General features: G+C 67.2%; 57 protein-coding genes and 1 tRNA gene (2 of these 58 only partly in view). 19 read left to right on the top strand and 39 right to left on the bottom strand.

Going from position 1 to position 54027, the window contains the following annotated elements; genetic code table 11:
- From ACVN9Z_RS15290 to ACVN9Z_RS15275, 4 genes are all read right to left on the bottom strand, one after another.
- On the bottom strand, positions 1 to 654 hold the 5' portion of the coding sequence (locus ACVN9Z_RS15290; protein WP_006388390.1) for an aspartate carbamoyltransferase. It extends 639 nt beyond the left edge of the window; the window shows 654 of its 1293 coding nt (coding positions 1-654); it begins with the start codon at positions 652 to 654; its stop codon lies beyond the left edge, outside the window.
- Between the two features lie 100 nt (positions 655 to 754).
- Complete coding sequence (locus ACVN9Z_RS15285; protein ID WP_054445464.1) at positions 755 to 1168, bottom strand: hypothetical protein; 414 nt, start codon at positions 1166 to 1168, stop codon at positions 755 to 757.
- 2 nt (positions 1169 to 1170) lie between these two features.
- On the bottom strand, positions 1171 to 1596 hold the full coding sequence (locus ACVN9Z_RS15280; protein WP_020924512.1) for a BPTD_2524 family lipoprotein: 426 nt from the start codon (positions 1594 to 1596) through the stop codon (positions 1171 to 1173).
- A 158-nt stretch (positions 1597 to 1754) separates the two neighbouring features.
- Complete coding sequence (locus tag ACVN9Z_RS15275; RefSeq protein WP_006388387.1) at positions 1755 to 1886, bottom strand: entericidin A/B family lipoprotein; 132 nt, start codon at positions 1884 to 1886, stop codon at positions 1755 to 1757.
- A 168-nt stretch (positions 1887 to 2054) separates the two neighbouring features.
- Between ACVN9Z_RS15275 and ACVN9Z_RS15270 the strand changes: the two genes are divergently transcribed.
- Positions 2055 to 2414 carry a hypothetical protein gene (locus tag ACVN9Z_RS15270; protein WP_049050782.1) on the top strand — a complete coding sequence of 120 codons (360 nt, stop codon included), beginning with the start codon at positions 2055 to 2057 and terminating at the stop codon, positions 2412 to 2414.
- A gap of 63 nt (positions 2415 to 2477) precedes the next feature.
- The gene (locus tag ACVN9Z_RS15265) at positions 2478 to 2879 is read left to right on the top strand and encodes a hypothetical protein (protein ID WP_049050783.1); all 402 of its coding nucleotides are present in this window, start codon (positions 2478 to 2480) and stop codon (positions 2877 to 2879) included.
- A 6-nt stretch (positions 2880 to 2885) separates the two neighbouring features.
- On the opposite strand, the gene ACVN9Z_RS15260 is transcribed toward ACVN9Z_RS15265, so the two are convergent.
- The 4 genes from ACVN9Z_RS15260 to ACVN9Z_RS15245 form a co-directional block, all read right to left on the bottom strand.
- Complete coding sequence (locus tag ACVN9Z_RS15260; RefSeq protein ID WP_458212372.1) at positions 2886 to 4136, bottom strand: TIGR03862 family flavoprotein; 1251 nt, start codon at positions 4134 to 4136, stop codon at positions 2886 to 2888.
- 257 nt (positions 4137 to 4393) lie between these two features.
- Positions 4394 to 4738 carry a hypothetical protein gene (locus ACVN9Z_RS15255; RefSeq protein WP_006388383.1) on the bottom strand — a complete coding sequence of 115 codons (345 nt, stop codon included), beginning with the start codon at positions 4736 to 4738 and terminating at the stop codon, positions 4394 to 4396.
- 222 nt (positions 4739 to 4960) lie between these two features.
- A tRNA-Met gene (locus ACVN9Z_RS15250) sits at positions 4961 to 5037 on the bottom strand.
- 20 nt (positions 5038 to 5057) lie between these two features.
- Entirely contained in the window at positions 5058 to 5438 is a 381-nt protein-coding gene (locus ACVN9Z_RS15245) for a hypothetical protein (protein WP_070780742.1), read from the bottom strand.
- 169 nt (positions 5439 to 5607) lie between these two features.
- Here ACVN9Z_RS15245 and ACVN9Z_RS15240 point away from each other — a divergent pair, with 169 nt between their 5' ends.
- Positions 5608 to 7047 carry an aminotransferase-like domain-containing protein gene (locus tag ACVN9Z_RS15240; RefSeq protein ID WP_006388381.1) on the top strand — a complete coding sequence of 480 codons (1440 nt, stop codon included), beginning with the start codon at positions 5608 to 5610 and terminating at the stop codon, positions 7045 to 7047.
- On the top strand, positions 7044 to 7613 hold the full coding sequence (locus tag ACVN9Z_RS15235) for a DedA family protein (protein ID WP_006388380.1): 570 nt from the start codon (positions 7044 to 7046) through the stop codon (positions 7611 to 7613). The genes ACVN9Z_RS15240 and ACVN9Z_RS15235 overlap by 4 nt, the downstream gene beginning before the upstream one ends.
- Positions 7614 to 7648: 35 nt before the next feature.
- Here ACVN9Z_RS15235 and ACVN9Z_RS15230 read toward each other — a convergent pair whose 3' ends face one another.
- A complete protein-coding gene (locus ACVN9Z_RS15230) occupies positions 7649 to 7903 on the bottom strand; it encodes a hypothetical protein (RefSeq protein WP_020924519.1) in 255 nt (84 codons plus the stop codon).
- Positions 7904 to 8117: 214 nt separating this feature from the next.
- Positions 8118 to 8363: a hypothetical protein gene (locus ACVN9Z_RS15225; protein WP_006388378.1), complete on the bottom strand. Its 246-nt coding sequence runs from the start codon at positions 8361 to 8363 to the stop codon at positions 8118 to 8120.
- 138 nt (positions 8364 to 8501) lie between these two features.
- Between ACVN9Z_RS15225 and ACVN9Z_RS15220 the strand changes: the two genes are divergently transcribed.
- The 5 genes from ACVN9Z_RS15220 (at position 8502) to ACVN9Z_RS15200 (ending at position 12106) form a co-directional block, all read left to right on the top strand.
- Entirely contained in the window at positions 8502 to 9107 is a 606-nt protein-coding gene (locus tag ACVN9Z_RS15220; protein ID WP_006388377.1) for a hypothetical protein, read from the top strand.
- Positions 9108 to 9152: 45 nt separating this feature from the next.
- Positions 9153 to 9611 (top strand): Lrp/AsnC family transcriptional regulator, encoded by a 459-nt coding sequence (locus ACVN9Z_RS15215; RefSeq protein ID WP_026383132.1) that lies wholly within the window; start codon positions 9153 to 9155, stop codon positions 9609 to 9611.
- Between the two features lie 125 nt (positions 9612 to 9736).
- Positions 9737 to 10048 carry a hypothetical protein gene (locus ACVN9Z_RS15210; protein WP_006388375.1) on the top strand — a complete coding sequence of 104 codons (312 nt, stop codon included), beginning with the start codon at positions 9737 to 9739 and terminating at the stop codon, positions 10046 to 10048.
- Positions 10049 to 10062: 14 nt separating this feature from the next.
- Positions 10063 to 11043, top strand: coding sequence for a 4-hydroxythreonine-4-phosphate dehydrogenase PdxA (pdxA, locus tag ACVN9Z_RS15205; RefSeq protein ID WP_024068227.1), 981 nt, complete (start codon positions 10063 to 10065; stop codon positions 11041 to 11043).
- Positions 11044 to 11128: 85 nt separating this feature from the next.
- The gene (locus ACVN9Z_RS15200; protein ID WP_006388373.1) at positions 11129 to 12106 is read left to right on the top strand and encodes a bile acid:sodium symporter family protein; all 978 of its coding nucleotides are present in this window, start codon (positions 11129 to 11131) and stop codon (positions 12104 to 12106) included.
- Between the two features lie 66 nt (positions 12107 to 12172).
- Here the strand turns inward: ACVN9Z_RS15200 and ACVN9Z_RS15195 are convergent, their stop codons facing one another.
- From ACVN9Z_RS15195 to ACVN9Z_RS15140, 12 genes are all read right to left on the bottom strand, one after another.
- Complete coding sequence (locus tag ACVN9Z_RS15195; RefSeq protein WP_006388372.1) at positions 12173 to 13555, bottom strand: replicative DNA helicase; 1383 nt, start codon at positions 13553 to 13555, stop codon at positions 12173 to 12175.
- On the bottom strand, positions 13552 to 14391 hold the full coding sequence (locus ACVN9Z_RS15190; RefSeq protein WP_006388371.1) for an RIO1 family regulatory kinase/ATPase domain-containing protein: 840 nt from the start codon (positions 14389 to 14391) through the stop codon (positions 13552 to 13554). The genes ACVN9Z_RS15195 and ACVN9Z_RS15190 overlap by 4 nt, the downstream gene beginning before the upstream one ends.
- A 146-nt stretch (positions 14392 to 14537) precedes the next feature.
- A complete protein-coding gene (gene rplI, locus ACVN9Z_RS15185) occupies positions 14538 to 14993 on the bottom strand; it encodes a 50S ribosomal protein L9 (RefSeq protein WP_020924523.1) in 456 nt (151 codons plus the stop codon).
- Positions 14994 to 15007: 14 nt separating this feature from the next.
- Positions 15008 to 15280, bottom strand: coding sequence for a 30S ribosomal protein S18 (gene rpsR, locus ACVN9Z_RS15180; RefSeq protein WP_006218308.1), 273 nt, complete (start codon positions 15278 to 15280; stop codon positions 15008 to 15010).
- Positions 15281 to 15385: 105 nt separating this feature from the next.
- On the bottom strand, positions 15386 to 15709 hold the full coding sequence (gene priB, locus ACVN9Z_RS15175; RefSeq protein WP_006388369.1) for a primosomal replication protein N: 324 nt from the start codon (positions 15707 to 15709) through the stop codon (positions 15386 to 15388).
- A 51-nt stretch (positions 15710 to 15760) separates the two neighbouring features.
- Entirely contained in the window at positions 15761 to 16135 is a 375-nt protein-coding gene (gene rpsF, locus ACVN9Z_RS15170) for a 30S ribosomal protein S6 (protein WP_020924524.1), read from the bottom strand.
- Between the two features lie 234 nt (positions 16136 to 16369).
- Complete coding sequence (locus ACVN9Z_RS15165; RefSeq protein ID WP_053499617.1) at positions 16370 to 17284, bottom strand: DUF817 domain-containing protein; 915 nt, start codon at positions 17282 to 17284, stop codon at positions 16370 to 16372.
- A gap of 7 nt (positions 17285 to 17291) precedes the next feature.
- Complete coding sequence (gene folE2, locus ACVN9Z_RS15160; RefSeq protein WP_006388366.1) at positions 17292 to 18089, bottom strand: GTP cyclohydrolase FolE2; 798 nt, start codon at positions 18087 to 18089, stop codon at positions 17292 to 17294.
- Between the two features lie 190 nt (positions 18090 to 18279).
- A complete protein-coding gene (gene dxs / locus ACVN9Z_RS15155; protein WP_054472019.1) occupies positions 18280 to 20142 on the bottom strand; it encodes a 1-deoxy-D-xylulose-5-phosphate synthase in 1863 nt (620 codons plus the stop codon).
- 53 nt (positions 20143 to 20195) lie between these two features.
- Positions 20196 to 21107: a polyprenyl synthetase family protein gene (locus tag ACVN9Z_RS15150; RefSeq protein ID WP_024068224.1), complete on the bottom strand. Its 912-nt coding sequence runs from the start codon at positions 21105 to 21107 to the stop codon at positions 20196 to 20198.
- A 7-nt stretch (positions 21108 to 21114) separates the two neighbouring features.
- Positions 21115 to 21381, bottom strand: a complete 267-nt coding sequence (locus tag ACVN9Z_RS15145) for an exodeoxyribonuclease VII small subunit (RefSeq protein ID WP_006388363.1) — start codon at positions 21379 to 21381, stop codon at positions 21115 to 21117.
- Positions 21382 to 21463: 82 nt separating this feature from the next.
- A complete protein-coding gene (locus tag ACVN9Z_RS15140; RefSeq protein ID WP_006388362.1) occupies positions 21464 to 22318 on the bottom strand; it encodes an IclR family transcriptional regulator in 855 nt (284 codons plus the stop codon).
- A 93-nt stretch (positions 22319 to 22411) separates the two neighbouring features.
- Here ACVN9Z_RS15140 and ACVN9Z_RS15135 point away from each other — a divergent pair, with 93 nt between their 5' ends.
- The 3 genes from ACVN9Z_RS15135 to ACVN9Z_RS15125 all read left to right on the top strand — a co-directional run bounded on the left by ACVN9Z_RS15135 (position 22412) and on the right by ACVN9Z_RS15125 (position 26188).
- A complete protein-coding gene (locus ACVN9Z_RS15135) occupies positions 22412 to 23380 on the top strand; it encodes a Bug family tripartite tricarboxylate transporter substrate binding protein (protein WP_020924529.1) in 969 nt (322 codons plus the stop codon).
- 217 nt (positions 23381 to 23597) lie between these two features.
- Positions 23598 to 24608 (top strand): acyltransferase, encoded by a 1011-nt coding sequence (locus ACVN9Z_RS15130; protein WP_024068222.1) that lies wholly within the window; start codon positions 23598 to 23600, stop codon positions 24606 to 24608.
- Between the two features lie 431 nt (positions 24609 to 25039).
- On the top strand, positions 25040 to 26188 hold the full coding sequence (locus ACVN9Z_RS15125; protein WP_024068221.1) for an aromatic ring-hydroxylating oxygenase subunit alpha: 1149 nt from the start codon (positions 25040 to 25042) through the stop codon (positions 26186 to 26188).
- A gap of 66 nt (positions 26189 to 26254) precedes the next feature.
- Here ACVN9Z_RS15125 and ACVN9Z_RS15120 read toward each other — a convergent pair whose 3' ends face one another.
- The 5 genes from ACVN9Z_RS15120 to ACVN9Z_RS15100 form a co-directional block, all read right to left on the bottom strand.
- A complete protein-coding gene (locus ACVN9Z_RS15120) occupies positions 26255 to 27385 on the bottom strand; it encodes a TIGR03364 family FAD-dependent oxidoreductase (protein ID WP_458212371.1) in 1131 nt (376 codons plus the stop codon).
- A gap of 87 nt (positions 27386 to 27472) precedes the next feature.
- On the bottom strand, positions 27473 to 28495 hold the full coding sequence (locus ACVN9Z_RS15115; RefSeq protein ID WP_049051670.1) for a putative 2-aminoethylphosphonate ABC transporter substrate-binding protein: 1023 nt from the start codon (positions 28493 to 28495) through the stop codon (positions 27473 to 27475).
- Between the two features lie 114 nt (positions 28496 to 28609).
- Entirely contained in the window at positions 28610 to 29431 is an 822-nt protein-coding gene (gene phnX / locus ACVN9Z_RS15110; protein ID WP_024068218.1) for a phosphonoacetaldehyde hydrolase, read from the bottom strand.
- Positions 29432 to 29458: 27 nt separating this feature from the next.
- A complete protein-coding gene (locus ACVN9Z_RS15105; RefSeq protein ID WP_458212370.1) occupies positions 29459 to 31201 on the bottom strand; it encodes a putative 2-aminoethylphosphonate ABC transporter permease subunit in 1743 nt (580 codons plus the stop codon).
- A 28-nt stretch (positions 31202 to 31229) separates the two neighbouring features.
- On the bottom strand, positions 31230 to 32360 hold the full coding sequence (locus ACVN9Z_RS15100) for a putative 2-aminoethylphosphonate ABC transporter ATP-binding protein (RefSeq protein ID WP_006388353.1): 1131 nt from the start codon (positions 32358 to 32360) through the stop codon (positions 31230 to 31232).
- Between the two features lie 160 nt (positions 32361 to 32520).
- On the opposite strand from ACVN9Z_RS15100, the gene ACVN9Z_RS15095 reads away from it, so the two are divergent.
- Positions 32521 to 33384, top strand: a complete 864-nt coding sequence (locus tag ACVN9Z_RS15095; RefSeq protein WP_006388352.1) for a LysR family transcriptional regulator — start codon at positions 32521 to 32523, stop codon at positions 33382 to 33384.
- 52 nt (positions 33385 to 33436) lie between these two features.
- A complete protein-coding gene (locus tag ACVN9Z_RS15090) occupies positions 33437 to 34006 on the top strand; it encodes a phosphonate degradation HD-domain oxygenase (protein WP_006388351.1) in 570 nt (189 codons plus the stop codon).
- 73 nt (positions 34007 to 34079) lie between these two features.
- Here ACVN9Z_RS15090 and ACVN9Z_RS15085 read toward each other — a convergent pair whose 3' ends face one another.
- Both ACVN9Z_RS15085 and ACVN9Z_RS15080 read right to left on the bottom strand, forming a co-directional pair.
- Entirely contained in the window at positions 34080 to 34931 is an 852-nt protein-coding gene (locus ACVN9Z_RS15085; protein ID WP_054443060.1) for a sulfurtransferase, read from the bottom strand.
- Positions 34932 to 34967: 36 nt separating this feature from the next.
- Positions 34968 to 35822 carry a DMT family transporter gene (locus tag ACVN9Z_RS15080; RefSeq protein WP_006388348.1) on the bottom strand — a complete coding sequence of 285 codons (855 nt, stop codon included), beginning with the start codon at positions 35820 to 35822 and terminating at the stop codon, positions 34968 to 34970.
- A gap of 154 nt (positions 35823 to 35976) precedes the next feature.
- Between ACVN9Z_RS15080 and htpX the strand changes: the two genes are divergently transcribed.
- Positions 35977 to 36858 carry a protease HtpX gene (gene htpX / locus ACVN9Z_RS15075; RefSeq protein ID WP_006388347.1) on the top strand — a complete coding sequence of 294 codons (882 nt, stop codon included), beginning with the start codon at positions 35977 to 35979 and terminating at the stop codon, positions 36856 to 36858.
- A 148-nt stretch (positions 36859 to 37006) separates the two neighbouring features.
- Here the strand turns inward: htpX and ACVN9Z_RS15070 are convergent, their stop codons facing one another.
- Positions 37007 to 38398 carry an L-serine ammonia-lyase gene (locus tag ACVN9Z_RS15070; protein WP_006388346.1) on the bottom strand — a complete coding sequence of 464 codons (1392 nt, stop codon included), beginning with the start codon at positions 38396 to 38398 and terminating at the stop codon, positions 37007 to 37009.
- Between the two features lie 175 nt (positions 38399 to 38573).
- Between ACVN9Z_RS15070 and ACVN9Z_RS15065 the strand changes: the two genes are divergently transcribed.
- Positions 38574 to 40235 (top strand): Na/Pi cotransporter family protein, encoded by a 1662-nt coding sequence (locus ACVN9Z_RS15065; protein ID WP_006388345.1) that lies wholly within the window; start codon positions 38574 to 38576, stop codon positions 40233 to 40235.
- A 670-nt stretch (positions 40236 to 40905) separates the two neighbouring features.
- Here ACVN9Z_RS15065 and ACVN9Z_RS15060 read toward each other — a convergent pair.
- From ACVN9Z_RS15060 to polA, 3 genes are all read right to left on the bottom strand, one after another.
- The gene (locus ACVN9Z_RS15060) at positions 40906 to 41694 is read right to left on the bottom strand and encodes a dienelactone hydrolase family protein (protein WP_024068214.1); all 789 of its coding nucleotides are present in this window, start codon (positions 41692 to 41694) and stop codon (positions 40906 to 40908) included.
- Between the two features lie 115 nt (positions 41695 to 41809).
- Complete coding sequence (locus ACVN9Z_RS15055) at positions 41810 to 42649, bottom strand: ZIP family metal transporter (protein WP_024068213.1); 840 nt, start codon at positions 42647 to 42649, stop codon at positions 41810 to 41812.
- Positions 42650 to 42799: 150 nt separating this feature from the next.
- Positions 42800 to 45517 carry a DNA polymerase I gene (gene polA / locus ACVN9Z_RS15050; protein WP_049050832.1) on the bottom strand — a complete coding sequence of 906 codons (2718 nt, stop codon included), beginning with the start codon at positions 45515 to 45517 and terminating at the stop codon, positions 42800 to 42802.
- On the opposite strand from polA, the gene ACVN9Z_RS15045 reads away from it, so the two are divergent.
- The gene (locus tag ACVN9Z_RS15045; protein WP_444978597.1) at positions 45516 to 46232 is read left to right on the top strand and encodes an LOG family protein; all 717 of its coding nucleotides are present in this window, start codon (positions 45516 to 45518) and stop codon (positions 46230 to 46232) included. The two genes, polA and ACVN9Z_RS15045, sit on opposite strands and share 2 nt — an antisense overlap.
- Before the next feature lie 67 nt (positions 46233 to 46299).
- Here the strand turns inward: ACVN9Z_RS15045 and ACVN9Z_RS15040 are convergent, their stop codons facing one another.
- Together ACVN9Z_RS15040 and ACVN9Z_RS15035 are read right to left on the bottom strand one after the other, a co-directional pair.
- Positions 46300 to 47724, bottom strand: a complete 1425-nt coding sequence (locus ACVN9Z_RS15040; protein WP_458212369.1) for a M20 family metallopeptidase — start codon at positions 47722 to 47724, stop codon at positions 46300 to 46302.
- A gap of 70 nt (positions 47725 to 47794) precedes the next feature.
- Positions 47795 to 48778, bottom strand: coding sequence for a Bug family tripartite tricarboxylate transporter substrate binding protein (locus ACVN9Z_RS15035; RefSeq protein WP_006388339.1), 984 nt, complete (start codon positions 48776 to 48778; stop codon positions 47795 to 47797).
- A gap of 133 nt (positions 48779 to 48911) precedes the next feature.
- Here ACVN9Z_RS15035 and ACVN9Z_RS15030 point away from each other — a divergent pair, with 133 nt between their 5' ends.
- Positions 48912 to 49856 carry a LysR family transcriptional regulator gene (locus tag ACVN9Z_RS15030; RefSeq protein WP_054437327.1) on the top strand — a complete coding sequence of 315 codons (945 nt, stop codon included), beginning with the start codon at positions 48912 to 48914 and terminating at the stop codon, positions 49854 to 49856.
- Positions 49857 to 49875: 19 nt separating this feature from the next.
- Here the strand turns inward: ACVN9Z_RS15030 and ACVN9Z_RS15025 are convergent, their stop codons facing one another.
- Positions 49876 to 50736, bottom strand: coding sequence for a LysR family transcriptional regulator (locus ACVN9Z_RS15025; RefSeq protein WP_054480935.1), 861 nt, complete (start codon positions 50734 to 50736; stop codon positions 49876 to 49878).
- A 106-nt stretch (positions 50737 to 50842) separates the two neighbouring features.
- Here ACVN9Z_RS15025 and ACVN9Z_RS15020 point away from each other — a divergent pair, with 106 nt between their 5' ends.
- On the top strand, positions 50843 to 51235 hold the full coding sequence (locus ACVN9Z_RS15020) for a tautomerase family protein (protein WP_006388336.1): 393 nt from the start codon (positions 50843 to 50845) through the stop codon (positions 51233 to 51235).
- A gap of 180 nt (positions 51236 to 51415) precedes the next feature.
- Here the strand turns inward: ACVN9Z_RS15020 and typA are convergent, their stop codons facing one another.
- The 3 genes in view from typA to rbfA are tightly spaced (at most 39 nt apart) and all read right to left on the bottom strand, a layout consistent with a single transcriptional unit that may run on beyond the window.
- On the bottom strand, positions 51416 to 53239 hold the full coding sequence (gene typA / locus ACVN9Z_RS15015; RefSeq protein ID WP_006388335.1) for a translational GTPase TypA: 1824 nt from the start codon (positions 53237 to 53239) through the stop codon (positions 51416 to 51418).
- Positions 53236 to 53985 (bottom strand): tRNA pseudouridine(55) synthase TruB, encoded by a 750-nt coding sequence (truB, locus tag ACVN9Z_RS15010; protein ID WP_006388334.1) that lies wholly within the window; start codon positions 53983 to 53985, stop codon positions 53236 to 53238. Before truB ends, typA begins: the two co-directional genes overlap by 4 nt.
- A 39-nt stretch (positions 53986 to 54024) precedes the next feature.
- Positions 54025 to 54027, bottom strand: partial view of a 30S ribosome-binding factor RbfA gene (rbfA, locus tag ACVN9Z_RS15005; protein WP_006388333.1) — the final stretch only. It continues 399 nt past the right edge of the window; 3 of the gene's 402 nt are visible here — the last part of the coding sequence; its start codon lies beyond the right edge, outside the window; its stop codon occupies positions 54025 to 54027.

Raw genomic sequence — 54027 nt, 5'->3', positions numbered from 1 at the left:
ATGCTCGCCCGGGCCGTCGCCGCCGTTGACCACCGGGATGTTGGTGGCGCGCGCGAATTCCGCGACCGAACCCTGGTCGGGGTGGCGGATCACCATCGCATCGACGTAGCCGCTCATGACGCGGCTGGTGTCGTAGATGGATTCGCCCTTCGCCATCGACGAAAACGTGAAGCCCGTGGTGTCGCACACCGAGCCGCCCAGGCGGCAGAAGGCCGAGCCGAAGCTGACGCGGGTGCGCGTGCTGGCCTCGAAGAACAGGTTGCCCAGCACTGCGCCTTCCAGCACGCGCGAGACCTTCTGGCGGCGCGCGATGGGTTGCATCATGTCGGCCACTCGGAACAGGTCTTCCACCGATTCCCGGGTGAACTGGTCCACCGACAGCAGTTGATGCTTGCCTTCCACCGCGATGCGTTCACGCAGCGGCCCTTCTTGTACGCTTTGCGTATATTTTTCGAGCAGCACGCCGTTCTGCACGATTTCGCTGACGAAGCGCTGCACCACTTCAGGCATGGCGCGGAATTCCTGCGATCCTTCCGGCAGCAGCCACGTATCCAGGGCCCGGCGCTTGACGCCGATCCGGGTGGCGAACACATCGCGCGTGAGGTTCAGGCGGCGCATCGCGTCGCGCAGGAAGGCTTGCTGGGAAATGGTCATGGCAGGTCCCGGAGAATGGGGTTATATACGCACTGCGCATATTATTCCCAACGCATGCGCAAGTCCAACATTTTTGCGCACACGGGTTTACCCTGAAAATTCAAAGCGTGGCGTAAGTCGTCATTTGCGACGCGGCATCGGTGGCGCCCTGCCCGGCGGCCAGCCAGCAGGCGGCGCAAAATGCCAGGGCGCTGGCCACGTAGCAGAGCATGGCCAGCATCTGCGCCGGCAGGTGGCCGCGGCCCAGGCGACCGGTGTAGCCCTGGCGCAACAGACTGACCTGCGCCAGGTAGGCGAACAATACGCCCAGGCAGGCCACCAGCAGGCCCGCCAGCAGGAAGAACAGCGGCAATTGCAGATCGGGCGCGGCGATGTCGCCGCCCACCATGCCGAGCACGAATGCCACCAGGCCCAGCGCGGCGCCGCCGTTCAACCAGCCCAGCAGGCGAAAAGCGCCCGTCAGCAGCGCGAACGGCAAACCTGCGGCGCGGATCTGCTGGGCGCGCGGGTCCATGCCTAGTCGCCCTTGCGGCAGACGGGGGTGGCGCTCTGGATCGACGCGCGGGCGGCGGCGATCTCGGCCGCGTCCCAGCGGCCCTCGCCCAGCACCGTCACGGTGACCTTGGCCTTGGCCGGCCCGTCGGACTCGGCGGACACCAGCTCCAGGATCTTGGCGGTTTCACCCACCTTGTAGACCTGCACCTCGTCGGGGGCGCCCTTCTCGCCGATGACGTGCTTCCACGCATAGGCGACGTTGTAGGGATGCTGCACGTTGACGTGGCAGGTGCGCACGTATTCGCCCGCGCGGCGGAAGGCAGCCTGGTAATTGGTATCCACGCTGAAGGTTTCCTTCAGCGTGGTTTCGGACTCGTAGACGCCCGTGCTGGCGCAACCACCCAACAAGGCCATCAACGTGACGCCCACCCACACAGACTTGCGCATGATTCTTCCTGCCATCGGATTCGGATTCCGCGATTATGCCAGCGCACGCAAAAAGGCCACGCCCGAAATGCCGCAACATTCCTGCGTGGCCCTGGCCGCGCCGCGAAGCGCGAAACCCATGCCGGCCGAGACTTGCTTGCCCGGCTCGCCTGCCCGGATTACTTGGTCGCGGCGCCCTCGATTTTCTCGCCACCGCGCTGGATGTCCTTGCCGGCCCCTGCCACGGTGTTGCACCCCGCCGACATGGCGGCAATCGAAAGCAGCATCACGAGAATGACTTTGTTCTTCATGGGCATCTCCTATCGAGGCGTGAAAACCGAAGCCAGCATACCGCAAAGACCGCCGTTTTGCGCGCTGTGTCGCTGGCGTCTCTCGCCGGCCTGGCCAACCGCGCGGTCACATGGCCCGGCCTTGCGCGGCCTGTCGCGTATTTGCCGGCAATCGATTAGGATTCTCCAATGACCACGAAACACCTATCGGAAAACACGGGCGGCGGGCCCCAGGCATGGGGCTGGGAACAGCCGCAATGCCGCGGCCAGGCCGCATTGGCGCTCTTCATCGACGATCTGCACCGCATCCTGCAGGCGCACGCCGCCGGCCAACTGGCGGCCAGCAGCACCCTGGCGGATGCCCAGGAACAAGTCGACCAATTGCTGGTCCGATACAACGACATCGCCGCGGCGCCCGAAATTTTCCTGGGGCAGTCGGTGCAGCTCAAGGAAGGCGTCGACCGCAGCGGCGTCTCACATACGATACCCATTTTTTCGTCGCGCCTGAAACAGTCGCTGGTCGCGATGCTTGGCCAAGCACCCGGCTGACCCCGCCCCGGCGCGCCTGTCGGCGACCGGCCAGAACAGCTCCAACAAGAGGGAGACCGCAGCATGAATACCGACAACGTCGTAGAGTTCCTCCGCCTGCTGTCGCTGGATGTCTCGTTGGGCGCGGCCGCGCAACATGCCGCGAGCCAGGCGGACGCGCCCCTGGCGTTGGCCCGCCTGGCCACCGCCCACGGCCTGCCCTGCAGCGCCTCCGACTGGTCAGTATTCGCCCGCAGCTGTCTGGATGCCCCCGACAGCACGGAAACCGATGATTTTTCCGGGGACGCCAGGATCTGGCAATTGGTGCAGGATCCCGGCCAGGGCACCAGCATGCCGGCCAGCGCCATCACCCGGGTCATCGGCATCGTCACGCAACCCGAGGGGCCGGCGGTGGTCGGCCACGTGGTCAACGACCTGGCGCCGCGCCCAGCGCAAAGCGCCGCCCCCTATCCCAACGGCTCCTGAAGCCGCTCAGCGGCTCGCCAGGAACCGCGCCACGCCCTCGGCGGCAATCACGCCGCTGGCCATGCACGCGGTCAGCAGATAGCCGCCTGTGGGGGCTTCCCAATCCAGCATCTCGCCCGCGCAGAACACGCCCGGCGCCTGGCGCAACATCAGGCCGGGCGCCAACGCGTCGAAGCACACGCCCCCCGCCGTGCTGATGGCCTCGTCGATCGGACGGGTCCGCTGCAATACCAATGGCAAGGCCTTGATCAATCGGCCCAGGCGCGCCGGGTCGCGATAATCGTCGGCGCCCGCGCATTCGCGCAGCAACCCCGCCTTGACTCCCGTCAGCCCCAGCCTGCTCTGCAAGTGGCTCGACATCGAACGCGCGCCACGCGGATGCGTGATCGCGGCCAGTACCTTTTCGTCGCTCCAGTCCGGCGCCAGATCGAGCAGCGCCACGGCCTGCCCGGCCGCTTCGATCCGGTCGCGCAAAAGCGCCGACAACGCATACACCAGGCTGCCCTCGATGCCGCTCTCGGTCACCACGAATTCGCCCTGGCGGGCCGGCCCGGGTCCGGCGTCGCCGACACAGCGCAGCGTGACCGACTTGACCGGCTGGCCGGCATGGCGCTGGCGAAAATGCGAGGACCACGCCACCTCGAAGCCGCAATTGGCCGCCCGCAAGGGCGCCATGGCAATGCCGTGCGCCGCCAGTCCCGGCAGCCACGCGCCATCGGAGCCCAGTTTGGCCCAGCTTCCGCCGCCCAGCGCCAGCACCACGGCGTCCGCCGCCTGGGTGCGAACGCCGTCGGGTGTATCAAAGCGCAGGCTGGCCGCGTCGGGCCGCTCGGCCGGCGCCCAGCCCAGCCAACGGTGACGCATGTGGAAGCGCACGCCGCTCGCTCGCAAGCGCGCCAGCCAGGCCCGCAACAAGGGCGCGGCCTTCATTTCCGCGGGGAAGACCCGCCCCGACGACCCCACGAAGGTCTCGATGCCGAGCTGTCGCGCCCAGGCGCGCAGGCCATCGCCATCCAGCGCGCGCAGCCAGGGTTCGATCTGCGCGGCGCGCGCGCCGTAGCGCGCCAGGAACGGCGCCGCGGCTTCACTGTGGGTGAGGTTCAACCCGCCACGGCCGGCCATCAGGAATTTGCGGCCCACCGATGGCATCGCGTCGTATACATCGACCTGGATGCCGCGCGCGGCCAGGCCTTCGGCGGCCATCAGGCCAGCCGGCCCGCCGCCGATGACGGCCACGCGCCAGGAGGACGCGCTCATGGCGCTGGCGCCTTCGCGCCGCCACGGAACGGATGCGGGTTGCAATGCATGAGGAGGAATCCGGAATTACCGAGGCGGCACACGCCGCCGGGGCTGCGATTGTCGCACGCGTCACGGCGCCTGCCGCCGGAATGAAAAAAGCCCCGTATGGGGCATTTTTTCATCGCCGCGGCCAAGCCCTTGATATTGCTGCCATATCGAGACATGCACAGCGTCTATCCCAAGGCTTGTCCACAATCGCTGTGGGTAACTCCAGCCTAGGCGTTGCCGGCCGCCTGCATCGGGCCCGACCAGGGTTCGGCATCGAGTTGGAAACGCAGCTCCTGGTATTCGCCGTCGACGGCCACGGCGCGCAACAGCCCCGCCCCCAAGGCCTGGCCTAGAGCCCGGCGGCAGAGGGTTTCGGGATCGTCGGGCAAGGACTGGAACACCCCATCGGGAATGCGCAATCGCAGAAGCGCCTGCGGATCGCCGCGTTCGGCGGGCCGGCCGATATGGATGTGGGCCGGATAGCCGTGCGGGCACCAGATGCCCACGTGGTACTTGCCTTCGGCGCCGGTATCGGCGACATAGCCGGGATGATCGTATTTTGCCGTGCCCATGGACCCTCCTCGTATGCGGCGGACTCGCGCGCTTGAGCCATGGTAGCGCAGCGCCCGCCGGCTGTGCGGTCCGTGGACCCAGGGAAACTCCGGACTGGAACGATGGCTTGATGCAAGGCAAGCGAAGGACGAAAAAAAACCGCGACGCGTGTCACGGTTTTTTCGCAGCGCTGGCAGAGGCTTGGAACCTTGCCGCCGATGGCGCCGGGTACTGCTGGAAACTGGTTGCGGGGGCAGGATTTGAACCTACGACCTTCGGGTTATGAGCCCGACGAGCTGCCAGACTGCTCCACCCCGCGTCTGATGTGTGAATCATACATCATTTTGAAATCTTGTGCATTGCACCCAGGCGCGCCGGCGCGCAATTGCCCCGTCCCAGGTGCAAAAGGCGGGCCAGGACCGCCACGGCACGGGCCGCCATGCCCGGCGGATCCAGGCAGATCACCTGGGCCGATGTCACCGCGCTCAATGCCAGCCAGCCCCCTTCCGCCAGGCAATAGGTTTCGCCTGCATTCAACGGCGGCGACGGCGCCAAACGCGCGCCGGGCGGCAAATCGGGCCGGTATGACGGATCGATCGCGATCAGGCGGCCGCTGACGCAGACGACGGCGGCCCCGGCACGCAGGCGTACTTGCCGGCTGGCGCCGGCCGGCAGGTCGAAGCGTAGGGATTGCGGTTCGGGGGTGGAAAAAAGGGCCATGGTCATCTCCAATCTGACCCTCACAGGCTACGCGCGCCCTGCTTTGCGCAACAGCCACACAATCCGGCTTTCTGTACCGATGCAGTCTTCCGATTTTGGCCCTGTTATGGTGTACTTTGCGTGAATCTGTGCCTACCCTCAACCCAACCCAGGGGAGCATGATCGGCGCATGGACCCGCAACCGCTATATCTCCGCCTGGCGAACCACTACCGGCGCGCCATTCAGACCGGGGTCCTGGCCCCCGACCAGCGCATGCCTTCCGTGCGCACCCTGGTGCGCACCCACCACGTCAGCCTGTCGACCGCTTTGCAGGCCTGCCGGCTGCTGGAAGACGACGGCCTGATCGAGGCCCGGCCACGGTCCGGCTATTTCGTCCTCAAGCCACGCCGCAACAGCATTCCGCCGGTCAACGAACCCGACATCCGCCAGGCGCTGGGCGCCGCCCAGTACGTCGGCATCCACGACCGCGTGTCGGACTTCGTCGCCAAATGCGAGGCCCATCCCGTCAGCGCCAATTTCGCGCTGGCCGCGGCGGTGCCGGACGCCTATCCCATGGAAGACCTGAAGCAGGCCATGATCCGCGCGCTGCGGCAGGCGCCGCAGGTGCTGGTCAGCCCGGTGCCGCCGCAGGGCCACCCGGAACTGCGCACCGTGCTGGCGCGACGCGCCCTGGCCAACGGTATCAATGCCACCCCCGACGACGTCATCGTCACGCACGGCTGCATCGAAGCGCTGAACCTGGCGCTGCGCGCGGTGGCGCGCCCGGGCGATACCATCGCCGTCGAATCGCCGACCTACTTCGGGCTGCTGCAGATCCTCGAAAGCCTGGGCATGCGCGCGCTGGAAATTCCCACCAGCCCCCAGCACGGACTGTCGATCGAAGCGCTGGACCTTGCCTTCCAGACCCACGGCAACATCCGCGCGGTGGTGGTGGTGCCCAATTTCCAGAATCCGCTCGGCTGCGTCATGCCGGATGCCGAGAAGGCGCGGCTGGTGGCCTTGTGCGAACGCCAACAAGTGCCGTTGATCGAAGACGACACCTATGGCGCGCTGACCGACGACGACACCCCGCTGCCCGCCGCCAAGTCCTGGGACCCCACCGGCAACGTCATCTATTGCGCGTCGATGCACAAGACGCTGGCGCCCGGCATGCGATTGGGCTGGCTGCTGGGCGGCCGCTGGAAGGCCCGCATCGCGATGCTGAAATTCGCGCAAAGCCGGCCCAACGAGCCGCTGGCGCAGATGGCGGTCGCCGAGTACCTGGGCTCGCGCGCCTACGACCGGCACCTGGCGCGGCTGCGCCGGCTCCTGAAGACGCAGCGCGACCAGACCGCCGAAGTCATCGCCGCGCACTTCCCGCGCGGCACCCGCCTCAGCATGCCTACCGGCGGCATGCTGCTGTGGGTCGAAATGCCGGACGGCCGCTCCGGGCTGGAAGTGTTCGAAGCCGCCCTGCAGCAGGGCATCCGCGTGGCGCCCGGCGCCATGTTTTCCAACAGCGCGCGCTATAACCATTTCCTGCGCATCAGTTGTGGCCAGCGCCACACCCCCGAAATCGCGCGGGCGCTGGTGACCCTGGCGCGAATCGTGGGCGCGCGCCAGCCATGAATCCGCAGTTGCACCAGTTCATCGTCGACTATGGCCTGTGGGCGGTCTTCGGCGGCACCCTGCTCGAAGGGGAAAGCGTGGTGGTGCTGGCGGGTTTCCTGTCGCACCAGCGGCTGCTGCACCTGCCCTACGTGATGCTGTGCGCATTCGCGGGCTCGTTCCTGGCCGACCAGGCGCTGTTCTACCTTGGCAGGCGCTATCGCGAACATCGCTACGTGCGGCGCATCCGTGCGCAACCGGCCTTCGGCAAGGCCCTGGCCGCGGTCGACCGCTATCCGCACGGCTTCATCCTGGCGCTGCGCTTTCTCTACGGCCTGCGCACCGTGGGACCGGTGGCGCTAGGGGTCTCGCAGGTTCCGCCCATGCGCTTTCTCGCGCTCAACGCCCTTGCCGCCGCCATCTGGGCGCTGTGCTTCAGCCTGGTGGGCTATCTGTTCGGGCAGACCATCGAGTCCCTGCTCGGCCGCTTGCACGGCGTGGAAACCAAGCTGGCGGTGGCCGCCGTGATCGGCGCGGCAACCTGGCTGGTGTATTGGTGGTATGCGCGCCGCCGTCGGCGGCGCTAGGGCCCTATGCGCGGCGGCGCCAGGCGGATGCCGTGTCAGAAAACCAGCTTGCCGCTGGCGCGCATCACGTGGCGGCGGCGCGCCTTGCGATACAACGCGCCGATGAAGGGCAATAGGGCCAGCCGCCGCAGGACCGGATGGCGCTGGTCGAAGTCGTGCCAGGCCTTGAAGCCATGGCCCAGGCGCTCCCAGCTCTGGCGCGCCTCGGGAGAAAGTTTGCCGGGGTCGAAGGCCGCCAGCTTTGCCGCTTCCGAACCCCGGGCCGCCAGGCCACGGTTCCGGTGTTCCAATGGATACTGATTCCGCATGGGGCGGCATATTACCCGGCTTGCGTGACCCTTGCCGGCCTGCGTCAGGCGCCGTTCGTGGGCGACTCTGGCGCCGCCTTTGATCGCACTTTGCAAGCCGTTGTAAACAAAGGAAAAAGGCATCCTATGCCAGCGCTATCCCAAGGCTTGTCCACAGAAGTTGTGGGTAACTTCGGCGGGCCGTGAGACTGTGTGGCTACTTGAGCGCAGCGACGATCTGGTCGCGCACGCTCTCGAATCCGGCCACGTACTGCGGGTTTTCGGAACGGGCGAGCAGGCTGGAATAGTTTTGCTCCAGCTGGGCCTCGATCGCCTCGCGCAGTCCGGGCGAAGCCTTGGCCAGGTGCAGCATCGTCAACAACGCCGAATTGAGCGCATCGATGCGGCCGCCCTGGTGCGAGATGGTATGCACGATGACCGCGATTTGTTCCTGGGTGTCCATGGGTAAGCCTCCTGGATTGATGTCGGCGCAAATCCTAGCATGGGCGCGCGCGGCCACTGGGCAAGGCGCGCGCTGCGCGCTAGCATGAAGCGTAGCGCGGCGCGGCGACGGCGCGCCAAGGCAACCGGGAGCGTACCCATGAAGACGATCCACGACTACATGCCCCCCGACGCGGCGGCGCTGCGGCGGTTGCAGGAACGGTTGGGATACGGCGACGCCCAGATGGCCGAACTGGCCGGCCTGGACGATGCCGTGCCCTGGTCCAGCTATATCGGCGGCCCGCAACCGCGGGCATTGGGACAGCACCGGCTGCTGGCCATGGCCGCCCGCCTGGCCCTGGACGACCCGGCCTGGCAGGCGGTGCTGGCGGCCATGCGCGAGATCGGCGCGCGCTTCGACTATGACATCGCCCGGGCGCCGCTTGCGACGCCGACGCCGGCGCCGCCTCCCGCGCAGGAAAGCAAGTTCGGCATGCAGCTCGTCAGCGACCACGGCGCCTTCCACGAGATGGAGCAATTGCGGGAATTCGCGCACCATGCCCAGGCGTTCGGCGTCACCGACCTGGTGCGCGTGGCGCGCTACGACAGCGGCGCCGACCTCTGTCGTTTCACCCTGGTTCCGGCGCGGGAGCAGGATGCCGCGCGCCGCGACCGGGTCTTCGACGCGGCCTCCCGGACCATCACCCGCTTCGTCTTCGACGGCCGCGTCTACCGCGGCGGCATCCCGCCGGAATCCGACGGCTGACACATGCATTGACTTGCGCCGCGCCGCGCCTGTATGGTCGGGCGCATGAACGAACGCCTAGACGCCATCGACCGGCAGTTGCTCAGCCTGCTGCAGGCCAACGCCCGTGAACCCGCCGCCATCCTGGCGCGCAAGCTGGGGTTGGCGCGCACCACGGTGGTGGCGCGCATAGCCCGCCTGGAACGCGAGAACATCGTGGCAGGCTACGGGGTGCGCCTGGGGCGCTTGCTTGAAGAAGCCGCGGTGCGTGCGTATTGCTTCATCAGCGTGCTGCCCAAGACGCCGGCCGCGGTGATCCGCGAACTGGAGAAAATGCCCGAGGTCGAGGAAGTCTCGTCCGTCAGCGGCCCCTACGACTACCTGATTTTCCTGCGCTGCGAAACCCACGAACAACTGGACGCGCTGCTGGACCGCATTGGCCTGATCGATGGCGTCAAGCAGACGCAGACCTCGATCGTCCTGAGCCGCAAGGTCGATCGGCGCAGCGCTGTGGGCGCGCCCTAGCGGCGCGCTGACCGGGCCGCCGGCAGCCGCCACGCGATGCCGGCCTTTCTCTGTATTGTGTATCCCGGGGACAGCGGGAGCGGCATAATGTTGTAATGTGAATTGTCGCCTTTTACGGATTCCCCATGTTCGCACGCCTTGCCCTCGCCTCCGCCTTGCTCGCCCTGCTGACCGCCTGTTCCAGCATGAGCGAAGTAACGCCCACCGGCAAGAACAGCTACAGCGTCACCTACAGTTCCGGCACGCAATTGCTGACCTGGGTCGAAATCAAGAACCAGGCGCTGCAACGCGCCGACCAGTATTGCCAGTCGATCGGACGCAAGCTGCAGAAGCCGGCCATCACCTCGAACCACGCGACGGGCCTGGGCTCCAAGCGCGCCACCGTCACGTTCGAATGCGGCGAGGTCCCGCCGCCCAAGAGCGCGCCGCAGCAATAAGCCGGGAACGCATCGTGAAGACGCCCCCGCCCGTCGGCATCACCATGGGGGATGCCGCCGGCATCGGCCCCGAAATCGTCGTCAAGGCCTGCGCCCAGGGCTTGAATGCCTCCTGCGTGGTGTATGGGGACGCCGGCGCCTTGCGCCGCGCCGCCAGCGCGCTGGGCGCGCGCCTGGAGATCACCGAGATCGCGCGGGCCGGGCAGGCCAGCGGCGACGCCGGCCGCATCGAGGTGGTGAACTGCAGCCCCGCCCTGCCGCCCGACCTGCCCTATGGCCGGATCAGCGCCGCCGCCGGCCGCGCGGCCTATGACTATGTCTGCGCCGCCATCGACGACGCCCGGGCCGGCCACATCCGCGCCATCGTCACCGCGCCGTTGAACAAGAAATCGATGCACGAGGCCGGCATCGATTATCCCGGCCACACCGAGATCCTGGCCGAACGCTCCGGCACCGATGATTTCGCCATGATGCTGGCCAACGACGAGTTGCGCGTGCTGCTGGTGACCATCCATGTGGCGCTGGCCGACGTCATGGCGCGCATCACTCCCGAGGCCGAACTCACCGCCATGCGCCTGGCCGACCGCGCCTGCCGCCAGATGGGCATCGCGCGCCCGCGGGTCGCGGTCGCCGGGCTGAATCCGCATGCCGGCGAAGGCGGCAAGTTCGGGCGCGAAGACATCGACATCATCGAGCCTGCCATCCGCCGCGCGCGCGACGAGGGCATCGACGCCAGCGGCCCGTGGCCCGGCGACACCATCTTCATGCGGGCGCGCCGCGGCGAGTTCGACATCGTGGTGGCCCAGTACCACGACCAGGGCCTGATCCCGGTCAAGTACCTGGGCCTGGATCATGGCGTCAATGTCACGGTGGGCCTGCCGTTCGTGCGCACCAGCGTCGACCACGGCACCGCCTTCGACATCGCCGGCAAGGGGGTCGCCGACCAGGCCTCGCTGATCGCCGCGTTCGACCTGGCCCTGGCCATGACGCCCTGACCGTCCAAGCCCCCGCGTCTACAATACGCCCCGATTCCGGCGCCCGTCGCGCGCCGCCGCCGCTTTTCCTCCCCTCCCTATCTCCATGTCACGCCTTGCCCGCCTCCTGCCCGACCGCTTCACCCTCTACCTGATCTGCACCGTCATCATCGCCAGCATCGTGCCCGCCCACGGAAAGGGCGTGGTGGTGTTCGGCTGGATCACCAACATCGCGGTCGGCCTGCTGTTCTTCCTGCACGGCGCGCGCCTGTCGCGCGAGGCCATCATCGCCGGCCTGACCCACTGGAAGCTGCATCTCACGATTTTCTCGGCCACGTTCCTCATGTTCCCGCTGCTGGGCCTGGCGCTCAAGCCGGTGCTGGAACCGCTGGTCACCCCCGAGCTCTATCTCGGCATCCTGTTCCTGTGCTGCCTGCCGGCCACCGTGCAGTCGGCCATCGCCTTCACCTCGATGGCGCGCGGCAACGTGCCGGCGGCGGTCTGCAGCGCCTCGGCCTCGAGCCTGCTGGGGATTTTCCTGACGCCGCTGCTGGTGGGCACCGTGGTCGCCAACGCCGGCAGCGCGCCGATCTCGTTCGATGCGGTCGGCAAGATCATGTTGCAGCTGCTGCTACCGTTCGTGCTGGGGCAGTTCGCCCGCCGCTGGATCGGCGCCTGGGTGCACAAGCGCAAGGCGATGCTGAAGTTCGTCGACCAGGGTTCGATCCTGCTGGTGGTCTATACCGCGTTCTCCGAAGCCATCAACGAGGGCCTGTGGAGTTCCACGCCGATCCCGGCGCTGCTGGGCCTGGTGGTGTGCTGCGCCGTCATCCTGGCGCTGGCGCTGGGCCTGTCGGCGCTGGCCGGCAAGATGTTCGGCTTCAACCTGCCCGACCGCATCACGCTGCTGTTCTGCGGCTCCAAGAAGAGCCTGGCCAGCGGCATTCCCATGGCCCAGGTGCTGTTCGCCGGCCATGCGGTGGGCGCCATCGTGCTGCCGCTGATGCTGTTCCACCAGATCCAGCTGATGGTCTGCGGCGTGCTGGCCGCGCGCTACGGCAAGCGCCCCGAAACGGACGAGTGAATCGCCACGCCCGCATGAAAAAACCGCGCTCGGGCGCGGTTTTTTTTGGGGCTGGGCGCCGGGCGCTCAGTACATGTCGCGGGGCTGCGCGCCGGAGAAGTTCAGGAAGCGCGTGCTCGAACCCTGGAAGGTCAGGCGCACCGTGCCGATCGGGCCGTTACGCTGCTTGCCGATGATGATCTCGGCGGTGCCCTTGTCCGGCGAATCGGGGTTGTAGACTTCGTCGCGGTAGATGAACAGGATCACGTCCGCGTCCTGTTCGATGGCGCCCGATTCGCGCAGGTCGCTCATCACGGGGCGCTTGTTGGGACGCTGTTCCAGGCTTCGGTTCAGCTGCGACAGCGCGATCAGCGGACAGTTCAGTTCCTTGGCCAGGCCCTTGAGCGAACGGCTGATTTCCGACACCTCGGTGGCGCGGTTCTCGCCCGAACCGTTGCCCGACATCAGCTGCAGGTAGTCGATGATGATCAGGCCGAGCTGGCCGCACTGGCGCGCCAGCCGGCGCGCGCGGGCGCGCACTTCCATCGGGCTGAGCGCGGGCGATTCATCGATGTAGACCTGCGCGTCCTGCATCAATTGCACCGCGTGGGTCACGCGCGGCCAGTCCTCGGCGATCAGTTTGCCAGTCCGCATGCGGTGCTGGTCGAGCAGGCCGACCGAACCCAGCATACGCATGGCCAGCTGCACCGCGCCCATTTCCATCGAGAATACCGCCACCGGCAGGCCCTCTTCGATGGCCACGTGTTCGCCGATGTTCATCGAGAACGAGGTCTTGCCCATGGACGGGCGGCCGGCCACGATGATCAGGTCGCCGCCCTGCATGCCCGAGGTCATCTTGTCGAGATCGGTGAAACCGGTGGGCACGCCGGTCACATCAGAAGTGCTTTCGCGGTGATAGAGCTCGTCGATGCGTTCGACCACCTGCGTGAGCAGCGGCTGGATTTCCTGGAAGCCGGCGGCGCCGCGCGCGCCTTCCTGGGCAATCTGGAACACCTTGGACTCGGCCTCGTCCAGCAGTTGGCGCGCTTCCTTGCCCTGCGGATTCATGGCGGCCGAGGAGATCTCGTCGGCGATCGACACCAGCTTGCGCAGCATGGCGCGCTCGCGCACGATTTCGCCATAGCGGCGGATGTTGGCGGCCGACGGCGTGTTGTGCGCCAGCGCGTTCAGGTAGGCCAGGCCGCCGGCGTCCTCGGCCTTGCCCGCGCTGACCAGCGATTCATGCACCGTGATGACGTCGGCCGGACGCGCCAGGCCGATCAGGCGGGCGATGTGGTGCCAGATCAGCCGGTGGTCGTGGCGGTAGAAGTCCTCTTCGACCAGCACGTCGGCAATACGGTCCCAGGCTGCGTTGTCCAGCAGCAGGCCACCCAGCACCGACTGCTCCGCCTCGATCGAATGGGGAGGAACGCGCAGGTATTCGAGCTGGGAATCGGCAGGTGTGTTCATGGCTTCAATAGTAACGGCTGCAGGATATCCGCGACGCGGAAGAAACCCTGCACATCGCGCGACGGCAACCGGCCCAGGAGCGGGCGCAACGGCGTGGCGATGAAGGAAAGCACCCGGGTCAGGCGGCGCAGGCGCGCCTTGACCTCGGGATCGGGATTGCACTCGAAATAGACTTCCAGCGCCAGTTTACCCAGGGTGCGGCCGACCTCGTCGGGCAACTTGCGCAACGATGCCAGCGACGCCAGCATCTGGAACAGATCATAGGCTTGCGCCAGTGGCCGCGACAGCGTCGAACCGATGTTTTCCTCGAAGTCGATGCGCCACAATTCGCCATCCTGCAAGGTGATGTTGCGGATCTGGGCGCCGCCATGCCACAGCCCACGGGCGTGGAAGGCGGCCAGGTCGGTCGCGGCCGCCCGCGTCAGCCACAGGCGCGAGGTGGTGTCTTCGTTGCGGATCAGGTCGGCCAGGTCGTCGCCGACGAACTCCAGCACCAGCAGCCCCTCTTCCTGCCACCAGACCTCGGGCACGCGGCAGCCGGCCTGCAGCAATTGCTTCAGGCGCCGGGCCTCGTGCTCCAGGCCGTTGCGCAACAGGATGCCGGGCCGCGGGAATTCGCCCAGGAACAGCTTGCACCCCAGCCCAAGGAACAACGCGCGCGCATAGCGCAACACGTAGCTCACGCCGCTCGCCAGTCCCGGGCGCCGGCGCTTGACGATGCAGCGCACCCCATCGATGGTCGCATCGCGCACCGACGGCTCGCGCTCGGCGTCCAGGCTGTCGAGCCAGGCTCGCAATCCGGCGGGGGCGTTGTGGTGGACGGGCGGCTGGGTCAAGAGGTCCTCGAAGGAAACGGCGTGGGAGACAAGCGTGCAGCCCGCAAGACTACACGCAAATGGCGGCGGGTACCGCGACGGAACACAAGCCGCAAAGAAAAAAAGCCGGCGCGCGGGCCGGCTTTTTTTCTACCGCGGGGCGAGGCTTACGACAGTTCGCCTTCGACCAGCACCGTGACGTCGACGACGACGTCGGCGTGCAGGGCGACCTGGATCGGGAACTCGCCGATGGCCTTGAGCTGGCCGTTGGGCATGCGCACCTGGGCCTTTTCGATGCCTTCGAAACCGGCCTTCTTCAGACCTTCGGCGATGTCGGCGTTGGTGACCGAGCCGAACAGACGGCCGTCGACGCCAGCCTTCTGGACGATCTTCAGCTGGTAGCCGTTGACGCGCTCGCCCAGGGCCTGGGCGGCGGCCAGCTTCTCGGCCTGGATCTTTTCCAGTTCGGCGCGGCGGGCTTCGAATTCCTTCAGGGCGGCGTCGGTTGCGCGACGGGCCTTCTTCTGGGGAATCAGGAAGTTGCGGGCGTAGCCATCACGCACGCGGACGACTTCGCCGAGGTTACCCAGGTTGACGACTTTTTCGAGCAGAATAACTTGCATTTCAGTGCCCCGGATTAGTTGTGGTTGTCGGTGTAAGGCAACAGGGCCAGGAAGCGCGCGCGCTTGATGGCGGTGTCCAGCTGGCGCTGGTAGATTGCCTTGGTGCCGGTCAGACGAGCCGGGATGATCTTGCCGTTTTCTTGCACGAAGTCGCGCAGGGTGTCCAGATCCTTGTAGTCGATCTCTTCGACGCCAGCGGCGGTGAAGCGGCAGAACTTACGACGCTTGAAGAGCGGGTTCTGCTGCGTGAATTTGCGTTTTTCCTTGCGTTTTCCGAAGAAAGCCATGATATGTGCCTTATGTTTGAGAGGACCGGGTCTGCCTTGATCGGGCCCGACTCCCCGTAACCTATCCGTATTCAGAAGGCGCTCTCGCGCCCGTTGCCCTTCCCGTCAAGCCACCAGCGGATCGCGTCCTGCGCTGCCGCTGATCCTGCGCGCCTGCTGCAGATGCAGCTTGAACTTCACGGAGTCCTTGCGCACCGGGGCCAGAAACCCCTGCACCTGCAATTCGGACCCCAGCGCCGTTCCTTGCAACAGCAACGCCAGATCGCCCAGTGCCACGGCCGAGATCGTCAGTTCGACACGGCGCGGATGGCCGGCTTCGATGACCTCGGATTCGTGCGCCAGCACCATTTCCAGGGCTGGCAGACCGGCGGGAGTGTGGCGCAAAGGCTCGCATTCGAGAACGCGGGCGCTGAGTTCCAGCTTGTTCATCCTGCCAGGCACCAAGGGGACTTCATGGGATGGGCTCTGCCTGAGCCCTGCTTACTCGGCCTGAGCCGCGACAGCTTCCGCCGAAGCCTTGCGGGCTTCTTCGCGCTCGACCGACTTCATCATGATCGAGGGAGCGGTCTGGGCCTTCTTGGTCTTGATGACCAGGTGGCGCAGCACGGCGTCGTTGTAGCGGAACGAGTGTTCCAGCTCATCCAGCGTGGCTTGGCCGCACTCGATGTTCAGGCAGACGTAGTGAGCCTTGACGAGCTTCTGGATCGGGTAGGCCAGTTGACGGCGGCCCCAGTCTTCCAGGCGGTGCACCGAGCCGCCTTGGCCCGTGACCAGCGCTTGGTAACGCTCGACCATGGCGGGCACTTGCTCGCTTTGGTCGGGGTGAACGATAAACACCACTTCGTAGTGACGCATGAGTAAAACTCCTTGAGGATGTCTTGCCTGCCGTCCGCCCGACACCGTCATCAGTCCGCGCGCACATCGTGTTCGCGATCCGTTCCGGCTTTCCAGTGCTTTCTCTATCACTGGTCTTTTTCTTCGAGGCGTATGGCTTGCAAGGGGCAGCCCGCTACCCAAAAAACATGGGCGGTCGAGCAAGAAAGCTCTCGATTATCGCCGATCGGGCCACGGGGCGCAAGCCAGCGGCGCTCAGGAAATCGGGGACGCGTTATCCGGTCCCACGGGATGCGGCGCAGCCGCCACACCGATCGGCTGCGGCCGGCTGACCAGGCTGACCATCACGTAGCTGATGATCATGAGCAGGAACCACGAGCCCAGCTTGGCAATGGATACCAGTTCCCAGCCCTGCGACTGGTTGGGATAGCGCCAGGCGTTGGCGAAGGTGCCGATGTTCTCGGCGAACCAGATGAACAGCGCCACCAGCACGAAACCCAGCAGCAACGGCATGCGGCGGTAGTCGCGCCAGATGCGGAAATAGACCCAGGTGCGGGCGAACAGCAGCGCCGTCAGGCCGAACAGCGCCAGCCGGAAATCCACGATGAAATGATGGGCGAAGAAATTCACGTAGATCAGTACCGACAGCGCCAAGGTCGCGGCCAGCGGCGGATGGGCGCGGAAGCGGAAGTCGAACAGGCGCCAGACCCGCGCCAGGTAGCTGCCGACCGCGGCGTACATGAAGCCGGTGAAGAGCGGCACGCCGCCGATGCGCAGCACGCTGGCCTCGGGGTAGATCCAGGAGCCAGCCGCTGTCTTGAACAGTTCCATGCCGGTGCCGACCACATGGAACATCAGGATGACCTTGGCCTCGCTCCAGGTTTCCATGCGCAGGGCCAGCAGCGCCGCCTGGATCGCCAGGGCCGCCAGTGTCAGGAAATCGTAGCGCGCCAGCCAGGCGTCCTTGGGATACCACCAGTGCGTGCCCAGCAGCAGCGCGCACATCAGGCCGCCGAACAGGCAGGCCCAGGCCTGCTTCACGCCGAAGCGGAAGAACTCGTAGAAGGCGACGCCCAAACGACCGCGGCCGGCCAGATGATCGGCCAGCCGCGCTTCCCACCCCTGCAGTCTCGCGATGAGCGGCCAGTCATTGGCCGCCGGATGCCGCACGGAGGGCTCAGCCTTCCACCACGGCGTAGGCCGAGTGGTTGTGGATCGATTCGAAGTTCTCGGCCTCGACGCGGTAGCGCGCGATGCCGGGATGCGCGTTCAGGCGGGCCGCCACGTCGCGCACCAGGTCCTCGACGAACTTGGGGTTGTCGTAGGCGCGTTCGGTGACGTACTTCTCGTCGGGGCGCTTGAGCAGGCCCCAGAGCTCACACGAGCCTTCGTCTTCGATCAGGCGGATGACGCCGTCCATGCTGATGTCGGATTCCAGGATGGCCGAGACCGTCACGTGCGAGCGCTGGTTGTGCGCGCCGTATTCGGAGATGGCCTTGGAACACGGGCACAGGCTGGTCACCGGCACCTGCACCACCAGCTCGAACTCGACCTGGTCGCCCTGGGCGCGGGCGATCCACTGCACTTCGTAGTCCAGCAGGCTCTGCACGCCGGAGATCGGCGCCGACTTGTTGATGAAGTACGGGAAAGCCGCAGTGATGTCGCCGCGCTCGGCATGCAGCAGCGGTAGCATGTCGGCCGCCATGGCGCGGAACAGCGTCGGCGTCATGGGAGTGCTGCGGTACTTTTCCAGCAGCGCCACGAAGCGGGACATGTGCGTCCCTTTTTCTTCGGGGGGCAGCGCCACCGTCAGGGTCCAGTTGGCCACGGTGCCCTGGGGCGAACCGTCGGCGTTCTCGATGAGCATGGGGTGGCGCACGCCACGGATGCCCACGCGCTGGATCGGGATGTGCCGCGTGTCCGTCGAGCTCTGGACGTCGGGCATCACGATGGCGGGGTCGATCGGAGAATTCATTTCGGCTTACCTGTCTGGGCGACGAGCGTGGCGTAAACACGCAGACCCAGGAATCTTTAAGAGGGGGCCATTATCGCCCAAAGTGCCGCCAGCGCCAGGGAAAACCCTTTCATTCGTAGGCTGTCGGGGCCGGAACACACTGTTTCGCCACACGGACCAAACCACCGGGCCGGTCCGTGGGTGCGCGCAATCAGGCCAGCAGCGCGGCGTAGCGCGTCCGGATCGATTGCTCGATGCCCGCGGCATCCAGGCCGATTCCGGCCAGCAGCGCCAACTGATCGCCGTGGTCGATGAATTCGTCGGGGAAGCCCAGTTGCAGCACCGGAATCGAGACGCCTTCGGCGGCCAGCACCTCCAGCACCGCGCTGCCAGCGCCGCCCATGATCGCGGCGTCCTCGATCGTCACCAGCGCGTCGTGGCGGCTGGCCAGGTCGAGGATCAGCGCGCGGTCGATCGGCTTGACGAAGCGCATGTCGGCCACGGTGGCGTCCAGCTTTTCGGCCACCGCCAGCGCCGGCTGCAGCAGCGTGCCGAAGCCAAGAATGGCGATCTTGCGGCCTTCGCGCCGCACCACGCCGCGGCCCAGCTCCACCGTATCCAGGCCGGCCGTTTCCGGCGCGCCGCAGCCCGCGCCGCGCGGATAGCGCACCGAGGCCGGGCCGGGATACTGATAACAGGTGGACAGCAGCAGGCGGGTTTCGTTTTCGTCCGAGGGCGTGGCCACCACCATGTTTGGCACGCAGCGCAGGAAGGCGGTGTCGTAGTTGCCGGCGTGGGTGGCGCCGTCGGCGCCGACGATGCCGGCGCGGTCGAGCGCGAAGGTGACGTCCAGGTTCTGTAGCGCCACGTCGTGGATCAACTGGTCGTAACCGCGTTGCAGGAAGGTCGAATAGATCGCCAGCACCGGCTTCTGCGCTTCGCAGGCCACGCCGGCGGCGAACGTCACGGCGTGCTGCTCGGCGATGCCGACGTCGAAGTAGCGTTGCGGGAAGCGCTTTTCGAATTCGACCAGGCCGCTGCCTTCGCGCATGGCGGGCGTGACAGCCACCAGGCGCGGATCCTGCTGGCCCATGTCGCAGAGCCAGTCGCTGAACACCTGGGTGAAGGTGCGCTTGCCGGGCGCCTTGGATTGCTGGATGCCGACGGCGGGATCGAACTTGCCCGGGCCGTGGTACAGCACCGGGTCGGCCTCGGCCAGCTTGTAGCCCTGCCCTTTCTTGGTGACCACGTGCAGGAACTGCAGCCCTTGCAGCGCCTTCAGGTTCTGCAGCGTCGGCACCAGCGCATCGAGGTCGTGGCCGTCGATCGGGCCGACGTAGTTGAAGCCGAATTCCTCGAACAGCGTGGCCGGCGTGACCATGCCCTTGGCATGTTCCTCGAAGCGGCGCGCCAGCTCCAGCACCGGCGGCACGTGTTGCAGCACGGCGCGGCCGACGTTCTTGGCGGCGGCGTAGAAGCGTCCGGACATCAGGCGCGCCAGGTAGCGGTTCAGCGCCCCCACCGGCGGCGAGATCGACATGTCGTTGTCGTTCAGGATCACCAGCAGGTTGATGTCGGCGGTGACGCCGGCATTGTTCATGGCCTCGAAGGCCATGCCGGCGGACATCGCGCCGTCGCCGATCACGGCGATGTGCTGGCGCTGCACGCCGGCGTTGCGCGAGGCCACCGCCATGCCCAGCGCGGCCGAGATCGAAGTGGACGAATGCGCGGTGCCGAAGGCGTCGTACTCGGATTCGCTGCGCTTGGGAAAGCCCGAAATGCCGCCCACCTGGCGCAGCTTGGCCATGCCGGCGCGGCGTCCGGTGAGGATCTTGTGCGGGTAGGATTGGTGGCCCACGTCCCAGACGATGCGGTCATGCGGCGTGTCGAAGACCTGGTGCAGCGCCAGCGTCAGTTCCACCGTGCCCAGGTTCGACGACAGGTGGCCGCCGGTCTTGGAGACCGACTCCAGCACGAAGCCGCGCAACTCGTCGGCCAGCCGCTTGAGCTCGCGACGATCCAGGCGCTTGAGGTCTGCCGGGGATTGGATGCGGTCCAGTAATTCTGTCGTCATGCTTGTATGGGGTTCGTATGCCCGGCCTGCGGCCAGCCCGGACGGGTCACGGTTCAGCGATCTCGAAGGACGATGAAATCGGCCAGTTCGGCCAGGCGCGAACCGGCATCGCCCAACGGCTCGAGCGCGGCCAGCGCGGCTTCGCGCAGCTCGCCGGCAAAGGCGCGGGCCTCGTCCAGGCCCAGCAGCGAAACGTAGGTCGGCTTGTTTTCGGCAGCGTCCTTGCCCGGCGTCTTGCCCAGGCTGGTGGAATCGGCGGTCACGTCGAGGATGTCATCCACCACCTGGAACGCCAGCCCCATGGCCTGCGCATAGACGTCCAGCGCCTGGCGCGAAGCCGAGCTGGCGCCGGCGACGATGCCGCCCAGCGCCACGCTGCAGGCCAGCATGGCGCCGGTCTTCATGCTGTGCATCAGTTGCAGGTCGTCGCGCGACAGCGAACGGCCGACGCTGAACAGGTCGATGGCCTGGCCGCCGGCCATGCCCTGGCTGCCCGCGGCGCGCGCCAGCGACTGCGTGGCCTGCACGATCAGCGCCGGGGCGATCGGCATGGAGGCCAGCAATTCGAAGGCCAGCGGCTGCAGCGCGTCGCCAGCCAGCATGGCGGTGGCTTCGTCGAACTGCACGTGGGTGGTGGGACGGCCGCGGCGCAGGACGTCGTCGTCCATGCAGGGCAGGTCGTCGTGCACCAGCGAATAGGCGTGGATCAGTTCCACCGCCGCGGCGGCGCGGTCCAGCGAGGCCTCGACGGCCAGCACGCTGCCGCTGACCGGGCAGGCCTGGCCGGCGGCGTAGACCAGCGCGGCGCGCACCCGCTTGCCGCCGCCGAGCACGGCGTAGCGCATGGCTTCATGCAGGCGGGCGGGCACGGCGTCGGCGGGCGGCAGGAGGTCGTCGAGCACGTCTTCGACATGCCGCACGCGGCCCTGCAGCCACTCCGGGAAAGCGAGTTGTATTTGCTTCATCCGATTCTTATTCGTCATCCAGCGCCGCCGGATCCAGCGGGCGCAGCAGGTCGCCCTCGAGGACCTTGACCTGCTGTTCGGCCTGGGCCAGGCGGTCCTGGCAGACGCGCGTCAACGCCACGCCGCGACGGTACGCGGCCAGCGATTGCTCGAGCGGCAGCGAACCGTCTTCCATGGCCGCGACCAGCGATTCGAGTTCGGCCAGGGCCGTTTCGAAATCCTGGGGCAAGGGACGGTCGTCGGTCTGCGGATCGGCTTGTGCGGGTTTGGCCAAACGGGTCTCCGAGGGCGCTAGGGGTGGATCAATCCGTGAATTGTACGAGATACCAAGGACACGTCCCGATGCGCCCGCGGTCTCAGGCGCAAGCCCCCGCCAACCCCGCGATCGCGGCTCGCAGCGCCGGCGCCACATGGGTGCGCAGGCCGGCTTCGGGCAACAAGCCTTCCGGCCCGCCGCAGCTCATGACGAACACCCCCTCGCCCGTTATCGACACGAAGGGCACGGCGACGGCGTTGATGCCGGACTGCCACTCGCCGATCGCGAAGCAGCAGCCGGTGTCGCGCAGTTCGGCGCGGGCGCGCTCGATGGCGGCAGGCGCCGGCGCCGCCGGCCCCAGCCGTTCCAGCACGTCGGCACAGGCGGCCGCCGGCAGGCTGGCGAGATAGGCGCGGCCCATGGCGCTGTCGAGGCTGGCGCGGTAGCCGACCGGCAGCCGCAGATACAGGGCGGACGAACCGTGGATGGCCTCGACGTAGGTCATGGCGTCGCCGTCGAACGCCCCCAGCGCCACCGCGCCGCCAGTCTCGCGCGCCAGATCGGTCATCGAGGCCTTGGCCAACTCGCGCACCTCCAGTCCGGCCAGCAGGCCGAAACCCAGCGCCAGCACGCCGTAGCCGGGCGAGTACTTGCCGGTATCGGGGTGATAGCGCAGGTAGCCCAGTTCGGTGAGGGTGTAGGTAATACGGCTGATGGTGGGCTTGGGCAGGCCGGTCAGGCGGGCCAGATCCAGGTTGCCCAGCGCCGCCACGCCGGGCCGGAAACAGCGCAGCACCTCCAGCCCGCGCGCCAGCGCGGTGATGAAATCCGGTGATACCGGCCCCTCGCCCACGGCCCCCGCCCGCTTGCGGCGCGCCGGCGCGCTCAATTCAAGCTTCTGGTCGGGCTTGGCGGCGGGATGGGGAATGCGCTTGGGGTCAGAAAAAGATTGCATTTCTATTCGCTTCGTTTTTATAGTTTATTTCGAATAACAAAACTAAATTCCAATATTCGGAATTTAACACACACGCGATTTCAAGGGGAAAACATGATTCGCAAGCGCTACCCATTCCTGGCGGGTTTACTGCTCAGCGTCGCCGCGCTGGGCGCCCAGGCCGATTCCTATCCGTCGCGTCCGATCAAGGTCGTGTCGCCGTTCCCGGCAGGCGGCGCCACCGACGTACTGACCCGGGTGCTGGCCGAGCGCATGGCCAAGACGCTGGGACAGCCCATGATCGTCGAGAACAAGGCGGGCGCCGGCACCTCGATCGGCGCCGCCTTCGTGGCGCGCGAGACGCCGGACGGCTACACCATCCTGATGGCCACCAACTCCACCCTGGTGACCAACCGCTACCTGTATAAGGAACTGCCCTACGATCCCGACGGTTTCGCCCCGATCGGCATGGTCGGGGTGGGCCCACTGGTGCTGCTGTCCAGCCCCAAGCGACCGTTCAACAGCACGGCGGACGTGGTCGCGTACGCCAAGCAGAACCCGGGCAAGCTGACCTTCGCCACCTTCGGCGCCGGCACCTCGTCGCACCTGGCGGGCGAACTGTTCAAGGAACGCGCCGGCATCGACATCCTGCACGTGCCGTTCAAGGGCGCGACCCAGGCCCTGCCGGCGCTGATCAGCGGCGACGTCGACCTGTTCTTCGACATGGTCGCCACCGGCATGCCGCAGGCCGAGGCCGGCAAGGTCAAGGTGTTCGCCATCACCAGCCCCAACCGCCTGGCCACCGAATCGAAACTGCCGACCCTGGCCGAGCAGGGCTACGCGGGCTTCGACATGACCGCCTGGTTCAGCTTCGTGGCGCCCAAGGGCACGCCGGCCCCGGTGCTGGAAAAGCTGCAGGCGGCCCTGGCAGATACGCTCAAGGACGAAGCCGTGAAAAAGCGCATGCTGGAGATGGGCATCGACCCGCGTTCCGGCAGCCCGTCGGAACTGGCCCGGCAGATCAGGAACGAGCAGCCCATCGTGTCGCAGCTGATCAAGCAGGCCAATATCGTCCTGCAATGACGGCCACCGCCGTTTCGTGACAAAACGTTCACCGACCCGCAACGTCCGCGAACCTGCGCCCAGGGCGCCCCTAGACCGACAGCGCCCGCGCGGCCCTGTCGGTTTTTCATGCGCAACCTAACCCCTGGATACAGTACCCGCGCCGCCCCGGCTGCTAAGGTGAAAAGCGAGGACGGCCGCCGCGCCCTCCCCCGCCTCACTTGTCTCCGGGAGTCCGATGCCTTTGACCGATGACCGCTACGCCCGACTGGATGCCGCCCGCTGGCTTGCCGCCGCGGCGGTGGTGCTGCTGCACAGCGCCGCCCTGATCGTCAGCGAACCGGCGGCGTTCGGCAATGGCGCCTGGCTGGCCGCCAATCTCTACGATTCGGCGGCGCGCTGGTGCGTGCCGGTGTTCGTGATGGTCAGCGGCGCCCTGCTGCTCGATCCCGACAAACCGCAGGACGCGCGCCGCTTCTACAGCAAGCGGGCGACGCGGATCCTGACGCCGCTGGTGTTCTGGAGCCTGTTCTACCTGGCCTGGCGCACCGGCCTGGACTGGTGGGACGACGGCCACGTCGATTTCTCCTTCTGGCCGCGCAAGGTCGCCCAAGGGGAACCCTACTACCACCTCTGGTATCTCTACATGATCGTGGGGCTGTACCTGTTCGCGCCGCTGGTGCGGCTGCTGTATGCGCGCAGCAGCCCGCGCTCGCGCTCGCTGTGGGTGGTGGGCATCCTGGGCCTGGCCATCCTCGATGCGCTCTATCGCCGCGCCCTCGGCGCGCAACCCGGTTTCTTCCTGACCTGGTTCCTGCCCTACCTGGGCTATTTCGTCGCCGGGCGCCAGATCTTCGACGGCGAGTTGCGCGTGCCACGGCCGGCGCTGGTGCTGGCCGCGAGCGTGGCGGCCACGGCCCTGGGCGTGTACACCATGTCCAGCAACCGAACGTTGAACACCTATTTCTACGACTACTTCAGCCTGACCGTGCCGTTCATGTCGCTGGCGGCATTCCAGTTCATCGTCTCGTCGCCGCGACTGCCACGATTGGCGTCGCTGGCTCCCCTGACCTTCGGGGTCTACCTGATCCATCCGGTGTTCCTGGATGTGGCGCACCGGGCCGGCGCCATCAGCGGCGCGCGCCGCGACGCCTGGGTCGTGCCCCTGTTGACCCTGGCGGTGTTCGCCTTGTCCGCCGCCAGCAGCTGGTTGCTGCGGCGCCATCCCGCCACCCGCAGGCTGGTCTGAAAAACCTACGATGTGCAAGGTTATTCAGGTTTTGCGCGCGGTCAAACCAGCGCGGCCGGATCTTCACTAAGCTTCACCGATCTTCACGGGCGTGGGGAAAAGGGTTGGGGTACAATTGACGGCTTACTTGATCGGCCAGACACCGATTTTTCTTCGCGCCAGAACGGATTTAGCCACCCCTCTTGCATACCGCGATTGCAAAACACGACAGCGCGCAAACGCGCAATAGTGAAGCAGCAGTGGTGAAGCAACAGCGACGCAACAATGTCGCAACAGCGGCAGGGGATGTGACGAAGCTCAAGCCGTCCTGGCTTTTTAACGCCGGGCCGCCCCAGAAAGAGGCCCCCATTTGAGGGCAGGTCAGCCCAGCTGGTACGTAGTACACAGTGGGCGCGGCGTTGGGGGAAATATTCATCCGAGCGGAGGGAATCATGACCGACATCGGTCGGATGGCACATGTTGTGCCAGCTCGCACCCAGCTACCCGTCAGTGCTTATTTTGACGAAGCCCTCTTTGCCCGCGAGCAAGAACTCATTTTCAAGCAATCCTCGCTGTACGTCGGCCACCAGAAGCTGGTGCCCGAGGTCGGGGATTGGCGCACCTTGGCCCAGGAAAATGGAGGGCGCGTGCTGGTTCGCAACCAGCAGGGCGTTGAACTCATCTCAAATGTCTGCCGCCACCGCCAGGCATTGATGCTGGGCGGCCAGGCCGGCGACGTCACCGGCCACTGCAATTCGCACGGCAGCCTCAAGGCCACCGGCGGCAACATCGTCTGCCCGCTGCACCGCTGGACCTACAACAACCAGGGCGAGCTGCTGGGCGCGCCGCAGTTCGAGACCACGCCGTGCATGAACCTGCAGAAGTTCCGGCTGCGTGATTGCCATGGCCTGCTGTTCGAAGGCCCGCGCGACCCGGCCGCCGACATGGCGCCGCTGTTCGCGCGGCCCGAGTTCGACTTCGGCGATTACGTGCTGGACCACGTCGAAGTGCACCAGTGCAACTACAACTGGAAGACCTTCATCGAGGTGTACCTGGAGGACTACCACGTCGGCCCGTTCCACCCCGGCCTGGGCCGCTTCGTCACGTGCGACGACCTGACCTGGGAGTTCAACGACTGGTACAGCCTGCAGAAGGTCGGCGTGCACAACGCGCTGGCCCAGCCGGGTTCGGACGTCTACAAGCAATGGCACGATCGCCTGCTGTCGTTCCGCGACGGCGACGCGCCCGATTTCGGCGCGGTCTGGGTCACGTATTTCCCGACCCACATGATCGAGCTGTATCCGCACGTGCTGGTGCTGTCGACGCTGTATCCAAAGAGCCCGCAGGAAACCGTCAACGTGGTCGAGTTCTACTACCCCGAGGAAATCGCCGCCTTCGAGCGCGAGTTCGTCGAGGCGCAGCGCGCGGCCTACATGGAAACGGCGATCGAGGACGACGAGATCGCCGAGCGCATGGACGCCGGCCGCAAGGCCCTGATGTTGCGCGGCGTGAACGAGACCGGTCCCTACCAGTCGCCGATGGAAGACGGCATGCAGCACTTCCACGAATGGTACCGCCGCATCATGCAGGAGCGGCTCTGAGGACACGCTCCGCCAACGCAAAAGGGCTCGCGATCGCGAGCCCTTTCTTTTTGCCGGGGCGGCAGTTCAGCGGCCGAGGGCGGCGGCGACCGTGCGCTCCCCGATCGCCAGCCCGACCGTCATGCCCACGCCCGAGTGCATCACCGCGACCGTGGTGGCGGCGTCCACCGGCATCACCGAGAACGGCGCCGGCCCATGCGTGCCATAGACGCCCTGCCAGCGCTCCAGCACCCGCAGCCGCGCCCCCAGCGCCTGCGACGCCAGGTCCAGCATGGCGTTGTCGATGGCCTCGTCGTTGAACGGGAAGGCATCCTGGCCGTAGCGGTGCGAATCGCCGATGATCAGTTCGCCATAGGGCGTGGGGCTGATCAGCAGGTGGATGCCGTTTTCCAGCAGCATCGGCGTGCGCGCCTGGATCTGCTCGCGCAGCGCCAACGCCGACGGCAGGTCCGAGAAGGCGCCGTAGTGCACGCAGGACAGGCCAGTGAGCAGCGGGCGGTCCAGCGCCATGGGACTCGTCTCGAAAGCCGCGCGCAACATTTGCAGGCGCGTCACTTCCAGGTTCAGCGGCGCGAACCGTTCGGGCAGCAGCGTCAGATAGTCGTGGCCGGGGCAGACGAAGACGTGCGCACCGGTGAAGTCGCCCGCGGTGGTCGCGACCTGCCCTTGCTCGACGGCGCGCGCCAGGGTGCCGGTGACGAATTCGACGCCCAGCGATTCGGCCAGGTAGCGCGTGATGGCCGGCAAGGCCTCGCGCGAATAGATCTGCAGGTCGTCCAGCCCACGCAGCGCGGCGCAGTGGTGCGCCAGCTGGCCGTCATACAGCTTTGCCACCTCACGGCCCGACAGCAGCTCGGCGCGATAGCCTTCCTGTTGCAGGCGGGTCCGGGCGAATTCGTCCAGCACGTCGGCCTCGCCGGCGTCGCGCGCCAGCACCAGCGCGCCGTTGGCGCGCACATGGAAGCCGGCCTGGGATGCCAGGTCCAGCCACAGCTCGCGCGCCTGCTGGGCGTGCGACAGCATCATGCCGGGGGCCTGGCCGGTGACGATCACCTGGCCGAAATTGCGGATGGTGGCGCCATGCGCCTGGCGGCTGCGTTCGATCACGGCCACCGACAGGCCGCGCTTGGCGGCGGCCCAGGCATGGGCGATGCCGAGCATGCCGGCGCCGACCACGACTACGTCGAATTTTTTCATTTGGAGAATGAGGCAGAAAGGTTGCGCGGGAAGCGCCCGCCCGGGCGCCTGCCCTGCCGCGGCGGCGTGGCCGCCGCGGTGGCCCGATTACTTCTTCTTGGGCTCGGACTTGCCGTCGTAGCGGCGGGTCCATTCGGCGATGATGCGGTCGCGGTTGGTGGCGGCCCAGACGAAGTCGTTCTTGATCATGCGCTTGGTCAGGTCGGCCGGCAGGTTGGGGTTGGACGTGGCGATCGAGGGAATCGCCAGCACCGCGAAGTTGGCCTTGTACAGCTCGTTGGCCTCGCGGCTGGCCGAGAAGTCGGCCAGCTTGCGCGCGGCTTCCAGGTTCTTGGTGCCCTTGACGATGGCGGTGGCTTCGACTTCCCAGCCCAGGCCTTCCGACGGGAACACGGCTTCGACCGGCGCGCCGTCGGCCTTGAGCTTGGCGGCGCGGTAGTCGAACGACACGCCGATCGGGAATTCGCCGGCGGCCGCCATGTTGCACGGCTTGGAGCCCGAGTGCGTGTACGAACCGATGTTCTTGTGCAGGGCGTCCATGTAGGCCCAGCCCTTTTCTTCGCCGAAGATCTGCAGCCAGGCGCTGACGTCCAGGAAGCCCGTGCCCGACGAGGCCGGGTTCGGCATGACGATCTTGCCGGCGTAGACCGGCTTGGTCAGGTCCTGCCACGATTCGGGCTTGGGCAATTTCTGCTTTTCGGCTTCGACGGTGTTAAAGCAGATGGCGGCGGCAAAGCCGTCCATGCCGACCCAGGTGGGCTCGGCCTTGGCATCGCGCATGTTGGCGGCGATCTGGTCCAGGCCCTTGGGGGCGTAGGGCTGCAGCATGCCTTCCTTGTCCATCAGGCCCAGCGAGGTGCCGGCCAGGCCCCAGATCACGTCGGCCTTGGGGTTGCCCTTTTCGGCCAGCAGCTTGGCGGTGATGATGCCCGTGGAGTCGCGCACCCACTGGATCTTGATGTCGGGGTTGGCCTTTTCGAAGGCGGCCTGGTAAGCCTTGATCTGGTCGGCTTCCAGCGCCGTGTAGACGGTCAGCGTGGTCTCGGCGGAAGCGGCGCCGGTGAGGCCGGCGAAAGCGGCGGCCAGGGCAAGCAGCGTGAAGCGTTTCATGAAGGTACTCCGTGGGTGGGCGGAAAAAGGGTGAGTCGGGTCGCCGCGGCCGGCCCATGCCCGCCGCGGTGCGTTGCGAAAAAAGGTTGGGTCAGGATCCCGGCGCCGGCGGCCTCAGGGGCGTTGGCCCGCCGCCAGGCGGGATTCGATATCGGCAATCACGCCGGGCAGGTCGGCCACGGTGTCGATCAGGTAGTGCGGCGCGGCGCCGGACAGTTCGCGGCCGGCGCGTTCGCGGGCCGCCTGGCGGCCGTTGTCGTCCAGACTCAGGTATTCGTCCAGCGTCAGGCCGGCCGCATTGCCCGACAGCAGCAGGCCGACGGTCCACATGCCGGCGCGGCGGCCTTCCTCGATGCCGGGGGCGGTGTCGTCGACCTTGATGCAGCCGGCCACGTCCGTCAGGCCCAGCTCCACCACGTTCTTGAGCGCCATGGCCGGCGCCGGGCGGGCGCGCGGCACATCGTCGCTGGCGACGATGCAATCGGGCTGCAGGCCTTCGCCGGCGGCGCGTTCCACCACCCGGCGCATCACGCTGTCGGGGTAGCCGGAGCACGAGCCGATCTTCAGGCCGCGCTGGCGCAACGCGCGCAGCAGCTCGGCCGCGCCGGGGATGGCGGCCGAGTACTGCGCCACCTTGTCCAGCTGCATCGGCAGGAAGCGTTCGTAGATGGCGGTGACGTCGTCGTCGGTCGGCAGGCGGCCGAACCGGGCCTGGTACTGGTTGGCGATGGCGGGCTCGTCGCACAGCGCGCGGATGTGATCCCACTTGCCCACGCCCATCGGGCCGCGGGCCTGCTCCAGCGTGACGTCCATGCCGAACTCGGCGAAGGCGTCGACGAACACCTTGGTCGGGGCGAACGAACCGAAGTCGACCAGCGTGCCGGCCCAATCGAAAATCACCGCTTCCAGGCGGACGGGCAGAGGCGAAACAGTCATGAGGATCTTCCTTGCAGAATATTCAAATCAAAGGGCCGCGGGCCGGCGCCAGGCCTGGCTGCGCGCCACCAGGGCGCGGCTGGCCAGGTGCAGCAGCAGCGCCGCGACCGCCGAGCTGGCCATGATCACGGTGCACATGGCGGCGGCCGGGCCGATGAAACCGGCGTCATCCATGTTCAGCACCGCGACGGCGGCCAGCACCGTGGACGGGCTGTACAGGAACACCACGGCCGACACGGTGGTCATGGCGGAAACGAACAGGTAGCGGGCGACGTCGAGCGCGGCCGGCAGGCACATCGGCAGCGTCACGCGCAGGAAGGTAGTCATGCGCGGCACCTTGAGCGAGGCCGAGGCCGCCTCGAACTCCGGGTCCAGCGCGTTCAGCGCGGTGGCGGCCGTCAGGTGCGCGCTGGTGTAGAAGTGCACCACCGTGCACAGCACCAGCAGCGGCATGGTGCCGTACAGCACATTGAGCGGATTGGCGGCGCCGTTGAAGAAGAAGATGTAGCCCAGGCCCAGCACCAGGCCGGGCACGGCCATCGGCATCAGCGCCAGCATGCCCAGCACGCCGCGCAGGCCTCGCGCCGAGGCGCTGCGGGCCGGCACCTTTTCCATCATCCAGGCGCCCAGGAACACCACCACCGTGCCGATCAGCGCGGTGCAGAAAGCCAGTTCCAGGCTGTTACGCCAGGCCAGCCAGCCGCCGCCATCCATGTTGTCGAAGTCGTACGAACGCAGCGACAGCGACAGGTTGTAGGGCCACATCTTCACGAACGAGGCCCACACCGCCACGCCGATGATCAGCAGCAGGAACCCGGCCATGGCGCCCGCCAGCAACAGGAAGGCCGCGTCGCGCCGGCGGTTGGCGCCGGCCGCATAGGGCTGGGCGCGGCCGCTCAGCTGGGCGCCCTGGCGCGCCCGCAGGCGGCGGTCGAGCACGAAGGTCAGCAGCGCCGGCAACAGCAGCAGGATGCCGATGGCGGCGCCCTTGGGGAAGTTCTGCTGGCCGACCACCGCCTTGTAGGCTTCCATCGCCAGCACGTTGTAGTCGCCGCCCACCACCTTGGGCACGCCGAAGTCGGTCACGGTCAGCGTGAACACCACGCAGCAGGCCGAGAACACGGCATAACGCGTGCCGGGCAGCGTCACCGTCATGAAGGTGCGCAGTGGCCCCGCGCCCATCGCGCGCGCCGCGTCATAGAGGCGTCCATCGGCCAGCGTCAGGCCGGTCAGCAGGATCATCAGCGCGTGCGGGAAGGTGTAGAACGCCTCGCCCACCACGACGCCCCAGAAACCATAGATGGTGGCGCCGCCGGACAGGCCTTTCAGCAAGCCCTGGTTGCCCAGCAGGTAGACCAGCGCGATCCCCGGCAGCAGCGACGGCGCCAGCAGCGGCAGCAGCGCGATGGTGCGCAGCAGGCCCTTGCCGGGAATGCGGCTGCGCGTCAGGGCATAGGCGAAGGCGTAGGCGCAGGGCACCACCAGCATCATGGTGACCACGCCCACCGTCAGGCTGCGCCCGACCATGCCCAGGAAACCGTCGGCGCCGATGATGCCCAGCACCACCGACAGGCCGGCCCAGTCGCCATTGGCGTCGGTGACCGATTTGGCCAGGATGGCCACCAGCGGCAGGGCCAGGAACAGCGCCAGGCCCAGCGCCAGGGCGCCCTGCCCCAGCGTCAGTCCGAAGGCCCCGACCCAGGCGGGCAGCGGCCGGCGGCCCAGTGACGCAGAAACGGGGGCGACGGACGTGTCGGCGGGCGCGGACATGGCGGCGGGTGCGCGGCTCGAAGCCGGATCAAGCGTAGGCGCGAATCGCATGGCGCGGCAGCTCCACCCAGCAGCGGCTGGCGGCGTGAGGGCCCAGCAGGGCGTCTCCGGTTTCGGGGGACACGATCGAATGCACGGTGGCGCCGGGCACGCCTTCCAGGCGCAGCGCCAGGCGGTAGCCGCGGCCCAGGAACACGCCATCGAGCACGTCGGCCAGCATGGTGTTGGGCTGCTCCGGACGCGCCACGCTCACGCGCACCGCCTCGGGCCGCACGAACAGCTTGCCGACGTTGCGCTCCAGCGCCTCGTCCACCGCCAGTTCCTGGCGGCCGACGCGGGCGCGGTGCGCGTCGATGCGCTCGAACGGCAGCCAGTTGGCCTCGCCGACGAAATCGGCGATGAAGGCCGAGCCAGGCTGGCGATACAGTTCGCGCGGGGTGCCGAACTGCTCGATGACGCCGCCGTTCATGACGGCGATGCGGTCGGCCATGACCATCGCTTCTTCCTGGTCGTGCGTCACCATCAGCGTGGTGATCGACAGGCGCTTCTGCAGCGCGCGCAATTCGATGCGCAGGTGTTCGCGCACGCGGGCGTCCAGCGCCGACATCGGCTCGTCCAGCAGCAACAGGGACGGCGACGGCGCCAGCGCGCGGGCCAGGGCGACGCGCTGCTGCTGGCCCCCGGAGATCTGTCCCGGATATTTATGAGAGGCGCCGGCCAGGCCCACCAGCGTCAGCATTTCCTCGACCCGGTCGGCCACGTGCTTGCGATGGGCGCGCTTGCCGCTCAAACCGTAGGCCACGTTCTGGGCCACGGTCAGGTTGGGAAACAGCGCATAAGACTGGAACAGGATGCCGTAGTCGCGCTCCTGCGGCTCGGCATGGGAGATATCCCGGCCCGACAGCAAAATGGTGCCGCTGTCCTGGCGCTCGAGCCCGGCGATGGCGCGCAGCAGCGTGGTCTTGCCGCAACCCGACGGACCCAGCAGGCACACCAGTTCGCCAGCGCGAATATCCAGCGACACATCCGACAGCGCCGTATGGCTGCCGAAGCGCTTGACGAGATTGCTGACCGAAAGAAAGCCCCCGCGCGGCGCTCCGTGCGGCGGCGCGGCGCCGGTCGGAACAGTATTGGTATCGCGTTGGAGCTGTTGGGCCATGGGGCCTCCGGTCTGGGAACGAAGGCAGTATGGAAGGCGCGTATTGAGTGTTTATGACACTTCGCGCAAATGCAGTAATAAAAACATCAAATTATTTTGGTGTACTGGCGGTCTTGCGCAATCCGTCCACCAATTCATCCGTTTACAGGCCCTGCCCAACGTGCTCGTCGCCGAACTCAAATCCTTCTATGCCGTGGCTCGCTGCGGCACCGTCACCAAGGCCGCGGCCCAGTTGGGCGTCAGCCAACCCACGGTGACGGGGCAACTGCGCCAGTTGGAATCGCGCTATGGCGTCGAGCTGTTCCACCGCCAGGGCCGCGGCATGCGACTGTCGGATGCCGGGCACAGCCTGATGCCGATGGTCGAAAAGCTGGTGCAGCAGGAAACCGAGATCGATTTCCGGCTGCGCGACGCCAGCGACCTGCGCGAGGGCAACCTGCGCATCGGCGCCACCGGGCCGTACTACATCATGGACACGGTGCGCCGCTACAACCAGCTCTACCCCGGCATCGACCTGACCGTGGCCATCGGCAACTCGCAGAGCATGCTGCAGGCGCTGCACGACTATCGGATCGAGATTGCCACGTCCTCGTTTCTGATGGATGACAAGCATTTGTACCGCCGCATGATCGCGGCCGACCCGATCCGCGTGGTGACGCACCGCGGCCACCCGCTGGCGCGGCGCGGCAAGGTGGCGCTGGCGGACCTGGCCGACCACGCGCTGCTGCTGCGCGAACCCGGATCGATGACGCGCCAGCTGACCGAAGAGGCGCTGCAGGCGGCTGGCGTGACGGTCAAGCGCACGCTGGAAATCGGCAGCCGCGAATCGATCCGCCAGGCCATCCTGTGCGAACTGGGCATCAGCCTGATTCCCTCGCGTGAAATTCCGTCCCATCCCGAACTGGCGGCCCTGGACATCGAGGGCGCCGACGTCGTGATGCATGAATACCTGTACTGCCTGCGCGAGCGCCAACCGGTGCAACTCATCGCGCGCTTTCTGGAGATGGCGCCGGCAGCCGGCTGATCCCAGGGATCACTGCCCGCCTCTTCCCCTTGCGGCCACTCAGGAGACAACCATGGCCTTGACCCTGCAGGACATCGAACAGCTTTTCCTGGAACGCGGGCACCGTTCCTATCATGGCGAATCCGTCAGCCATCTGCGGCATGCGTTGCAGACCGCGACGCTGGCCGAACGCAATGGCGCCAATGCCCAATTGATCACCGCCTGCCTGCTGCACGACCTCGGGCACCTGATCGCCGACCATCCCGACACGCCCACGCTGCGCGGCATCGACGACAAGCACCAGTATTTCGTGCTGCCGTTCCTGCGCGGGCTGTTCAGTTCGGCGGTGCTGGACCCGATCCGGCTGCACGTGGAGGCCAAGCGCTACCTCTGCTACGTGGAGCCGCAGTATGAAGCGTCGCTTTCGGAGGATTCGAAACGCAGCCTGGCGCTTCAAGGGGGCAGCTTCGATGCGGGCCAGGCGGTGGATTTCGCCAGCATGCCGGGCGCGCCGGATGCGATCCGCCTGAGGCGCTGGGACGACATGGCCAAGGTGCCGGGGCTGGCCACCCCGCCGCTGGACCACTTCCTGGAAATCGCCGAAAGCGTCTCCGGACGGGTCAAGCTGGCGGCGGTCTGGTAAGGCCGCCACCCGCGCCGTCGGAATACCACGGCGCGGTTTCAGGCCCGGTTTGCGGCGGGGCCGGCCGGTGCGTTCACTCGCCCTTGGCCACCGGCCGGGACGGATCGCTGCACCACTCGCTCCACGAGCCCGGATAAAGGCGCGAGCCGGCCAGGCCGGCGATTTCCATCGACAGCAGGTTGTGGCACGCGGTGATGCCCGAGCCGCACTGGTGCACGATGGCCGCGGGGTCGCGGCCGTCCAGCAGGGCGGTGAATTCCTGGCGCAATTGCGCCGCGTCCTTGAAGCGGCCGTCGGCCTGCAGGTTCTGGCCGTTCGGACGATTCAACGCGCCGGGGATGTGGCCGGCCACCGGATCCATCGGCTCGACCTCGCCGCGATAGCGGTTGGCGGCGCGCGCGTCGATCACGGTGAATCCGGGCCGGGCGATGTTGTCCAGCACCGCCTGCGCATCCACGCTGCCCACGAGCGGCGCCGCCGGCGTCACCGGCGCACCCGCCTGCACCGGCGCGGCCGCCTCGGTGGAGGTGGGCAGCCCGGCGGCCTGCCAGGCCTGCCAGCCGCCGTCGAGCACGGCGACCCGGTCGTGGCCCAGCCAGCGCAGCATCCACCACAGGTGCGCGGCGTACATGCCGCCGCTGGCGTCATAGGCCACCACCAGGGTTTCAGGCGTGACGCCGTGCGCCGCCATCAACGCGCCGAACTGGCCGCGGTCGGGCAGCGGATGGCGGCCGTTCCTGCCGGTCCGGGGGGCCGCCAGCTCGGTTTCGTGGTCGAGGTAGCGGGCGCCGGGAATATGGCCGGCGGCATAGGCTTCACGGCCGGCCGCGTGGTTGGTCAGGTCGTGGCGCACATCGAACACGCGCACGTCCGCCGCGCCCAGGTGCGTGGCCAGGTCGGCCGCGGAAATCAGGGTCATCGTCATCGGAAATTCTCCTCTGATAGGGTCGGGTTGGCGGGATCAGGTCGGCTTGGGGTCACGCATGGTGCGCCAGACCGACAGCAGGCCCGCCGAAATGATCAGGCCCATCCCGGCCCAGGCCAGGCCGTCCAGGGTATCGCCCCAGAAACCCATGCCGAGCAGGGCCGCGAAGATGATCGTGCTGTATTGCAGGGCCGCGGTCAGCAATGCAGACCCCAGGCCGAACGCCCGCGTCATGGCCAACTGGCCGAACAGGCCCGTCACGCCCACGCCCAGCAGCGAGCTGTAGCCGGTCCAGTCGGCCTGGCCCCAGCCCTCGAAGCCCAGGCCGGCGAAGCTGGAGGCGCACACCGCCACCGAAAAGAACAGCACCGTGCGCCATTCGGGCTCGCCGATGCGGCCCAGCTGGCGGATCTGCATCATGGCGATGGCCGACATGGCGCCCGCCCCCAGGCCCAGCAAGGCAGCCAGCCACTGGTCTTCGTTGATGCTGGGACGCAGCACCGCGATCACGCCCAAAAAGCCCAGGGCCACGGCCGCGATCCGCACCGGGTCGCGCTGCGCCCCGCCCCACCCCAGCATCCAGCACGCGATGAACAGCGGCGCCGTGTAGTTCAGGCTGGTGGCGGTGGCCAGGGGCAGATGGGAGATGGCGAAGAAACCGAGCCACATCGAGGTGACGCCGGACAGGTTGCGCCACAGGTGCAGTTTCCAGCTGGTGGGCACGATCGACTGGCGCCCGGCGCGCGCCCAGATCAGCAGCAGCACCACCGATGGCAGGCCACGGAACAGCACCACTTGCGGCAGCGTCGCGCCGTGCTCGGTGCCCAGCTTCACGAACGACCCCATGATGGCGAACATGGCGGACGCCAGCAACATCCAAAGTGCCTGCATCGGGGTCTGCGCTCAGGTAAAAAGAGGGAGGGGAAATAGGGGAAAGCGATACTATACTCTCCGTCACCGGGAGCGGCGCGGCGGTCGGGGAACTGCTGCGCCGCGGCACAGTCCAATCCCGCACAAGTCCCGCTCGCTGAGGAACAAAAAAAGCATGAAACGCATCATCCTTTTCGTCATTACCAACCTGGCCGTCATGCTCGTGCTGTCGGCCACGCTGCGCATCCTGGGCGTAGACCGCTACCTGACCGCCAACGGCCTGAACCTGCAGGCGCTGTTGATCTTCTCGGTCGTGGTCGGCTTCACCGGCGCCATCATCTCGCTGCTGATCAGCAAGCCCATGGCCAAATGGAGCACCGGTGCCCAGGTGCTGGATCCGAACGCGCCGCGCAACCAGCGCGAGGCCTGGCTGCTGGACACCGTCCACCAGCTCGCCGATCGCGCCGGCATCGGCCGCCCGGAAGTCGCCATCTACGACGGCGCGCCCAACGCGTTCGCCACCGGCGCCTTCAAGAACGACTCGCTGGTGGCGGTGTCGACCGGCCTGCTCGAAAGCATGAGCGAAGAGGAAGTGGCGGCGGTGCTGGCCCACGAAGTGGCCCACATCGCCAACGGCGACATGGTCACGCTGACCCTGATCCAGGGCGTGGTCAACACCTTCGTGGTGTTCCTGGCGCGCGTGGTCGGCTACTTCATCGACCGCGTGGTGTTCAAGAACGAACGCGGCCTCGGCCCCGGCTACATGGTCACCGTGATCGTCTGTGAGATCATTTTCGGCATCCTGGCCTCGATCATCGTGGCCTGGTTCTCGCGCCAGCGCGAATACCGCGCCGACGCCGGCTCGGCCCACCTGATGGGCGCCCGCGAACCCATGATCCGCGCCCTGGCCCGCCTGGGCGGCCTGGAACCGGGCGAACTGCCCAAGTCGTTCGAAGCCTCCGGCATCACCGGCAAGGGCGGCCTGGCGGCCATGTTCGCCTCGCACCCGCCGATCCCGGCCCGCATCGCCGCGCTGCAGAACGCCCGCGTGATCTGATCCCGGCAACGGCCCACGAGAAAAGCCTCCGCGCCGCGCCAGCGGCTTGCTGGCCCCCCCGAAGGCGCGTTTTCATCCTGAGGCGGCTCGGCAATGAAAAAAAGCCCCTTGAGCGATCAAGGGGCTTTTTGTTTGGGGCGCGCCCGCCTCAGCACTCGACGATATTCACCGCCAGGCCGCCGCGCGCCGTTTCCTTGTACTTGGTCTTCATGTCGGCGCCGGTCTCGCGCATGGTCTTGATGACCGAATCCAGCGACACGTAGTGCTGGCCGTCGCCGCGCAATGCCATGCGGGCGGCGTTGACGGCCTTGATCGAGGCCATGGCGTTGCGTTCGATACAGGGAATCTGCACCAATCCGCCGACCGGGTCGCAGGTCAGGCCCAGGTTGTGCTCCATGCCGATCTCGGCCGCGTTCTCGACCTGCTCGACCGAGCCGCCCAGCGCAGCGGCCAGGCCGCCAGCCGCCATCGAACAGGCCACGCCGACCTCGCCCTGGCAGCCGACTTCGGCGCCGGACAGCGAGGCGTTGTACTTGTACAGCAGGCCCACGGCCGCCGCGGTCAGCAGGAAGTCGCGCACGCCCTCGCGGTTGGAACCGGGGACAAAACGGTCGTAGTAGTGCAGCACCGCCGGGATGATGCCCGCCGCGCCGTTGGTCGGCGCCGTTACCACCCGGCCGCCGGCGGCGTTTTCCTCGTTCACCGCCATGGCGTACAAGTTGACCCAGTCCATCACCGACAGCGGATCGGACAGCGTGCGCTCGGCGCGCTGGGTCAGGTTGCGGTACAGCTCGGGGGCGCGGCGGCGCACCCGCAGCGGACCCGGCAGCTCGCCGTCGGCTTCGGGATAGTTGATGCCGCAGCCGCGCGAAACGCAGTCCTGCATCACCTGCCAGATGCGGTCCAGCCCGGCCGCGACCTCGCCGGCCTCGCGCCAGGTCAGCTCGTTCTTCATCATCAACTGGGCCACGCTCAGGCCGCTCTCGCGGCACATGGTCAGCAACTCGCGGCCGGTGCGGAACGGGTACGGCAACTGGTCGTGCGCGGCGATGACCTGGCTGTTGGACGCGCCCGCCGTCACCACGAAGCCGCCGCCCACCGACAGGTAGCGGGCCTCGCGCAGCGACTGGCCCTCGGCGTCGAAGGCGTGGAATTTCATGCCGTTGGGGTGCTCGGCCATGGCTTCGCGGCGGTAGAACATCATGTGTTCCTTTTCCACGAACGGCACCGGATAGTGGCCCAGCAACGGCAGCTGGCGGCTGGCCCGCACCGAGGCGATCATGCCGGCGATGGCGGCGGGGTCGACGGTATCCGGGGCCTCGCCCATCAGGCCCAGCAGCACGCCCTTGTCGGTTCCGTGGCCCTTGCCCGTGGCGCCGAGCGACCCATAGAGTTCGGCGCGCACGCTCGCCACCTTGGGCAGCAGGCCGTCGCGCTCCAGCCCCTGGGCAAACAGCAATGCGGCCCGCATGGGGCCGACGGTATGGGAACTCGACGGGCCTATGCCTATTTTGAACAGATCGAAAACGGAAACGGCCACCGCAACTCCCCTGCATCCAAGAATGATCCGGCAATGATACGCGCAAGGTCCGACACTACGCAGCAAAGCCCTGCGGGGCGTATGCTGTATTCCAGGGACGGGTTTCCCCACCTGCCCCGGCATGCGATCATTACAGAATTATTTCTTGTCATAAAAAGAATGGAACCACCCCAGGATGTCCGGACTCATTACCCTGCTTGACTTCGCCGGCTACGTCGCCCTGCTGCTGTGGGGCGTGCACATGGTCCAGACAGGCGTGCAACGCGCCTTCGGCGCCGCCCTCGGCGCTGCCCTCGGCCGGGCGCTGGGCACCCGCTTGCGCGCCTTCGCCGCCGGCCTGGGCATCACCGCGGCGCTGCAGAGCAGCACCGCCACCGGCCTGATGATCACCGGCTTTGCCGCGGGCGGCGTGGTCGGCCTGGTGCCGGCCCTGGCCGCCATGCTCGGCGCCAACGTCGGCACCACGCTGATCGTGCAGTTGCTGTCGTTCGACCTGACCTCGCTGGCGCCCATCCTGATCCTCGCCGGCGTCTGGATGTTCCGCCGCTATCCGCCGGGCCGCACCCGCGACCTGGGCCGCGTCTTCATCGGCCTCGGCCTGCTGCTGCTGTCGCTGCACCAACTGGTGGAACTGTTCGAGCCGTTCCAGACCGCTCCCATGCTGGGCATGATCCTGGACGCCCTGGCCACCCAGCCGGTGGCGGCCGTGCTGCTGTCTGCCGCCTTCACCTGGGCCGCCCACTCCAGCGTCGCCGTGGTGGTGCTGGTCATGTCGCTCGCCAGCCATCACATGGTGGCGCCGCACGTGGCTTTCGCGCTGGTGCTGGGCGCCAACCTCGGCACCGCCATCAACCCCATGATCGAGGGCGTCACCGGCGACGACCCCGCCGCCCGCCGCCTGCCCCTGGGCAACCTGCTGACCCGCATCCTGGGGGTGCTGGCCGGCCTGGTGCTGCTGCCCTGGCTGCAACCGCTGATGAGCGAGATGTCCAGCGACCCGGCGCGCGCCGTCGCCAACTTCCACACCCTCTTCAACGCCGTCATTGCGCTGGCGTTCCTGCCGCTGCTGGCGCCCTACGCCGCCCTGCTGACCCGCTGGCTGCCCAAGCGCGCCGATCCCAATGACCCGTCCCGCCCACAATACCTGGACGAATGGGCCCACGACGTGCCCGCCGTCGCGCTGGGCAACGCCGCCCGCGAAGCCCTGCGCATGGCCGACATGCTGCAGACCCTGCTGCTGTACGCGCGCGCCGGCTTCAAGCGCGACAATCGCCACCGCATGGTGCAGGCGCGCCAGCTCGACACGGCCCTGGACAAGCTCGAAAGCGCCATTACCACTTACCTGGCCACGCTCGACCAGGAAAACATGACGCGCGACGACGTGCAGCGCATGGATGACATCCTTGCCTTCATCAGCAACATCGGCCATGCCGGCGACATCGCCCACCACGGCCTGCTCAGCCACATCGCCAAGCTGCGCAAGCAGGGCTGGACCTTCTCCCCCGAACAACGCGCCAGCCTCGACGACACCCTGGGTGAACTGATCTCCAACCAGCGCCAGGCCGCCGCCCTGTTCGTCAACGACGACCTGCGCCAGGCCCGCGCCCTGGCCGGCGAAAAGTCCCGTTTCCGCACCATCGAAACGCAGGCCGCGGACGCCCATCTGCAGAAAATCAAGGGCGGCCAGGTCGACGCCGCCGAAGTCGGCGCCCTCTACCTCGACATCCTGCGCGACATGAAGGGCATCAACTCCCACCTGGTCGGCGCCGCCGCCTATCCCCTCCTGGCCCGCCACGGCGAACTCCTCCCCAGCCGCCTGCGCGAAGCGGGGAATTGAGAGCCCCCACGCCGCGCGCGCTTCGCGCGCTTGCTGCCCCCCGAGGGGGCTGGCCCGCCTTCGGGCGGCCGGGCGGCGGGCCGGCGATCCTGGCGGGAGATTTTTGAAGGCTCCCGCGCTGCCCCGCAATGGCTGCCACCGTTGGGGGCTACCCCGGCTTGAAGCAACTGTGTCGCACAGTGACGATTGCCGCATGCGATAGAACTCGCTCCCTTTCATTCATCTACGGGGCGCAATAGGCGGACAGTTCTCTCCGCGACACCGCACTACCTATCGCCCCCTCTTCCCGCGCGCGCGGCGAACCCGGCCCCGACGCCCCACACCCCGTATGCCAGGGCCGGCTGCCCGCGCAGCCGCCCTGGCGGGCCCCGCAAACCTCTCGCATGCCGCCGCGGTCCAGCAGCGCCCCATGCCTCGAAACCGGCAGCCCGGCGCGGGTGGCGCACGGGTGGGCGCGCCGTCAGACGCGCCCGACGGAAACCGTAGGGAGCCGAAGGCGGACGAGGTTGAGGTTGGGGTAGTCCGGAGCGAAGGCTCCGGACCGCAATCGCAGGCGCGCCCACCCGTGCGCCACCCGCGCCGGGCTGCCTACGAAAGCAACAACACCCCTAAAAAAAACCGCCACGCAAACGCGCAGCGGCTTCTCATGACGCCAAGGGCACAATCCCTCTCAAAGGTATCGCTTGAACCACTCCAGCATCCTCCCCCACCCATCCTTGGCCGCTTCCGCCTGATAACTCATCCGGTAATCCGCCAGGAAAGCATGATCCGCCTGCGGGTACACCACGAACTCGGAGCGCCTGGCATTTTCATTGCCGCCGGCCAGCTTGGTTTTCATTATCTCGATATCCGACACAGGAATGCTGGCATCCTTGGCGCCATACAGGCCCAGCACCGGCGCATGCAGTTCATTGACCACATCGAACGCGAAGCGCTTGATCAACGGTCCGTGCCCCGAACTCAGTCGGCCATACCAGGCCACGCCCACCTTCACGTCCGGATTGTGCGCCGCGTACATCCAGGTCAGGCGCCCGCCCCAGCAGAACCCTGTCACCGCCACCCGCTTCGGATCACCGCCATGCTGCGCGGCCCACGCCACGCTGGCGTCCAGGTCGGCGAACACCTGCTCGTCGGGCACCTTGCTGACGATTTCGGCGATCAGCTTGGGAATATCGGTATAGGTCGACGCATCGCCCTGGCGCTCGTACAGATTCGCGGCCACGGCCAGGTAACCGGCCTTGGCCACCCGGCGGCAGATATCCTTGATGTGCTCGTGCACCCCGAAGATTTCCTGGATCACCAGCACCACCGGCAGGTCGCGCTTGCCTTCGGGGGCGGCGTAATAGGCGCTGATGGATCCATCGGCCACGGGCAACTGGAAATCCCCGTGGGCCAGCCCCTGGGCGTCCGTGTGGATCACGGTGGGGGCGACATTGCCGGCGGCGGCGGAAAAACTCATGGCGAACTCCTGGTAGGAATCAAGGCGGAGCCGATGCCCCGCGGTCCGCCTTGCGGCATCCGCGACACGACCGGCCAGGTTCGAAAGCAAAGCCGGGTATGGCGCACGCTGCGGTTCAATGCGTATGCATGTGCTCCGTACGCGCCGCGCCGTGGCCTGCGCCCGCCTCGTGATCATGCCCATGGTGCATCAGGGTCGTGACGCTGTAGATCAGCACCACACCCACGCCCACCAGCAGCAATTGCGGCACCGCATCGGCCAGGGATACCCGTTCGTGCATCTGCGGCATCAGGTCGGCCACCGAGATGTAGAGGAAGCTGCTCGCGGCAACCACCAATACGTACGGCACCCAGTCCTGCGCCTGTTGCAGCACGAAGTAGCCTATTATGCCGCCCACGGCTGAACACAAGCTGGTGAACAGGATCAGCGCGAAAGCGCGGCGGCGCGCCAGGCCGGCGTTGAGCAACACCACGAAATCGCCCAGCTTGTGCGGCACCTCGTGCACGATGATCGAGGCGGCCGTCAGCACGCCCAGCAGCGGATCGGTCAGGAAGGCCGCCGCGACCAGCACGCCGTCGCACAGGTTGTGCAGCGAACTGCCGATCAGGATAAGCACGCCCCCGCGCCCCGCCTCGTGGCGGTCGTGGCCATGATGATGATGGTGGCCGTCGCCCTCGTGATGGTGGCTGTGGCGCAGCAGCGCGATCTTCTCCAGCACGAAAAAGCCGATCAGCGACGCCAGCATCAGGCCGAACAGCACATGGGCATCGGCCACCCCGCTTTCAAAGGCCTCCGGCAGCAGGTGCAGCAGCGCGACCGACAGCAGCACCCCCACGGACAGGCTGACCATGTGGTGCAGATAGTGGGCGAAAACCTTGTAGGCCAGCCAGCTGGCGACAAGGACGGCGATGAGGCCGCCGGTGATGGTGGCAAGAAGGACCCAGAGCAGCAGCATTTGGGGGACGTATTATTGTCAGGGAGGAAGCGCAACATTATATTGTTGCAGGGAGAAAAGCGGAAATAGGCCGCCCAAGGAAGCCGTGCCCTTCCCTTGCGCGGCCCGCGCTCCTCGCCCACGCGGCGCCAGTGACGCCGCGCCCGGGCTTCAGTGCGCCTGTTCCCAGTTCTTGCCCACGCCCACCTCGGCCACCAGCGGCACACGCAGCTCGGCCACGTTGCACATCAGGCGCGGCAGGGTTTGCTTGACCAGCTCCAGTTCGGCGTCCGGCGCTTCCAGCACCAGTTCGTCGTGCACCTGCATGATCATGCGGGTCTGCAGCTTTTCGGCTTCGAGCCAGTCCTGCACCGCCACCATCGCCATCTTGATGAGGTCGGCCGCGGTGCCCTGCATCGGCGCGTTGATCGCCGCGCGCTCGGCGCCCTGGCGACGCGGGCCCGAGGCGCCGCGGATTTCCGGCAGTTGCAGCCGGCGCCCGAACACGGTCTCGACGTAGCCTTGCTCGCGGGCCACTCGGCGCGTGTTCTCCATGTACATGGCCACGCCGGGATAGCGGGCGAAGTAGCGGTCGATATACGCTTGCGCCGCGTCGCGCGTGATACCCAGGTTGGATGCCAGGCCGAACACGCCCATGCCGTAGATCAGGCCGAAGTTGATCGCCTTGGCCGCGCGCCGCTGCTCGGACGACACGTCCGCCAGCGCCACGCCGAACACTTCCGACGCCGTGGCGCGGTGGATGTCCTCGCCGGCCGCGAAGGCGCGCTGCAGGTTGGCGTCGTCCGACACGTGCGCCATGATGCGCAGCTCGATCTGCGAATAGTCGGCCGACAGCAGCAGGCCCTGCTCGGCGATGAAGGCCTCGCGCACCCGGCGCCCGGCCTCGGTGCGCACCGGGATGTTCTGCAGGTTGGGATCGGACGACGCCAGGCGGCCGGTGATCACCGCGGCCTGCGAATAGTGCGTGTGCACGCGGCCGGTATCGGGATTGATCATGCGCGGCAGCTTGTCCGTGTAAGTGGACTTCAGCTTGGACAGCCCGCGGTACTCCAGCAGCACCTGCGGCAGCGGGTAGTCCTGCGCCAGCTTGCTCAGCACTTCCTCGTCGGTCGATGGCGCGCCGCCGGCGGTCTTGCGCACCACCGGCAACTGCATGCGTCCGAACAGGATCTCGCCCAACTGCTTGGGCGAATTCAGGTTGAAGGGCTGCCCTGCCAGTTCATAGGCCTTCTGCTCGAGCTGCAGCATTTCCTGGCCCAGCTTGTGGCTCTGGCGGCCGAGTTCCGCCGCATCGACCTTGACGCCGTTGCGCTCGATCGTGGTCAGTACCGCCGACACCTGCATTTCCAGCAGGTAGATGCGTTCCAGCCCGGCATCGGCCGCCACCTGCGGGCGCAGCACCTGGTGCAGTTGCAGCGTGAAGTCGGCATCCTCGGCGGCGTAGTGGCCGGCCTTGTCCACCGCCACTTCGTCGAAGCCGATCTGCTTGGCGCCCTTGCCGCACAGGTCTTCGTACGAAACCCCGCTGCGGCCCAGGTAGCGCTGCGCCAGGTCGTTCAGGCCGACGCCGCGATGCGACTCCAGCACGTAGGCCTGCAGCATGGTGTCTTCGGCGATGCCCGCCAGGCGGATGCCCTCGTTGGCGAACACGTGAGTGTCGTACTTGGCGTGATGCAGCAGCTTGGCGCGCGAGGCGTCTTCCAGCCACGGACGCAGCCGTGCCAGCACCTCATCCTTGGGCAGTTGCGTGGCGCCGTCCGGGCCGCGGTGCGCGACCGGGATATAGCAGGCCACGCCCGGCGCCACCGCCATCGACAGGCCGACCAATTTGGCCTGCATCTCGTCCAGCGAGGTGGTCTCCGTATCCACCGCCACCAGCGCCGCCTTGTCCACCAGTTCCATCCAGGCGTCGAACGCCGGCCAGTCGGCAATGATGCGGTAATCCAGCTCCGTGGGCGCGGCCGGCACTTCGGCCGCCACGCGGGCGTCGCCCGTCGGCACGCGCTCGGCGTCGCCGGTCAGATCGCGCAGCCAGGTGCGGAAACCGTAGCGTTCGTACAGTTCGGTCAGGGTGGCGTCGTCGCGATCGCGCGGCGTCAGGTCGTCGACGCTGTCGACGTGGCCGGTCAGGTCGCAGTCGCACTTCACCGTCAGCAGCTGGCGCGTCAGCGGGAAATTGGGGATGGCTTCGCGCAGGTTGTTGCCCGCCACGCCCTTGATGCCTTCGGCGCCTTCGACCAGCTTGTCGATCGAGCCGAACTCGGAGATCCACTTGGCGGCCGTCTTGGGGCCGACCTTGGTCACGCCCGGAACGTTGTCGACGGTATCGCCCACCAGCATCAGGTAGTCGACGATGCGGTCCGGCGCCACGCCGAACTTGTTGAGCACGCCGGCCTCGTCCAGCACCTCGCCGCTCATGGTGTTGACCAGGGTGACGTGGCTGTTGACCAGTTGCGCCAGGTCCTTGTCGCCGGTGGACACCACCGTATGCACGCCGCGTTCGGCGGCGCGGCAGGCCAGCGTGCCGATCACGTCATCGGCCTCGACCCCCTCGATGGCCAGCACCGGCCAGCCCAGGGCGCGCACGGCGCGGTGGATGGGCTCGATCTGGGCCGCCAGGTCTTCCGGCATGGGCGGACGGTGCGACTTGTATTCCGGATACAGATCGTCGCGGAACGTCTTGCCACGCGCATCGAAAATACATGCGGCATACTCTGCCTTATAGTCGGATACAAGCTTGCGCAACATATTGACTACGCCGTACAGCGCACCTGTAGGTTCGCCTTGCGCATTGCGCAAATCAGGCATAGCGTGGAAAGCGCGGTACAAGTAGCTTGAACCGTCGACCAGCAATAAGGTTTTTTTCATGGTTACAAAGGCAGATATGGCAACAACTGCGGCAACAACTGCGACGGCAATTGCGGCGACGCCCGCCGAAAAACAAATTCCGCTGATTATGTCAGAGATACGGACGGCGGCGGAAAAGCTCGCGCACATCGGGCCCGCGGTCAGTGTCTTCGGCAGCGCGCGCGTCAGCCGCAACTCCCCCCACTATGAAACCACCGTGGCAATCTCGGCCGCCCTGGCCGAAGCGGGGTTCGCGGTCATCGCGGGCGGCGGCCCGGGCATCATGGAGGCGGCCAACAAGGGGGCCTTCGAAACCGGCGGCACCAGCATCGGGCTGAACATCAGCCTGCCGCACGAAGCCCATAACAACGAGTATCAGACCATCAGTCTGTCGTTTGAGTACTTTTTCTCCCGCAAGGCCACGTTCTTCATGCACAGCTTCGCCTACGTGGCGATGCCGGGCGGCTTCGGCACCCTGGACGAGCTCTTCGAAGCGTTGACGCTGATCCAGACCGGCAAGGTCCCGCCCGCGCCCATCGTGCTGGTGGGCAGCGAATACTGGTCCGGCCTGGTCGAATGGCTGGGCGGCCAGGTACTGGGCAATGGCATGATCGGGGCGCACGACCTGGATCTGTTCATCATCGAGGATGATCCGCGCAAGGTCGTGCGCAAAGTGGTCGAGTTCCACCAGAAGGTCAGCACGGAAGCGCAATACGCGCCGTCTCTGCCGGCCTGACGCCCGCTGGCCGGGAAAGACGCCCGGCAATACCGGGCGGCCGCGGATCGCGGCCGCCCGCCTGCGCCTACTTGCGCATGAACGACGGCAGCACGTCCGCCGGAATCGGGCAGACGTACGGCTGGCCGCGGCGCATTTCCAACAACTCTTCCCTGGCGCGCGCCAGCGTCTCGGGCTGCCGATAGAGATCCGCCGCCGTGGCCGCGATGATCTTGGCCGCGTGCACCATGCCCTTGTGCGCCAGCGACAGCTTGCCCTGCGCCACCATCTGCCACGAATGGAACGGCGTGCCGTAGGCATAGCAGGCGCCCCAGCATTGCGCGGTGGGCGTCACCCAGCTGACGTCGCCCACGTCGGTCGAGCCGTAGCTGATCTCGTGCCTGCCGGGCTCGTAGGGCGCCACGCCGCTGAACAACGGCGTCGGATTGCGCAGCACCGCGCCCAGGTTCTTGCCGGCGTTGTCGATGTCATCGGCCGAAATCGCGTCCCACATGCGGCGCGCGGCCTGCTGTTCGCCCTCGGTGTAAGCGGGTCCCTGCAGCGCCTGCATGTTGGCGTACATGACCTGGTTCAGCACGCCGTTGGGAATGTAGTTGGAGCAGGCCTTGTCGAACACGATCTCCAGCTCGCAGCCGGTCATCAGCGCCGCGCCGCGGGCCACGTTCTTGACCCGTTCGTACAGCTCGGCGGCCTGCGAATTGATCGGCGCGCGCACCAGGTACAGCACTTCGGCGCGGGCCTGCACCACGTTGGGCGAGATGCCGCCGCTGTTGGTCACCGCGTAGTGCACCCGCGCGTCCGGCACCATGTGCTCGCGCAGGTAGTTCACGCCTACGTTCATCAGTTCCACCGCGTCCAGCGCGCTGCGTCCCAGGTGCGGCGAATTGGCCGCGTGCGCCGCCACGCCACGAAAGCGGAAATAGGCCTGGATGTTGGCCAGCGACGACTGGTGGAAGATGCCGGTGTGCGAAGCCGGATGCCAGGTCAGCGCCGCGTCCAGGTCGTCGAACAGGCCGGCGCGCGCCATGAAGGTCTTGCCCGAGCCGCCCTCCTCGGCCGGACAGCCATAGAAACGGATACGGCCCGGCAGGCCATTGCGTTCGAGGAATTCCTTGACCGCCACCGCCGCGAAATGCGCGGCCGTGCCCAGCAGGTGGTGGCCGCAGCCATGACCGTTGCCGTTGGGCGTTTCCGGCGACGGCTGGCAGGCGTAGGCGCCGCTTTCCTGGCTCAGGCCGGACAGGGCGTCGTACTCGCCCAGGATGCCGATCACCGGGCCGCCGGCGCCCGCCTCGGCGACGAACGCCGTCGGAATGCCGGCCGCGTCGCGGGTAACGCGAAAGCCGGCCTCTTCCAGCATGGCGATGTGCAGTTCGGCCGATTTGTGCTCGTCGTAGCGCAATTCGGCCAGGCTCCAGATGCGGTCGCTCAACTCGGCGTAGCGGTCGCTGCGCGCGTCGATGAACGGGGCAAGAATATCGATGGCTCCCATCGTGTCTCCAGTGGCGGTCTACAGGATCTGGGGGCGCCGGCCACGGTACGTCGCCGGCGGCGGCAAAACGTCATTCGTCGAGCTTGATGGCGGCAGTTTCAATGATTTTGCGATTGGCGGCCAGGGTCTGCGCGATGCGCTGGCTGAAAGCCTGCGGCGTGCCGGTGTCGGGCTCGGCGCCCAGGGTGGCCAGCCGCTGCACCAGCGCCGGCTCGGCCAGCGCTCGCCGCACCGCGTCGTTCAGGCGCAGCACCACGGCCTCGGGCGTGCCCGCCGGCGCCACCAGGCCAAACCAGGTCTGGCCCAGCGCATTCAACTGCGGGTAGCCCAGTTCGGCCAGCGTCGGCAGCTGCGGCAGGCCGGCCAGTCGCGCGGGGGCCGCCACCGCGATCGGGCGCAGCTTGCCCGCCTTGATCAAGGACTGGGCCGAGGCGTACTGATCCTGCTGCACCTGCACCTCGCCGCCCACGGCGGCCGTCAACGCGGGGCCCATGCCCCGGTAGGGCACGTGCAACACCTCGACCTGGAGGTCGGCATTCATCGCCGCCAGGTTCAGGTGCCCGAGCGACCCCACGCCTGGCGAACCGAAGGAATACTTGCCCGGATGCGCCCGCAATTCGGCCAGGAACTGCGCGAAGTCCGTCGCCGGAAAGGCCGGGTTCACCATCCACACCACCGGCACATTCGCCACCGAACCCACCGCCGTCAGTTGCTTTGCCGGATCGACGCGCGCCGTACCGTACAACAGCGGATTGACCGCCATGGTGCTGACGGTGGCCATGCCCAGCGTATAGCCGTCGGGCTCGGCCCGCGCCACCGCCTCGGTGCCGATCAGGCCGCCGGCGCCGGCGCGGTTCTCCACCACCACGCTCTGGCCCAGTTCCTTGCGCAGGCCGTCGGCCACCGCCCGCGCCAGGACATCGGTGGAACCGCCGGGCGCGAACGGCACGATCAGGCGCACCGGCTGCGAGGGATAGACGCCCTGCGCGTGCGCCAGGGACGAAACGCCGACCAGTGCGGCGCAGACGAAAGCATGCAACAGACGGGACTTCATGGAACGGCGAATCCTTGAGTGGAAACCGGTAGCCGGCGTCACGCCATTCTGGGCAGGGCATATCCTTATTTCAAATACATTAACCGACCAATATATTCATATTTTGAATATCTCGCTCCGGAATGTTCGATCCATGGACGTCGCTCCCGCCACCCTGCTCGCCCGGCTGCTGGCCAAGGGGCGCCTGCGCCACCTGCAACTGCTGGCCGGGGTCGCCGAGCTCGGCAGCCTGCAACAGGCCGCCGCGCAGATCGGCATGAGCCAGCCGGCCGCCACCCATGCCCTGGCGGACATCGAATCCCTGCTGGGCGTGGAACTGTTCGAACGCCATGCGCGCGGCATGCGCGCCACCCGCTGCGGGCAGTTGATGGCCGATTGCGCGCGCGGCATGCTCACCTCGCTGCGCGCCTCGACCGACTCGGTCGCGGCCCTGCGCGGCGGCGCCGCCGGCAGCCTGCGCTTGGGCGCCATCCCGGCAGCCAGCAGCGGCCTGCTGGCGCAGCATCTGCCGGCCTACATGCGGGCCCATCCGGACCTGCAGGTGGACTTGCAGGAAGGCAGCCGCGAACAATTGCTGCCGCTGGCGGCCGCGGGCAATCTGGACATGCTGCTGTGCCGACGCCCCGAAGCGATGCCCGCCGGCCTGGACTTCGTCCCGCTGCAACAGGATGGCGCCGTCATCGTCGCCACGCCCGGCCATCCGTTGCTCGCCAGCGACGCCGCGCCGACATTGGCGCAGGTGGCAACCCAGCTCTGGATCCAGCCACGTCCGGAACTGGCGATCCACGCCGTCTTCACCGCTTTCTTCGAACGCGCCGGCGTGGTTCCGCGGCTATGCCGCCTGGCCAGCGCCGCGCCACCCATGCCACTGCTGATCGCCGTCATGCAGGCGCAGCAGGCGCTGGCCATGGTGCCGCTGACGCTGGCCGGCTGGTATCTGCAACATGGCCATTTTCAGCGCCTGCTGATCGAATCGCCGGGCGCCTTCCAGCCCATCGGCGCCATCGTCGGACAGGCAGGTCCCGGCCGCGAATTCCTGCACTGGTTGATGCGCGCGCCGGAACAACCCGCCCCCTGACCGCCGCGCCGAAACCGGCTCAACGCAGCGCCCGCTCGATCGCTTCGCGCGCCTGGCCGATAAAGGCATCTTCGCCCGGCCGCGCCGGCAGCAGGCGGAATTCAACGTCGGGCAACGGCGGCAGGCCGGGCGCCTGCAGGCGGCCGATGCCTGGCGCCAGTGCCGACTCGTTCAAGCAGGCCACGCCCAGCCCCGCACCGATCGCCAGTTGCAACCCCGCGACGCCCGAGGCCACGTGCGCCACGGCGTACGGCACGGCGCGCCGAGCCAGCAATCGTTCGGCATACTGGCGCAACGCGCAGGTCTCGGGCAGCGCCAGCAATGGCAACGGTTCCGGCGGCGCCGACGCGCCCTCGGCCGCCATCCACAGCAACGACTCACGCCGCAGCAATGGTCCCGACGCCCGCCCTTTCGACGCGCCGCGCTCCAGGATCACCATCGAAATGCCGACATCGACTTCGCCGCGTTCGTAGGCGGCCTCGATCGCGCCGCTTTTCATGATGGTGACGTGCATGCGCACCTGGGGATACTGCTCGTTCAGGCGCCGCAGCAGGCGCGCCACGTCGCCGGGCCGGAAGTAGTCGGTGATGCACAGCCGCAACTCTCCACGCAGCGCCACGCCGCGCAGGTCGCGGTAGGCTTCGTCGCTGAGCGCCAGGATGGCGCGCGCATGCGCCAGCAGGCGTTCGCCCGCGGGGGTCGCGACCACGCCCGACTTGCCGCGGACCAGCAGCGGCTGGCCGGCCCGCTCCTCCAGCTTGCGCATCTGTTCGCTGACGGAGGATTGCGACAGGAACACCTTGGGCGCGGCCGCCGTCAGGCTGCCCGCATCCAGCACCGCCACCAGCGTGCGCAACTGGTCGAGATCGAATCCGGACATGGCTTATCCAACGGTTTATACGATGGAAGCAATCGTAAATTCCCGCTTTTCCGATGTCAATGCCGTCCCTACACTGGCTCCATTCCCCTCACCCAAGGAGCCTGTCATGCCCCACATCGTCGTCCACGTATCCGGCCAGCCCGACGCCGCCCGCAACCGCCGCATCGTCGATTCGGTCGCCAGCCTGACCCAGTCGGTGCTCGGCAAGAAGCTGCCGGTCATCGCCATCACGCTGCAGCACATTCCGCTGGACCAATGGTTCATCGGCGGGCGCCCCTTGTCGGAACTGGGCAGGAACGCCTTTCACCTGGACATCAGCGTCACCGACGAGACCAACACCAAGGCCGAGAAGGCGCGCTTCATCCAGGAGATCTACGCAGCCTTCGGCGAGATCCTCGGCGAGCTGCACGAATGTTCCTACGTGCATGTAATCGACGCGCGCGCGGCCGCCTATGGCTATGGCGGCAAGACGCAGGAATACCGGCACCAGCACGCCTGAGCCCGCGTGCCGGCGCGCGGGCGGCGGCCGCTGCGCCGCGTGGTCGGCAGCGTGTGGGCCGTCGACAGCTTGAACAGCGCCGCCGGCAAGCCCGCGGCCACGAATGAAAAAAGCCGCGCACCCCGAAGGGCGTGCGGCTTTCCGATTGCCAGGCGCGCGGGGCCTGAACCCCGCCCCGCCTTACACGGCGGATTCGCGCGCGGCGCGCTTGCGCTCGTTTTCCTGCAAGTAGCGCTTGCGCAGGCGGATCGACTTGGGCGTGATTTCGACCAGCTCGTCGTCGTCGATGAATTCCACGGCGTATTCCAGCGACATCTGGATCGGCGGCACCAGGCGCACCGCTTCGTCGGTGCCCGAGGCGCGCACGTTGGTCAGCTGCTTGCCCTTGATCGGGTTCACGACCAGGTCGTTGTCGCGACTGTGGATGCCGATGATCATGCCTTCGTACAGCGCATCGCCCGGGTTCACGAACATGCGGCCGCGATCCTGCAGCTTCCACAGCGCGTAGGCCACGGCGTCGCCGTTGTCCTGGCTGATCAGCACGCCGTTGCGGCGCTCGCCGATCGAGCCTTCCTTGATGGGCGCGTATTCGTGGAAGATGTGGCTCATCAGGCCGGTGCCGCGCGTCAGCGTCAGGAACTCGTTCTGGAAGCCGATCAGGCCACGGGCCGGAATCAGGTATTCCAGGCGGGTGCGGCCGCGGCCGTCCGGCTGCATGTCCTGCAGGTCGCCCTTGCGGCGGCCCAATTCTTCCATCACGCCGCCCTGGTGGGCGTCTTCGACGTCGATGGTCAGCGATTCGAACGGCTCGCACTTGACGCCGTCGACTTCCTTGAACACCACGCGCGGACGCGACACCGCCAGCTCGTAGCCTTCGCGGCGCATCGTTTCCAGCAGGATGGTCAGGTGCAGTTCGCCGCGGCCCGACACTTCGAACACGGTGTCGTCGCCGGTGTCGCGCACGCGCAGCGCCACGTTCGACTTCAGTTCGCGGTCCAGGCGGTCGCGCAGCTGGCGGCTGGTGACGAACTTGCCTTCACGGCCGGCCAGCGGCGAGGTGTTGACCATGAAGTTCATGGTCAACGTCGGCTCGTCGATGCGCAGCATCGGCAGCACGTCCTGCGTCACCGGGTCGGTCACGGTGCAGCCGATGCCCAGGTCTTCGATACCGTTGATCAGCACGATGTCGCCGGCTTCGGCTTCGTCCACCACGATGCGCTCCAGGCCGTGGAACTTCAGCACCTGGTTGATGCGGCCGCGGCCGCCCTGGCCCTCGGGACCGAACTTGTAGGCCACTTCCATGCCGGGACGCATGCGGCCGCGGTTGATGCGGCCCACGCCGATCTTGCCGACGTAGCTGTTGTAGTCCAGCGAGATGATCTGCATCTGCAGCGGGCCGTTGGGATCGTCGTCGCGCTGCGGCACGTGCTGCAGGATGGCTTCGAACAGCGGGCGCATGTCGCCTTCGCGCACGTCCGGCGTCAGGCCGGCGTAGCCGGACAGGCCCGAGGCGTACACCACCGGGAAGTCCAGTTGCTCGTCGGTCGCGCCCAGCTTGTCGAACAGGTCGAAGGTGGCGTTGATGACGAAATCGGTGCGGGCGCCCGGACGGTCAACCTTGTTGACCACCACGATGGGCTTCAGGCCCAGGGCCAGCGCCTTGCGGGTCACGAAGATGGTCTGCGGCATCGGGCCTTCGACGGCATCGACCAGCAGCAGCACGCCGTCGACCATCGACAGCACGCGCTCGACTTCGCCGCCGAAGTCCGCGTGCCCCGGGGTGTCGACGATGTTGATGTGCGTACCTTCGTATTCAACGGCACAGTTCTTGGCCAGAATCGTGATGCCGCGTTCTTTTTCCAGGTCGTTCGAGTCCATGACCCGTTCGGTCAGCGCCTGGTTTTCGCGGAAGGTGCCGGATTGGCGCAGCAGCTGGTCGACCAGGGTGGTTTTACCGTGGTCCACGTGGGCGATGATGGCGACGTTGCGCAAGGCGCGAGTCATAGCGAGTCCTTTAAGGTGGTGGCGGGCAGCAAGCCCGCCGGCAATTCGTTCAGTGCAAGCAATGCCTGCTTGGGGTCTGGCATCGCCTGCAAGGCATCCAGCGCAACGGCGCGTTCCAGAGAAAATGGCCCGACGTGCGTGCGCCGCAGCGCCGCCAGGTGGGCGTAACAGCCCAGCGCGCGCCCGATGTCCTGGGCCAGCGTCCGGATGTATGTGCCTTTACTGCAAGCCACATCGATCTCTGCCTGCGTCCCGTTCAGGGACAGCAGCTCGATGCGGTAAATCGTAATCTGCCGCGGCGGGCGTTCCAACTCGATGCCGGCCCGCGCGTATTCGTACAGCGGCTTGCCGTCGCGCTTGAGCGCCGAATACATGGGCGGAATCTGCTCGATCGTGCCCGAGAAACGTGACAGCGCGTCGCGCAGCGCCTGTTCCTCGACCACGAAGCCCGGCGCGGCGGTGGCCACCACGTTGCCGGTCAGGTCGCCGGAATCGGTTTCCTCGCCAAATTGCAGCGTAGCGCGATAGGCCTTGTCGGCGTCAAGCATCGCGCCGGAAATCTTGGTTGCCCGGCCCATGCAGCACACCAGCAGGCCGGTGGCAAAGGGGTCGAGGGTGCCGGTATGGCCGGCCTTCGCCGCGTCCATGGCACGCTTGGCGCGTTGCAAGGCGTGGTTGCTCGACAAACCTACGGGTTTGTCGAGCAACAGCACACCGTCGAGCGCAAGCCCGCGTCGTTTAGCCATCGTCGGAATCCGGAAATTAAAGCAGTGACGACAGCCCGATCA

Source organism: Achromobacter sp. KK8 (assembly GCF_054188005.1).
This window is presented reverse-complemented; position numbering and strand designations above follow the sequence as displayed.

Excerpts from the sequence above, each read along its gene's own strand:
- ACVN9Z_RS15285 (WP_054445464.1), bottom strand. The coding sequence starts at position 1,168 with ATGGACCCGCGCGCCCAGCAGATCCGCGCCGCAGGTTTGCCGTTCGCG.
- ACVN9Z_RS15280 (WP_020924512.1), bottom strand. The coding sequence starts at position 1,596 with ATGCGCAAGTCTGTGTGGGTGGGCGTCACGTTGATGGCCTTGTTGGGT.
- ACVN9Z_RS15275 (WP_006388387.1), bottom strand. The coding sequence starts at position 1,886 with ATGAAGAACAAAGTCATTCTCGTGATGCTGCTTTCGATTGCCGCCATG.
- ACVN9Z_RS15270 (WP_049050782.1), top strand. The coding sequence starts at position 2,055 with ATGACCACGAAACACCTATCGGAAAACACGGGCGGCGGGCCCCAGGCA.
- ACVN9Z_RS15265 (WP_049050783.1), top strand. The coding sequence starts at position 2,478 with ATGAATACCGACAACGTCGTAGAGTTCCTCCGCCTGCTGTCGCTGGAT.
- ACVN9Z_RS15260 (WP_458212372.1), bottom strand. The coding sequence starts at position 4,136 with ATGAGCGCGTCCTCCTGGCGCGTGGCCGTCATCGGCGGCGGGCCGGCT.
- ACVN9Z_RS15255 (WP_006388383.1), bottom strand. The coding sequence starts at position 4,738 with ATGGGCACGGCAAAATACGATCATCCCGGCTATGTCGCCGATACCGGC.
- ACVN9Z_RS15245 (WP_070780742.1), bottom strand. The coding sequence starts at position 5,438 with ATGGCCCTTTTTTCCACCCCCGAACCGCAATCCCTACGCTTCGACCTG.
- ACVN9Z_RS15240 (WP_006388381.1), top strand. The coding sequence starts at position 5,608 with ATGGACCCGCAACCGCTATATCTCCGCCTGGCGAACCACTACCGGCGC.
- ACVN9Z_RS15235 (WP_006388380.1), top strand. The coding sequence starts at position 7,044 with ATGAATCCGCAGTTGCACCAGTTCATCGTCGACTATGGCCTGTGGGCG.
- ACVN9Z_RS15225 (WP_006388378.1), bottom strand. The coding sequence starts at position 8,363 with ATGGACACCCAGGAACAAATCGCGGTCATCGTGCATACCATCTCGCAC.
- ACVN9Z_RS15220 (WP_006388377.1), top strand. The coding sequence starts at position 8,502 with ATGAAGACGATCCACGACTACATGCCCCCCGACGCGGCGGCGCTGCGG.
- ACVN9Z_RS15215 (WP_026383132.1), top strand. The coding sequence starts at position 9,153 with ATGAACGAACGCCTAGACGCCATCGACCGGCAGTTGCTCAGCCTGCTG.
- ACVN9Z_RS15210 (WP_006388375.1), top strand. The coding sequence starts at position 9,737 with ATGTTCGCACGCCTTGCCCTCGCCTCCGCCTTGCTCGCCCTGCTGACC.
- ACVN9Z_RS15200 (WP_006388373.1), top strand. The coding sequence starts at position 11,129 with ATGTCACGCCTTGCCCGCCTCCTGCCCGACCGCTTCACCCTCTACCTG.
- ACVN9Z_RS15195 (WP_006388372.1), bottom strand. The coding sequence starts at position 13,555 with ATGAACACACCTGCCGATTCCCAGCTCGAATACCTGCGCGTTCCTCCC.
- rplI (WP_020924523.1), bottom strand. The coding sequence starts at position 14,993 with ATGCAAGTTATTCTGCTCGAAAAAGTCGTCAACCTGGGTAACCTCGGC.
- rpsR (WP_006218308.1), bottom strand. The coding sequence starts at position 15,280 with ATGGCTTTCTTCGGAAAACGCAAGGAAAAACGCAAATTCACGCAGCAG.
- priB (WP_006388369.1), bottom strand. The coding sequence starts at position 15,709 with ATGAACAAGCTGGAACTCAGCGCCCGCGTTCTCGAATGCGAGCCTTTG.
- rpsF (WP_020924524.1), bottom strand. The coding sequence starts at position 16,135 with ATGCGTCACTACGAAGTGGTGTTTATCGTTCACCCCGACCAAAGCGAG.
- folE2 (WP_006388366.1), bottom strand. The coding sequence starts at position 18,089 with ATGAATTCTCCGATCGACCCCGCCATCGTGATGCCCGACGTCCAGAGC.
- dxs (WP_054472019.1), bottom strand. The coding sequence starts at position 20,142 with ATGACGACAGAATTACTGGACCGCATCCAATCCCCGGCAGACCTCAAG.
- ACVN9Z_RS15150 (WP_024068224.1), bottom strand. The coding sequence starts at position 21,107 with ATGAAGCAAATACAACTCGCTTTCCCGGAGTGGCTGCAGGGCCGCGTG.
- ACVN9Z_RS15140 (WP_006388362.1), bottom strand. The coding sequence starts at position 22,318 with ATGCAATCTTTTTCTGACCCCAAGCGCATTCCCCATCCCGCCGCCAAG.
- ACVN9Z_RS15135 (WP_020924529.1), top strand. The coding sequence starts at position 22,412 with ATGATTCGCAAGCGCTACCCATTCCTGGCGGGTTTACTGCTCAGCGTC.
- ACVN9Z_RS15130 (WP_024068222.1), top strand. The coding sequence starts at position 23,598 with ATGCCTTTGACCGATGACCGCTACGCCCGACTGGATGCCGCCCGCTGG.
- ACVN9Z_RS15125 (WP_024068221.1), top strand. The coding sequence starts at position 25,040 with ATGACCGACATCGGTCGGATGGCACATGTTGTGCCAGCTCGCACCCAG.
- ACVN9Z_RS15120 (WP_458212371.1), bottom strand. The coding sequence starts at position 27,385 with ATGAAAAAATTCGACGTAGTCGTGGTCGGCGCCGGCATGCTCGGCATC.
- ACVN9Z_RS15115 (WP_049051670.1), bottom strand. The coding sequence starts at position 28,495 with ATGAAACGCTTCACGCTGCTTGCCCTGGCCGCCGCTTTCGCCGGCCTC.
- phnX (WP_024068218.1), bottom strand. The coding sequence starts at position 29,431 with ATGACTGTTTCGCCTCTGCCCGTCCGCCTGGAAGCGGTGATTTTCGAT.
- ACVN9Z_RS15105 (WP_458212370.1), bottom strand. The coding sequence starts at position 31,201 with ATGTCCGCGCCCGCCGACACGTCCGTCGCCCCCGTTTCTGCGTCACTG.
- ACVN9Z_RS15100 (WP_006388353.1), bottom strand. The coding sequence starts at position 32,360 with ATGGCCCAACAGCTCCAACGCGATACCAATACTGTTCCGACCGGCGCC.
- ACVN9Z_RS15090 (WP_006388351.1), top strand. The coding sequence starts at position 33,437 with ATGGCCTTGACCCTGCAGGACATCGAACAGCTTTTCCTGGAACGCGGG.
- ACVN9Z_RS15085 (WP_054443060.1), bottom strand. The coding sequence starts at position 34,931 with ATGACGATGACCCTGATTTCCGCGGCCGACCTGGCCACGCACCTGGGC.
- ACVN9Z_RS15080 (WP_006388348.1), bottom strand. The coding sequence starts at position 35,822 with ATGCAGGCACTTTGGATGTTGCTGGCGTCCGCCATGTTCGCCATCATG.
- htpX (WP_006388347.1), top strand. The coding sequence starts at position 35,977 with ATGAAACGCATCATCCTTTTCGTCATTACCAACCTGGCCGTCATGCTC.
- ACVN9Z_RS15065 (WP_006388345.1), top strand. The coding sequence starts at position 38,574 with ATGTCCGGACTCATTACCCTGCTTGACTTCGCCGGCTACGTCGCCCTG.
- ACVN9Z_RS15060 (WP_024068214.1), bottom strand. The coding sequence starts at position 41,694 with ATGAGTTTTTCCGCCGCCGCCGGCAATGTCGCCCCCACCGTGATCCAC.
- ACVN9Z_RS15055 (WP_024068213.1), bottom strand. The coding sequence starts at position 42,649 with ATGCTGCTGCTCTGGGTCCTTCTTGCCACCATCACCGGCGGCCTCATC.
- ACVN9Z_RS15045 (WP_444978597.1), top strand. The coding sequence starts at position 45,516 with ATGGTTACAAAGGCAGATATGGCAACAACTGCGGCAACAACTGCGACG.
- polA (WP_049050832.1), bottom strand. The coding sequence starts at position 45,517 with ATGAAAAAAACCTTATTGCTGGTCGACGGTTCAAGCTACTTGTACCGC.
- ACVN9Z_RS15040 (WP_458212369.1), bottom strand. The coding sequence starts at position 47,724 with ATGGGAGCCATCGATATTCTTGCCCCGTTCATCGACGCGCGCAGCGAC.
- ACVN9Z_RS15035 (WP_006388339.1), bottom strand. The coding sequence starts at position 48,778 with ATGAAGTCCCGTCTGTTGCATGCTTTCGTCTGCGCCGCACTGGTCGGC.
- ACVN9Z_RS15030 (WP_054437327.1), top strand. The coding sequence starts at position 48,912 with ATGGACGTCGCTCCCGCCACCCTGCTCGCCCGGCTGCTGGCCAAGGGG.
- ACVN9Z_RS15025 (WP_054480935.1), bottom strand. The coding sequence starts at position 50,736 with ATGTCCGGATTCGATCTCGACCAGTTGCGCACGCTGGTGGCGGTGCTG.
- ACVN9Z_RS15020 (WP_006388336.1), top strand. The coding sequence starts at position 50,843 with ATGCCCCACATCGTCGTCCACGTATCCGGCCAGCCCGACGCCGCCCGC.
- typA (WP_006388335.1), bottom strand. The coding sequence starts at position 53,239 with ATGACTCGCGCCTTGCGCAACGTCGCCATCATCGCCCACGTGGACCAC.
- truB (WP_006388334.1), bottom strand. The coding sequence starts at position 53,985 with ATGGCTAAACGACGCGGGCTTGCGCTCGACGGTGTGCTGTTGCTCGAC.